Annotated in this window: 58 protein-coding genes, 1 tRNA gene and 17 pseudogenes (1 of these 76 running past the window's edge); 28 read left to right on the plus strand and 48 right to left on the minus strand. The window is 69.5% G+C overall.

Annotation, left to right across the window (positions count from 1 at the left end; genetic code table 11):
• Positions 1–673, minus strand: a pseudogene (locus LP418_RS10915) (DEAD/DEAH box helicase); its annotated part reaches 152 nt to the left of the window's first position; the annotation flags it as partial.
• A 34-nt stretch (positions 674–707) separates the two neighbouring features.
• Between LP418_RS10915 and LP418_RS10920 the strand changes: the two are divergent.
• Positions 708–896, plus strand: a complete 189-nt coding sequence (locus LP418_RS10920; RefSeq protein WP_257957324.1) for a hypothetical protein — start codon at positions 708–710, stop codon at positions 894–896.
• Here LP418_RS10920 and LP418_RS10925 read toward each other — a convergent pair.
• Together LP418_RS10925 and LP418_RS10930 are read right to left on the minus strand one after the other, a co-directional pair.
• Positions 804–1,169: pseudogene (locus tag LP418_RS10925) on the minus strand (SNF2 helicase-associated domain-containing protein); the annotation flags it as partial. The gene LP418_RS10920 and the pseudogene LP418_RS10925 overlap by 93 nt on opposite strands.
• Entirely contained in the window at positions 1,127–1,924 is a 798-nt protein-coding gene (locus LP418_RS10930) for a hypothetical protein (protein ID WP_257956287.1), read from the minus strand. The gene LP418_RS10930 and the pseudogene LP418_RS10925, both read right to left, overlap by 43 nt.
• 104 nt (positions 1,925–2,028) lie before the next feature.
• Here LP418_RS10930 and LP418_RS10935 point away from each other — a divergent pair, with 104 nt between their 5' ends.
• Both LP418_RS10935 and LP418_RS10940 read left to right on the plus strand, forming a co-directional pair.
• Complete coding sequence (locus LP418_RS10935; protein WP_257956288.1) at positions 2,029–2,517, plus strand: glutathione peroxidase; 489 nt, start codon at positions 2,029–2,031, stop codon at positions 2,515–2,517.
• A gap of 230 nt (positions 2,518–2,747) precedes the next feature.
• Positions 2,748–4,110 (plus strand): annotated as a pseudogene (locus tag LP418_RS10940) (DHA2 family efflux MFS transporter permease subunit).
• A gap of 358 nt (positions 4,111–4,468) precedes the next feature.
• Here the strand turns inward: LP418_RS10940 and LP418_RS10945 are convergent.
• The 9 genes and pseudogenes from LP418_RS10945 to LP418_RS10970 form a co-directional block, all read right to left on the minus strand.
• Positions 4,469–6,592: pseudogene (locus LP418_RS10945) on the minus strand (RecQ family ATP-dependent DNA helicase).
• Positions 6,593–6,654: 62 nt separating this feature from the next.
• Positions 6,655–6,843 (minus strand): universal stress protein, encoded by a 189-nt coding sequence (locus LP418_RS10950; protein ID WP_336276058.1) that lies wholly within the window; start codon positions 6,841–6,843, stop codon positions 6,655–6,657.
• A 121-nt stretch (positions 6,844–6,964) separates the two neighbouring features.
• Positions 6,965–7,114, minus strand: a pseudogene (locus LP418_RS33130) (universal stress protein); the annotation flags it as partial.
• Between the two features lie 10 nt (positions 7,115–7,124).
• Positions 7,125–7,613, minus strand: coding sequence for a 2-phosphosulfolactate phosphatase (locus LP418_RS10955; RefSeq protein ID WP_257956289.1), 489 nt, complete (start codon positions 7,611–7,613; stop codon positions 7,125–7,127).
• Positions 7,614–8,022: 409 nt separating this feature from the next.
• Positions 8,023–8,982 carry a hypothetical protein gene (locus tag LP418_RS10960; RefSeq protein ID WP_257956290.1) on the minus strand — a complete coding sequence of 320 codons (960 nt, stop codon included), beginning with the start codon at positions 8,980–8,982 and terminating at the stop codon, positions 8,023–8,025.
• 103 nt (positions 8,983–9,085) lie between these two features.
• Positions 9,086–9,973: a M13-type metalloendopeptidase gene (locus LP418_RS30745; RefSeq protein WP_336276059.1), complete on the minus strand. Its 888-nt coding sequence runs from the start codon at positions 9,971–9,973 to the stop codon at positions 9,086–9,088.
• Positions 9,965–10,663: pseudogene (locus LP418_RS30750) on the minus strand (peptidase M13); the annotation flags it as partial. The pseudogene LP418_RS30750 and the gene LP418_RS30745, both read right to left, overlap by 9 nt.
• Before the next feature lie 154 nt (positions 10,664–10,817).
• Positions 10,818–11,060, minus strand: a pseudogene (locus tag LP418_RS29840) (peptidase M13); the annotation flags it as partial.
• A 40-nt stretch (positions 11,061–11,100) separates the two neighbouring features.
• On the minus strand, positions 11,101–11,955 hold the full coding sequence (locus LP418_RS10970; protein ID WP_257956291.1) for a methyltransferase domain-containing protein: 855 nt from the start codon (positions 11,953–11,955) through the stop codon (positions 11,101–11,103).
• Between the two features lie 127 nt (positions 11,956–12,082).
• Between LP418_RS10970 and LP418_RS10975 the strand changes: the two genes are divergently transcribed.
• Positions 12,083–13,507: a hypothetical protein gene (locus LP418_RS10975; protein ID WP_257956292.1), complete on the plus strand. Its 1,425-nt coding sequence runs from the start codon at positions 12,083–12,085 to the stop codon at positions 13,505–13,507.
• Here the strand turns inward: LP418_RS10975 and LP418_RS10980 are convergent.
• The 3 genes and pseudogenes from LP418_RS10980 to LP418_RS10990 all read right to left on the minus strand — a co-directional run.
• Positions 13,497–13,673, minus strand: a complete 177-nt coding sequence (locus LP418_RS10980; protein WP_257957325.1) for a zinc-binding dehydrogenase — start codon at positions 13,671–13,673, stop codon at positions 13,497–13,499. The two genes, LP418_RS10975 and LP418_RS10980, sit on opposite strands and share 11 nt — an antisense overlap.
• A 127-nt stretch (positions 13,674–13,800) precedes the next feature.
• Positions 13,801–13,932, minus strand: a pseudogene (locus tag LP418_RS10985) (hypothetical protein); the annotation flags it as partial.
• Positions 13,933–14,224: 292 nt separating this feature from the next.
• Positions 14,225–14,488, minus strand: a pseudogene (locus tag LP418_RS10990) (alcohol dehydrogenase catalytic domain-containing protein); the annotation flags it as partial.
• A gap of 68 nt (positions 14,489–14,556) precedes the next feature.
• On the opposite strand from LP418_RS10990, the gene LP418_RS10995 reads away from it, so the two are divergent.
• Positions 14,557–15,939: an MFS transporter gene (locus tag LP418_RS10995; protein WP_257956293.1), complete on the plus strand. Its 1,383-nt coding sequence runs from the start codon at positions 14,557–14,559 to the stop codon at positions 15,937–15,939.
• Here the strand turns inward: LP418_RS10995 and LP418_RS11000 are convergent, their stop codons facing one another.
• The 15 genes from LP418_RS11000 to LP418_RS11070 form a co-directional block, all read right to left on the minus strand.
• A complete protein-coding gene (locus tag LP418_RS11000; protein ID WP_257956294.1) occupies positions 15,940–16,425 on the minus strand; it encodes a hypothetical protein in 486 nt (161 codons plus the stop codon).
• Positions 16,380–17,201 (minus strand): RNA polymerase sigma factor, encoded by an 822-nt coding sequence (locus tag LP418_RS11005; protein WP_257956295.1) that lies wholly within the window; start codon positions 17,199–17,201, stop codon positions 16,380–16,382. Before LP418_RS11005 ends, LP418_RS11000 begins: the two co-directional genes overlap by 46 nt.
• A gap of 34 nt (positions 17,202–17,235) precedes the next feature.
• Positions 17,236–17,583, minus strand: coding sequence for a YciI family protein (locus LP418_RS11010; protein WP_257956995.1), 348 nt, complete (start codon positions 17,581–17,583; stop codon positions 17,236–17,238).
• Positions 17,584–17,656: 73 nt separating this feature from the next.
• The gene (locus LP418_RS11015) at positions 17,657–17,827 is read right to left on the minus strand and encodes a dihydrofolate reductase family protein (protein WP_257956296.1); all 171 of its coding nucleotides are present in this window, start codon (positions 17,825–17,827) and stop codon (positions 17,657–17,659) included.
• Between the two features lie 60 nt (positions 17,828–17,887).
• Positions 17,888–18,106, minus strand: coding sequence for a hypothetical protein (locus LP418_RS11020; protein WP_257956297.1), 219 nt, complete (start codon positions 18,104–18,106; stop codon positions 17,888–17,890).
• A 31-nt stretch (positions 18,107–18,137) separates the two neighbouring features.
• Positions 18,138–18,632 carry a DUF6069 family protein gene (locus tag LP418_RS11025; protein WP_257956298.1) on the minus strand — a complete coding sequence of 165 codons (495 nt, stop codon included), beginning with the start codon at positions 18,630–18,632 and terminating at the stop codon, positions 18,138–18,140.
• Complete coding sequence (locus LP418_RS11030) at positions 18,610–18,765, minus strand: hypothetical protein (protein ID WP_257956299.1); 156 nt, start codon at positions 18,763–18,765, stop codon at positions 18,610–18,612. The genes LP418_RS11025 and LP418_RS11030 overlap by 23 nt, the downstream gene beginning before the upstream one ends.
• A 96-nt stretch (positions 18,766–18,861) precedes the next feature.
• Entirely contained in the window at positions 18,862–19,911 is a 1,050-nt protein-coding gene (locus tag LP418_RS11035) for a M15 family metallopeptidase (protein WP_257956300.1), read from the minus strand.
• Positions 19,912–20,111: 200 nt separating this feature from the next.
• Positions 20,112–20,396 (minus strand): hypothetical protein, encoded by a 285-nt coding sequence (locus LP418_RS11040; RefSeq protein WP_257956301.1) that lies wholly within the window; start codon positions 20,394–20,396, stop codon positions 20,112–20,114.
• 71 nt (positions 20,397–20,467) lie between these two features.
• Positions 20,468–21,532 carry a hypothetical protein gene (locus LP418_RS11045; RefSeq protein WP_257956302.1) on the minus strand — a complete coding sequence of 355 codons (1,065 nt, stop codon included), beginning with the start codon at positions 21,530–21,532 and terminating at the stop codon, positions 20,468–20,470.
• 7 nt (positions 21,533–21,539) lie between these two features.
• Positions 21,540–22,835, minus strand: a complete 1,296-nt coding sequence (locus LP418_RS11050; protein ID WP_257956303.1) for a hypothetical protein — start codon at positions 22,833–22,835, stop codon at positions 21,540–21,542.
• Positions 22,836–22,854: 19 nt separating this feature from the next.
• Positions 22,855–23,880, minus strand: a complete 1,026-nt coding sequence (locus LP418_RS11055) for an O-antigen ligase family protein (RefSeq protein ID WP_257956304.1) — start codon at positions 23,878–23,880, stop codon at positions 22,855–22,857.
• Positions 23,877–24,080: a hypothetical protein gene (locus LP418_RS11060; protein WP_257956305.1), complete on the minus strand. Its 204-nt coding sequence runs from the start codon at positions 24,078–24,080 to the stop codon at positions 23,877–23,879. The genes LP418_RS11055 and LP418_RS11060 overlap by 4 nt, the downstream gene beginning before the upstream one ends.
• 200 nt (positions 24,081–24,280) lie before the next feature.
• Entirely contained in the window at positions 24,281–24,904 is a 624-nt protein-coding gene (locus tag LP418_RS11065) for a GNAT family N-acetyltransferase (protein WP_257956306.1), read from the minus strand.
• Positions 24,882–26,189, minus strand: a complete 1,308-nt coding sequence (locus tag LP418_RS11070) for a glycosyltransferase family 4 protein (RefSeq protein ID WP_257956307.1) — start codon at positions 26,187–26,189, stop codon at positions 24,882–24,884. The genes LP418_RS11065 and LP418_RS11070 overlap by 23 nt, the downstream gene beginning before the upstream one ends.
• 77 nt (positions 26,190–26,266) lie before the next feature.
• Here LP418_RS11070 and LP418_RS29845 point away from each other — a divergent pair, with 77 nt between their 5' ends.
• The 10 genes and pseudogenes from LP418_RS29845 to LP418_RS33145 form a co-directional block, all read left to right on the plus strand.
• On the plus strand, positions 26,267–26,581 hold the full coding sequence (locus LP418_RS29845; protein WP_272496328.1) for a DegT/DnrJ/EryC1/StrS family aminotransferase: 315 nt from the start codon (positions 26,267–26,269) through the stop codon (positions 26,579–26,581).
• The gene (locus LP418_RS29850; protein WP_272496329.1) at positions 26,541–28,169 is read left to right on the plus strand and encodes a DegT/DnrJ/EryC1/StrS family aminotransferase; all 1,629 of its coding nucleotides are present in this window, start codon (positions 26,541–26,543) and stop codon (positions 28,167–28,169) included. Before LP418_RS29845 ends, LP418_RS29850 begins: the two co-directional genes overlap by 41 nt.
• Entirely contained in the window at positions 28,108–29,298 is a 1,191-nt protein-coding gene (locus LP418_RS11085) for a glycosyltransferase family protein (protein ID WP_257956308.1), read from the plus strand. Before LP418_RS29850 ends, LP418_RS11085 begins: the two co-directional genes overlap by 62 nt.
• A gap of 804 nt (positions 29,299–30,102) precedes the next feature.
• Positions 30,103–30,837: pseudogene (locus tag LP418_RS33135) on the plus strand (polysaccharide biosynthesis protein); the annotation flags it as partial.
• A gap of 112 nt (positions 30,838–30,949) precedes the next feature.
• The gene (locus LP418_RS33140) at positions 30,950–31,162 is read left to right on the plus strand and encodes a polysaccharide biosynthesis protein (RefSeq protein WP_442940164.1); all 213 of its coding nucleotides are present in this window, start codon (positions 30,950–30,952) and stop codon (positions 31,160–31,162) included.
• A 13-nt stretch (positions 31,163–31,175) separates the two neighbouring features.
• Complete coding sequence (locus LP418_RS11095; RefSeq protein ID WP_272496330.1) at positions 31,176–31,958, plus strand: polysaccharide biosynthesis protein; 783 nt, start codon at positions 31,176–31,178, stop codon at positions 31,956–31,958.
• Positions 31,844–32,221, plus strand: coding sequence for a polysaccharide biosynthesis protein (locus tag LP418_RS11100; protein ID WP_272496343.1), 378 nt, complete (start codon positions 31,844–31,846; stop codon positions 32,219–32,221). Before LP418_RS11095 ends, LP418_RS11100 begins: the two co-directional genes overlap by 115 nt.
• Positions 32,218–33,336, plus strand: coding sequence for a polysaccharide biosynthesis C-terminal domain-containing protein (locus LP418_RS11105; RefSeq protein WP_257956311.1), 1,119 nt, complete (start codon positions 32,218–32,220; stop codon positions 33,334–33,336). Before LP418_RS11100 ends, LP418_RS11105 begins: the two co-directional genes overlap by 4 nt.
• Before the next feature lie 8 nt (positions 33,337–33,344).
• Positions 33,345–34,049: pseudogene (locus tag LP418_RS11110) on the plus strand (UDP-N-acetyl glucosamine 2-epimerase); the annotation flags it as partial.
• Positions 33,952–34,188: pseudogene (locus LP418_RS33145) on the plus strand (hypothetical protein); the annotation flags it as partial. The pseudogenes LP418_RS11110 and LP418_RS33145, both read left to right, overlap by 98 nt.
• A 91-nt stretch (positions 34,189–34,279) precedes the next feature.
• Here the strand turns inward: LP418_RS33145 and LP418_RS11115 are convergent.
• Positions 34,280–34,738 carry a hypothetical protein gene (locus LP418_RS11115; RefSeq protein WP_257956313.1) on the minus strand — a complete coding sequence of 153 codons (459 nt, stop codon included), beginning with the start codon at positions 34,736–34,738 and terminating at the stop codon, positions 34,280–34,282.
• 1,442 nt (positions 34,739–36,180) lie between these two features.
• Between LP418_RS11115 and LP418_RS11120 the strand changes: the two genes are divergently transcribed.
• The gene (locus tag LP418_RS11120; RefSeq protein ID WP_257956314.1) at positions 36,181–36,351 is read left to right on the plus strand and encodes a hypothetical protein; all 171 of its coding nucleotides are present in this window, start codon (positions 36,181–36,183) and stop codon (positions 36,349–36,351) included.
• A 68-nt stretch (positions 36,352–36,419) separates the two neighbouring features.
• On the plus strand, positions 36,420–37,043 hold the full coding sequence (locus tag LP418_RS11125; RefSeq protein ID WP_257956315.1) for a hypothetical protein: 624 nt from the start codon (positions 36,420–36,422) through the stop codon (positions 37,041–37,043).
• On the opposite strand, the gene LP418_RS11130 is transcribed toward LP418_RS11125, so the two are convergent.
• The 3 genes from LP418_RS11130 to LP418_RS11140 form a co-directional block, all read right to left on the minus strand.
• Positions 37,044–37,211: a hypothetical protein gene (locus tag LP418_RS11130; RefSeq protein ID WP_257956316.1), complete on the minus strand. Its 168-nt coding sequence runs from the start codon at positions 37,209–37,211 to the stop codon at positions 37,044–37,046. It abuts the gene before it with no gap.
• A gap of 57 nt (positions 37,212–37,268) precedes the next feature.
• The gene (locus tag LP418_RS11135) at positions 37,269–38,333 is read right to left on the minus strand and encodes an MFS transporter (protein ID WP_257956317.1); all 1,065 of its coding nucleotides are present in this window, start codon (positions 38,331–38,333) and stop codon (positions 37,269–37,271) included.
• A 102-nt stretch (positions 38,334–38,435) separates the two neighbouring features.
• A complete protein-coding gene (locus LP418_RS11140; protein ID WP_257956318.1) occupies positions 38,436–38,735 on the minus strand; it encodes a hypothetical protein in 300 nt (99 codons plus the stop codon).
• Positions 38,736–38,820: 85 nt separating this feature from the next.
• On the opposite strand from LP418_RS11140, the gene LP418_RS11145 reads away from it, so the two are divergent.
• The gene (locus LP418_RS11145; protein WP_257956319.1) at positions 38,821–39,324 is read left to right on the plus strand and encodes a hypothetical protein; all 504 of its coding nucleotides are present in this window, start codon (positions 38,821–38,823) and stop codon (positions 39,322–39,324) included.
• Here the strand turns inward: LP418_RS11145 and LP418_RS11150 are convergent.
• From LP418_RS11150 to LP418_RS11175, 6 genes and pseudogenes are all read right to left on the minus strand, one after another.
• Entirely contained in the window at positions 39,321–39,908 is a 588-nt protein-coding gene (locus LP418_RS11150; protein WP_257956320.1) for a TetR/AcrR family transcriptional regulator, read from the minus strand. The genes LP418_RS11145 and LP418_RS11150 overlap by 4 nt on opposite strands.
• Before the next feature lie 25 nt (positions 39,909–39,933).
• Complete coding sequence (locus LP418_RS11155) at positions 39,934–40,125, minus strand: ferredoxin (protein WP_257956321.1); 192 nt, start codon at positions 40,123–40,125, stop codon at positions 39,934–39,936.
• Entirely contained in the window at positions 40,125–40,454 is a 330-nt protein-coding gene (locus tag LP418_RS30755) for a rubredoxin (RefSeq protein WP_336276060.1), read from the minus strand. Before LP418_RS30755 ends, LP418_RS11155 begins: the two co-directional genes overlap by 1 nt.
• Positions 40,455–40,565: 111 nt before the next feature.
• Positions 40,566–40,730 (minus strand): annotated as a pseudogene (locus LP418_RS11165) (alkane 1-monooxygenase); the annotation flags it as partial.
• A gap of 123 nt (positions 40,731–40,853) precedes the next feature.
• Entirely contained in the window at positions 40,854–41,015 is a 162-nt protein-coding gene (locus LP418_RS11170; RefSeq protein WP_257956322.1) for a hypothetical protein, read from the minus strand.
• Between the two features lie 807 nt (positions 41,016–41,822).
• Positions 41,823–42,524: a maleylpyruvate isomerase N-terminal domain-containing protein gene (locus LP418_RS11175; RefSeq protein WP_257956323.1), complete on the minus strand. Its 702-nt coding sequence runs from the start codon at positions 42,522–42,524 to the stop codon at positions 41,823–41,825.
• A gap of 91 nt (positions 42,525–42,615) precedes the next feature.
• Here LP418_RS11175 and LP418_RS11180 point away from each other — a divergent pair, with 91 nt between their 5' ends.
• Positions 42,616–43,224, plus strand: a complete 609-nt coding sequence (locus LP418_RS11180) for an ROK family protein (protein WP_336275967.1) — start codon at positions 42,616–42,618, stop codon at positions 43,222–43,224.
• A 150-nt stretch (positions 43,225–43,374) separates the two neighbouring features.
• On the opposite strand, the gene LP418_RS11185 is transcribed toward LP418_RS11180, so the two are convergent.
• The 4 genes and pseudogenes from LP418_RS11185 to LP418_RS33150 form a co-directional block, all read right to left on the minus strand.
• On the minus strand, positions 43,375–43,563 hold the full coding sequence (locus tag LP418_RS11185; protein ID WP_257956324.1) for a hypothetical protein: 189 nt from the start codon (positions 43,561–43,563) through the stop codon (positions 43,375–43,377).
• A 95-nt stretch (positions 43,564–43,658) separates the two neighbouring features.
• On the minus strand, positions 43,659–44,381 hold the full coding sequence (locus LP418_RS11190; RefSeq protein WP_257956325.1) for a hypothetical protein: 723 nt from the start codon (positions 44,379–44,381) through the stop codon (positions 43,659–43,661).
• Entirely contained in the window at positions 44,378–45,247 is an 870-nt protein-coding gene (locus LP418_RS11195; RefSeq protein WP_257956326.1) for an MFS transporter, read from the minus strand. The genes LP418_RS11190 and LP418_RS11195 overlap by 4 nt, the downstream gene beginning before the upstream one ends.
• A gap of 566 nt (positions 45,248–45,813) precedes the next feature.
• Positions 45,814–47,194, minus strand: a pseudogene (locus LP418_RS33150) (NAD-dependent malic enzyme).
• A gap of 221 nt (positions 47,195–47,415) precedes the next feature.
• Between LP418_RS33150 and LP418_RS11205 the strand changes: the two are divergent.
• Positions 47,416–47,706: a GNAT family N-acetyltransferase gene (locus LP418_RS11205; RefSeq protein ID WP_257956327.1), complete on the plus strand. Its 291-nt coding sequence runs from the start codon at positions 47,416–47,418 to the stop codon at positions 47,704–47,706.
• Between the two features lies 1 nt (position 47,707).
• Here LP418_RS11205 and LP418_RS11210 read toward each other — a convergent pair whose 3' ends face one another.
• From LP418_RS11210 to LP418_RS11220, 3 genes are all read right to left on the minus strand, one after another.
• Complete coding sequence (locus tag LP418_RS11210; protein WP_257956328.1) at positions 47,708–48,187, minus strand: glutathione peroxidase; 480 nt, start codon at positions 48,185–48,187, stop codon at positions 47,708–47,710.
• Complete coding sequence (locus tag LP418_RS11215) at positions 48,184–48,636, minus strand: hypothetical protein (protein ID WP_257956329.1); 453 nt, start codon at positions 48,634–48,636, stop codon at positions 48,184–48,186. The genes LP418_RS11210 and LP418_RS11215 overlap by 4 nt, the downstream gene beginning before the upstream one ends.
• A gap of 110 nt (positions 48,637–48,746) precedes the next feature.
• Positions 48,747–49,346, minus strand: coding sequence for a nitroreductase family protein (locus tag LP418_RS11220; RefSeq protein WP_442940165.1), 600 nt, complete (start codon positions 49,344–49,346; stop codon positions 48,747–48,749).
• On the opposite strand from LP418_RS11220, the gene LP418_RS11225 reads away from it, so the two are divergent.
• Complete coding sequence (locus LP418_RS11225; RefSeq protein WP_257956331.1) at positions 49,345–50,265, plus strand: hypothetical protein; 921 nt, start codon at positions 49,345–49,347, stop codon at positions 50,263–50,265. The two genes, LP418_RS11220 and LP418_RS11225, sit on opposite strands and share 2 nt — an antisense overlap.
• Positions 50,252–50,437 carry a hypothetical protein gene (locus LP418_RS11230; RefSeq protein WP_257956332.1) on the plus strand — a complete coding sequence of 62 codons (186 nt, stop codon included), beginning with the start codon at positions 50,252–50,254 and terminating at the stop codon, positions 50,435–50,437. The genes LP418_RS11225 and LP418_RS11230 overlap by 14 nt, the downstream gene beginning before the upstream one ends.
• A gap of 41 nt (positions 50,438–50,478) precedes the next feature.
• On the opposite strand, the gene LP418_RS11235 is transcribed toward LP418_RS11230, so the two are convergent.
• A tRNA-Leu gene (locus tag LP418_RS11235) sits at positions 50,479–50,562 on the minus strand.
• 163 nt (positions 50,563–50,725) lie between these two features.
• Between LP418_RS11235 and LP418_RS30770 the strand changes: the two are divergent.
• The 6 genes and pseudogenes from LP418_RS30770 to LP418_RS33155 form a co-directional block, all read left to right on the plus strand.
• Positions 50,726–50,881: pseudogene (locus tag LP418_RS30770) on the plus strand (FhaA domain-containing protein); the annotation flags it as partial.
• Positions 50,882–50,933: 52 nt separating this feature from the next.
• Complete coding sequence (locus LP418_RS11240) at positions 50,934–51,482, plus strand: FhaA domain-containing protein (protein WP_336275968.1); 549 nt, start codon at positions 50,934–50,936, stop codon at positions 51,480–51,482.
• Between the two features lie 3 nt (positions 51,483–51,485).
• Positions 51,486–53,048, plus strand: a complete 1,563-nt coding sequence (locus LP418_RS11245) for an FHA domain-containing protein FhaB/FipA (protein ID WP_257956333.1) — start codon at positions 51,486–51,488, stop codon at positions 53,046–53,048.
• Entirely contained in the window at positions 53,033–53,242 is a 210-nt protein-coding gene (locus tag LP418_RS11250; RefSeq protein WP_257956334.1) for a hypothetical protein, read from the plus strand. The genes LP418_RS11245 and LP418_RS11250 overlap by 16 nt, the downstream gene beginning before the upstream one ends.
• Positions 53,243–53,259: 17 nt before the next feature.
• Positions 53,260–54,288 (plus strand): annotated as a pseudogene (locus tag LP418_RS11255) (FtsW/RodA/SpoVE family cell cycle protein); the annotation flags it as partial.
• Between the two features lie 460 nt (positions 54,289–54,748).
• Positions 54,749–54,979, plus strand: a pseudogene (locus LP418_RS33155) (hypothetical protein); the annotation flags it as partial.
• Between the last annotated feature and the right edge of the window lie 123 nt (positions 54,980–55,102).

Below are 55,102 nucleotides of genomic sequence, written 5' to 3' on the forward strand. Positions count from 1 at the left end.
GCAGCAGGAACGGGCCGATCAGGTCGGCGAACCGCCGCGTGACCGCCGGGTCCACGCCGGCCTCGATCGGCGCCGCCCACACCTTGCGGAAGGCGTTGCGACTGCCGAGCAGTCCGGGGATCGCCCAGTCGAGGATGGCCCACAGCTCGGTCAGGTTGTTCTCCACGGGCGTGCCGGTGAGCGCGACCCGGGCCGCGCTCGGGATCGTCCGCAGCGCACGCGACGTCGACGACTGGGCGTTCTTCACGTGCTGCGCCTCGTCGGCGACCACCGTGTCCCACCGGACCTCGGCCAGCGCGGCTGCGTCGCGGCGCATCGTGCCGTACGTCGTGAGCACGAAGCCCTCCGTGACGCCGAACAGCGACCGCGCCGACCCGTGGAAGCGACGGACGGCGACGCCCGGCGCGAACTTGCGGATCTCCGCCTCCCAGTTGCCGAGGAGCGACGCCGGACAGACCACCAGCGTCGGCCCGTTGCCACGGTGCAGGTGCAGCGCGATCACCTGCACGGTCTTGCCCAGCCCCATGTCGTCGGCCGGGCACGCGCCCAGCCCGAGGTCGGTGAGCTCGGCCAGCCACGTCAGGCCCCGGCGCTGGTAGTCGCGCAGGGTCGCGGCCAGCCCGGGAGGGCACCGGCACGGGTTCCCGAGTGCCGGTGGCCCGGAGCCGGTCACGGACCTTGAGCAGTGAGGCGCCGACGATCGCCTCGTGCTCGACCTCCTCAACCCGGACGACGTTGGTCAGCGTGGCCGCCAGCGCGGCGGCTGGCTGGACCGTGCGGATCATTCGACGCTTGGCGCGCTTGAGCATCGCCGGGTCGACGATGGTCCAGTTGTCGTGGATCTTGATGATCGGCGATGCGGCCCCGGCGAGCTGGTCCATCTCCTCCTCGGATAGCGCATCCCCGTGCAGGGCGAGCTGCCACTGGAACCCGAACAGCGCCTCCGGCCCGAAGAGGCCGGTCTGCAGCGCCTCCTCGCGCTTGGGCCCCTTGCGCGTCTCCGTGAGCTCGACCTTCGCGGTCAGGTCGCGATCGAGGTGGCGCGGCCAGAGCACGTCGACCTCCGCCTCCTTGAGGGCCGCGACACCGGAGTCGAGCAGGCTGACGAGCTCGTCGGTGTCGAGGGTCAGCTCGTCGGGGACCCGCAGCTCGAGGAGGCGCTCGAGCACCGGCCGGGCGTCGGCCGCCGCCCGCAACGCGATGCTGGCATGCGTGCGCGCGCGGTCGCCGAAGCCGTGGCTGGCATCGGGTCCCGACTCGGTCCACAGCACGGCTGCGTCGCACACGTGGGCGGCGTTCTCGGAGGCGTGGACCCGGAGCACGACGCGTACGGCGCCGGCCACCAGCTCCTCCTCGTCGGCCTCGATCCGCAGGGCGATCGAGACGAGCTGAGGTCGGTCGTCGCCCGACCGGGCCCGGGCGCGCGACGCGCTCCCCGGAGGCGGCGGGTGAAGTCGGGGTCGACGGCGGGCTTTCGGGAGGAGGCCTGACCGCTAGCGATCGGCGGCCGCCGGGTCGCGATCGGCGCGGACCGGGGCATCGCGTCGGCGACCGCGTCGAGCACCGCGCGGACGATGCCCTCGGCACTCGCGGCGTCGAGCCCGTCGTGCGCGCGAGCCGCGGCCAGCTGGGTGATCCGGTCCTCGTCGGCGCGCTCGAGGGCGGCGACCTGCCACGACAACCCGCTGGGGTCGGGGCCGAACTTGCCGGCCGCCACCGGGCGCATGCCCAGCAGGGCGGCACCACTGAGCAGGGCCACGCTCGGGTGCAGGTCGTCACGGGCGTGCGCCTTGGTCAGCAGGGGCAGCGCACCCCGGATAGGCAGCGCCACGGTGCGACGCTGGTCGGTGAACTCGACGTGCCCGTCCCGGGGTGGTTCGCCCGCGCGGAAGGTCGCGGGGCCGGTCACCGGAACAAAGCTCACGCACTACCTCCACATCCCCGTGCCCGAGCGGGCACGAAGGAGGCTAACGGGCGGCACCGACAGCGAGTTCCCGCTGCCGGGAACGGGCGGCTAATCTCGCGTCCATGAGCATCCTCGACGCCCCCCCGGCCCGCCTCGACGGCACTCCCGGCACCCTGCGCGACCTCACCGGCGGCCAGCCCGCCCTGCTGGTCAACGTCGCGAGCAAGTGCGGCCTGACGCCGCAGTACTCCACCCTCGAGCAGCTGCAGGCGACGTACGCCGATCGCGGCTTCACCGTCGTCGGGCTCCCGTGCAACCAGTTCGGCGGGCAGGAGCCGGGCAGAGCTGCGGAGATCGCGGAGTTCTGCTCGGCGACCTACGGCGTGAGCTTCCCGATGTCGGAGAAGGTCGAGGTCAACGGCGAGGGTCGGCACGAGATCTATGCCGAGCTCGTCGAGACGGCCAACGAGAAGGGTGAGACCGGTGACGTGCAGTGGAACTTCGAGAAGTTCCTGATCGGCGCCGACGGTGCGGTCGTCGCCCGCTTCAACCCCGGCATCGAGCCCGACGACGCCCAGATCACCGGACAGATCGAGTCCCTGCTCCGCTGACACGCCTTGTTCCCCGGATCCGCGTGATCAAGGGCACCGCAATATTGATTGGGTAGTTGTCCGAATCAATCAATAGCCTTGCCGGGTGACTACAGACATCCGAGGCTCAGCCCGGCCACACCCCGGCCGACAACAGCGACAAGCTCGACAAGAGCGTCTTGATGGTCGCGGGCGTCGTCGTCCTCGGCGCCATCATGTCCATCCTCGACATCACCGTCGTCTCCGTCGCGCTGAACACCTTCCAGGAAGAGTTCAACGCCACCGCGGCCGCCGTCGCGTGGACGATGACCGGCTACACCCCGGCCCTCGCGAGCGTCATCCCGCTCACGGGCTGGGCGGCCGACCGCTTCGGCACGAAGCGGCTCTACCTCCTCGCGGTCTTCCTCTTCACGGCCGGTTCGGTGCTCTGCGCCACGGCCACGTCGCTGGAGATGCTGGTGCTCTTCCGGGTCCTGCAGGGCCTCGGCGGCGGCATGCTGATGCCGCTCGGCATGACGATCCTGACGCGCCGCGGGCCCCGAGCGCATCGGTCGTGTGATGGCCGTCCTCGGCATCCCGATGCTGCTCGGCCCGATCTTCGGCCCGATCATGGGCGGCGCCCTGATCGACGCCGTCTCGTGGCACTGGATCTTCCTGATCAACCTGCCGATCGGCATCGCCGCGGCCGTCTACGCCCGGATCGTGCTGCCGAAGGACGACGTCGAGCCGTCGGAGACCTTCGACTGGCTCGGCATGGTGCTGCTCTCCCCGGGTCTCGCCGCCTTCCTGTACGGCGTCAGCTCGATCCCCGAGCACGGCACCGCGATGGCTCGCGAGGTCATGATCCCGATGGTCCTCGGCATCCTGCTGATCGTCGCGTTCGTCCCGTGGGCGCTGTCCAAGCGCAACCTCCACCCGCTCGTCGAGCTGCGCCTGTTCGCCAACAAGAACATGACCGTCGCAGTGATCGCGATGATGCTCTTCGCGCTCGCCTTCTTCGGTGCGTCGCTGCTGTTCCCGCTCTACTTCATCCAGGTCCGCGGCGAGGACGCCCTCGGCGCCGGCCTGCTGCTGGCCCCGCAGGGCATCGGCGCGATGATCACCATGCCGATCGCCGGGATCCCGGCTGACAAGATCGGCCCCGGCAAGATCGTGCTGGTCGGCATCGCCGTCATCACGGCCGGTATGGCGATGTTCACCCAGATCGGCGCGGACACGTCCTACGCCTACATGCTCGGTGCGCTCTTCATCATGGGCCTCGGCATGGGCGGCACGATGATGCCGATCATGACGGCTGCGCTCACGACGCTCACGGCCCACAACGTGGCTCGTGGCTCGACGCTGCTCAACATCACCCAGCAGGTCGCGGCGTCCATGGGCACCGCGCTCTTCTCGGTGATCCTCACCAACGAGCTCAAGGGCAAGGACTCCGTCGCCGTCGCCGGTGCCGTCAAGGAGGCCGGTGCCGACCAGACCGCGCTGGCGTCGGTGCTCGAGAAGTTCGGGCTCACCAACTCCCAGCTCGGTGACGTGCTGGCCCAGTGCCCGGCGACATGGCCGACTCGTTCGCGACGGTCTTCATCGTCGCCACGATCCTCGTCGCGTGCTGCCTGATCCCGGCGGCGTTCCTTCCTCGCAAGAAGGTTGCCCCGATCGACCCCGCCGCGATGATGGGCCACTGACCGACGCTCGATAGTCACAAACCCGGCAGAACGTCCGACGATGCGGTTGCCCGGGCAGCCACCTCGTCGGACGTCTTGCGTTGGCGCGGTCCCCGCAGGCGCCGACGTCCTGCAGGCGCCGACCCGGTGGCGGCCCCTTGCAGCTTCAGGAGTCACTCGCCCGCGATGTGCCGCCACCCTGAGCTCCGACTCGAAGGTGGCGGCACCTGACGACTGTGGACGCGAATCGGTGCGATGTGCCGCCACCACGGCAGGCGATCGCGGGTGCTGGTCCGCACCCGCGCGGTGGCTCAGGTCTGGGTGCCGAGCGCGAGAGGCAGTACGGCGGTCGCGCCGGCCTGTCGGAGCGCGGCACCGGCGACCGTCATCGTCCAGCCGCTGACGACGAGGTCGTCGACGAGCAGGACCGGGCCGGCGGGGACGTCGGCCGCCAAGGCGTAGCGCTTCTTGATCGCGGCGACCCGCTGCGCCGAGTTGGCCGCACCCCGGCCGGGAGCGATCGACCCGTCCACGATCGCGAACCTGCCGACGATCGGGATCTGCATCACCCGCGACAGTCCCGTGGCGAGGTCGCCCACGAGCTGCGGGCGGGTCGCCGACTCGATGCCGACGATGGCGACGGGCCGCCCCACACCATCGCGGGACCAGTCACCGGACCAGTCCTTCATCACCGTCAGCAGCGCGGCCGCCAAAGACGGCGGCACCGGACCGTCGGGCACGCCGGCCCGGAAGAGCGCCCGCAACGCTTGTCCGTGGCCCAAGTCGGTCAGTCGCGCGATGGCGCGCCCCTCGGCAGGGCCCTCGGAGATCTTGCCCTTGAGCTCGAGGCCCAGGTTGGCCAGCGCGGTCGGCCAGAGCTTGCGCGGGCTCGATCGCGACCCCCGGTCGCGACAGTGCCTCGCCCGCCTCCGCGACGGCGGCGTCGGAGACCGCGGCCGAGAGGGTGAGTCCGCCGCAGTTGTCGCACCGGCCACAGTCGGCCGCCTCGGGGTCGTCGAGCTGTGATCGCAGGAAGCGCATCCGGCACTCGGTGGTGTCGAGGTAGGTCAGCATCGCGTCCTGCTCGCGTTGCCGCGCCTCTGCCACCCGGGCGTAGCGCTCGGCGTCGTAGGACCACGGCTCGCCGGTGGCGATCCACCCGCCCCGGACGCGGCGTACGGCGCCGTCGACATCGAGCACCTTGAGCAGGGTCTCGAGCCTGTTGCGGCTCAGCTCGACGTACGTCTCCAGCGCGACCGTGCTCATCGAGCCCGGAGCATCGCCCAGCACGGCCGGGGTCTGCCGCACGAGCTGCTCGGGTGGGAAGGCCAGTGAGGCGAAGTAGGCCCAGATGTCGCGATCCTCGATCTGGGGCAGCAGCACGACGGTCGCGTCATCGGTGCCGCGGCCGGCACGGCCGACCTGTTGGTAGTAGGCCACCGGCGACTGCGGTGCGCCGAGGTTGATGACGAACCCGAGCGCGGCGTCGAACCCCATACCGAGCGCAGAAGTCGCCACGAGGGCCTTGACGCGACCCTCGACCAGTGCGCTCTCGAGCGCCTGCCGCTCGGTGGTGTCGGTCTGCCCGGAATAGGCCGCCACCTCGTGCCCGCGGTCGCGCAGATAGGCCGCGACCTCCCGGGTCGCGGCAACCGTGAGGCAGTAGATGATCCCCGACCCGGGCTGTTCGGAGAGATGGTCGGCCAGCCACGCCAGCCGCATCTCGGCGGTCTTCAGCCTGACCACACCGAGGCGCAGGGACTCGCGGTCGAGAGATCCGCGCAGCACGAGGACGTCGCGGCCCAGCTGCTCGGCGACGTCGTTGGTGACGCGCTCGTTGGCGGTCGCCGTCGTCGCGAGCACCGGGATGCCGTCGGGGAGCGTGTCGAGCAGGGTGCGGATGCGGCGGTAGTCGGGGCGGAAGTCATGGCCCCAGTCGGAGATGCAGTGCGCCTCGTCCACCACGAGCAGGCCGCAGGTCGCCGCCAGCCGCGGCATCACCTCGTCACGGAAGCCGGGGTTGTTGAGCCGCTCGGGAGACACGAGGAGCACGTCGACCTCGCCGGCGTTGATCGCGTCGTTGATCGGCTGCCACTGCTCGATGTTGGTGGAGTTGATCGTGACGGCCCTGATCCCGGCCCGCTCCGCGGCCGCGATCTGGTTGCGCATCAGGGCGAGCAGCGGGGAGACGATCACGGTCGGACCGGCGCCGTGCTTGCGCAGCAGGAGGGTGGCCACGAAGTAGACCGCGGACTTCCCCACCCGGTGCGCTGGACGACGAGCGCCCTGCGAGCGTCGACGGCAAGCGCCTCGATGGCCGACCACTGGTCGTCGCGGAGGACTGCGTCGTCGCGGCCGACCGGGGCGCGCAGGTGTGCCTCGGCCTCCGCGCGGGCGGCCGTCCGGATGTCGGTGGTCGTCCCCGGAGTCGTCATGGGCCCATGTCTAACAGGCGGCGCCGACAGGACCACCTCGCGGGCAACCTGCGCTGAGGACGTCAGTCGCGTTCGACGGGCACCACCACGACCGGGCACGGCGCGTAGCGCACCACCCGGTCGGCGGTGGACCCGGACAACAGGCCCCGGAAGCCACCGGCACCACGCCGGCCGACCACCACGATCTCGGCACCTGCGGCGGCGTCGAGCAGGGCTGCCGACGACTGACCGTGTACGGCGTGCAGCCGCAGGTCGCACGCCGGGGGGCAGGTTCATGTCCGCGATGTCCCGGGTCAGCTGCGCCGGGACGGCGGCCTCGAAGTCCTCCGGTGGCGGGACGTAGCCGGGCTCCATGCTCGCCGGACGAGGTGCGTTGGTCAGGCTCCGGGCCCGCAGCACGTGGAGGGGGACACCGAGCCGAGCAGCGTGCTTCGCCGCCCAGCCGACCGCGCGGGTCGAGGCCGGGGAGCCGTCATGACCCACCGGGATTCCGCCGTCGATCGCGAGCTCGGTGCGCGTCATGACTCCGATCCTAGGCTCGTTGCCCGACAAATGCCTCGCCCTGCAGCACCGGCACCGCGCCACTGACGTCGAGCTGACCGGCGACCTCGACGTCGTCGGCGAAGCCCGCGGCAGCGAGCTCGACTCCCCCGGCACAGGCCGCGAGCTCGCTCGCGATCTCGGGGCGTACGGCGCGGAACGCCCTTTCAGCGACGCGCGCCTCGGGACCGAGGCCGGTCACCCCGCGGTCGACGAGTCCGGCGATCACGGCACCCGCACCCCACAGGTCCTCGACGCAGGGCCGAAGCGTCCCGTCGGGCCACCGCTCCCCGGCGGGGATGACGGCGCACGTCGCGCCGTCCCGGATGGCCGACGACAGGTGCTCGGCCACCGCGGACGCGTTGCGCAGGCTGGCCGCGATCACCCGGGCTCCGGAGTCGGCCGGGGCGGAGGAGATCGTCGAGCCGTTGGGCGAGGGCAGCACGATCCGCGCCACCCCGGACAGGTCGGCGCTCGCCATCGCGGCCGGCGACAGGCTGATCCCGCGCGCGACCGGCGTCCGGGCTCCGCGCCTCGAAGCGGCCGACCGCCGGGACCGCGGCCCGCGCTTCGGCGTACGACGCGGCGCGCTCGTCCTTCCGGGCGAAGGGCAGGACGGGGATGCCACGCTCCACCGCGATGCCCACCGTCGTGGTGAACGAGAGGACGTCGATCACGACGGCGATGTCGGCGGTCACCGCCGTCGCGCCCGTCGGCCCCCACTCCATGCGGACGGTGTGGGTGGACTGGTCATGTCCCGGCTTGAGCACCGGGCCATCCAAGCAGTCCGCCTCGGAGCTACCGAACAGTCAGGGGGTCCCCAGCGCTGGGGACCCCCTGACTGTTCGGTAGGTCAGGCCGAGAACTCCTCACGCCACAGAGCTTCCGCCTCACGCTCCCGGAGCAGGTGCTCGTTGTCGTCGTCCCCGGGCCTGAGCCGCCAGAGACGGTCCGCAGGTGGCACGAAGAGCGATCGAGCGCGTACGGCGACCAGTCGCTCGACCGGGGGTTGCCGGGTTCAGCGACTGGCTGCCGGTCACCCGGGCCGTCTCCAGCCCGACCCGACGCAAGGCCTCCTCCTTGGTGATGTCCCACGCCCGGCGATCGGCGTTGCGGTGATCCGCACCGTCCACCTCGATCGTGGTGCCCGACTCCTCGTCGATGAGATCGACCTCGCCGATGCGCACACCCTCGAGCGTCTCGACGACGCGGTTGACCAGCAGTCGGCCGTAGCCGGCGTGCTCCTCGGCGATCGTGCGCACCCGCACCTCCAGCGGTGACCGCGCCCCACCGCGTGCACGCGGCAGGGCCCACGCGACGACGTCGAACCTCCGGGCCGAGCGGTGCGCTTCGGCGTACGCCGCAAACCGCTGCAGCGAGGTGATGCGCCCGGCGAGCGCGGACTCCAGCACGACCAGTGCCTCGGATCGGTCATGACGGCGCATCTCGTCGAACACCGCGCGCTCGGGTCGCGCGACCCGGATCGCACAGCGCTGACACACCTCCCACTCCGGCAGCCGCTCGAACGACACGACGATCCCCGAGGTCTTGCGGACACCGCCCCTCGGACCGACTGCAAGTGCGACGGGGAGCCGGGTTCGACCGTCGGGCGCGAGCCCGTCGAGCCGAGCCGCACCGTGGAGCAGGCAGGATGCCCAGCCCGTGACCGCTCCGAAGGGTGGCAGCCGGGCCGCCTCCTCGACGATCCGCTGCTGCGCCACAGCGTTGTCGACCGCAACAGGGACGAAGAGCCCGGAACCCGTACGCCGATATCGCGGACCCCGAGCCACGTCAGGCGTCAGGTCGTCGCCCACGCGCACGGGGTGCACGACACGCGTGTACGGCGCCACGGGATCCCACTTGTGCCCGGGACATGCGGCAAGCCTGCCGCGATCCCGCCGATCGTGCGTCGCGTCATCCACAGGCCCGAAAAGACACCGAGCTACCGAACAGTCAGGGGGTCCCCAACAAGATGGAGCCCCTGACTGTTCGGTAGCTGCAGAGGATCAGCGATTCACCAGATGCGCACAGCTCCGCGGGCTCGATCCACAGCTCATCCTCGGCCGAGGTCTCGAACGCCTCGTGGAACTCGTCGAGGTTGCGCACGATGTTGGCGCGGAACTCCGGCGGCGAGTGCGGGTCGATGGTCAGGAACTGCAGGTCCTGCTCCTTGCGACGCTTGGTGCGCCAGACGTAGGCCCAGTTCATGAACAGCGCCTGCCGTTCATCAGCCGGGGCGGTCCCACCTGACGCGATCACGAACGCCTTGTGGCCAATGGTCAGGCCACCCGGGTCGCCGATGTTCTCGCCGACGGTCAGCTCGCCGTTGACCTTCTCGCCCGGCAGGTTGCGCGGCTCGAAGCCGTCGTACTGCTCGATCAGGGCCTTGGTCTTGACCTCGAAGGCGGCCTTGTCGTCGGCGGTCCACCAGTCGTTGAGGTTGCCGGCGCCGTCGTACTGCGCGCCCCGGTCGTCGAAGCCGTGGCCGATCTCGTGGCCGATGACCGAGCCGATGCCGCCGTAGTTCTCGGCCGCGGTCGCGTCGGGGCTGAAGAACGGCTTCTGCAGGATGCCGGCGGGGAAGCAGATCTCGTTGGTGCCCGGGTTGTAGTAGGCGTTGACGGTCTGCGGCAGCATGAACCACTCGTCGCGGTCGACGGGCGAGCCGATCTTGTTGAGCTCACGGTCGGTCTCGAAGGCCGACGCAGCGACGATGTTGCCCATCAGGTCGCCCGGCGTGACGACCGGGTTGGAGTAGTCGTGGAACTTCTCCGGGTAGCCGATCTTCGGGCGGAAGGTGTCGAGCTTCTCGTAGGCCTTCTGCTTCGTCTCCTCGCCCATCCAGTCGAGCGCCTCGATGGAGATGCGGTAGGCCTTGAGCAGGTTGTCGACCAGCTCGTCCATCATCGCCTTGGACTCCGGCGGGAAGTGCCGCGAGACGTATTCACGCCCGACGGCCTCGCCGAGCGCGCCCTCGACCAGCGAGACGCCACGCTTCCAGCGCTCGCGCAGCTCGGGGGTGCCGTTGAGGGTGCGGCCGTAGAAGTCGAAGTTGGTCTCCACGAAGTCGTTCGGGAGGTATGCCGAAGCGCTGCGCAGCACGTGCGAGAGCAGCCACGACTTCCAGTCCTCGATGGGCACCTCGTCCGGGACGGTGGACAGGTGCGCGAGGTAGGACGGCTGGCGGACGCAGGACTCCGCGATGGTCTGGTCGTTGCCGCCGAGGTTGGTGACGTAGGCGTCCCAGTCGAAGGAGGGCGCCAGCGCCTTGAGCTCCTCGAGCGTGGTCAGGTTGTAGGTCTTCTGGACGTCGCGGGTCTCCGCGCGCTCCCAGTGCCCGGCCGCGAGCTTGGTGTCGATGTCGAGCACGGTCTGCGCCTTGGCGGCCGCGTCGGGGATCTGGCCGAGCTCGAGGAGCCGGGTCAGGTAGGCGACGTACTTCTCCCGCACCTCCGCGAACTTGTCGTCGCGGTAGTAGCTCTCGTCGGGCAGGCCGAGGCCGCCCCGGGTGATGTGGAAGAGGTAGCGATCGGAGTTGCGGTCGTCGGTGTCGACGTAGGACCCGAAGAGCCCGGCGCCGCCGACCCGCTCGGAACTCGCCCGGGAACGCGGCCGGGTCGCGGACGTCGCGCAGGCCGTCGACGGCCGCCAGCAGCGGCTGGATCGGGCGGGTGCCGAGCTTGTCGATCGTCGCCTCGTCCATGAAGGAGGCGAAGAGGTCGCCGATCTTGCGGCCCTCCTCGTCCAGCTCCTCGGCGGGCGTCTCGGCGATCGAGGTGATGATGTCGCGGACCTGCCCCTCGGCGACATCGGCCAGCTGCACGAACGGCCCCCAGCTGGACCGGTCGCTGGGGATCTCGGTCTCGTCGAGCCACCGTCCGTTGACGTGGCCGAAGAGGTCGTCCTGCGGACGAATGTCAGGGTTCATGCCCGGGCGGGCGTCATCCAGGGATGCTCACGGAGCGACCCTAACCGGCCGGGTCAACGCTCCGCCCGATGACCGAGAACATCATGACCGCGACGAACGCCTCGCCCCGCTCCGCACCGGCGATGTTGTCCCGCTCGAGCCGGTCGCCCTCCTCCACCGTGATGGCGCCGTCCGCCAGTGCATGTTCGATGCTGTTGCGCAGCAGCACCGGGACGCGGAGCTGCTCCTCGGGCAGCACCGCCGCGTCGGCTCCGACCTCCGCATCGACCACCAACCCGGCCCGGCGCAGCAGCCACCGCAGCGAGCGGCCGGCGAACGGGTTGGTCCAGCGACGGAACGACGCATCCATCAGGCGGCGCACCACGTCGGGTTCACCCATCGACTGCACCATCGAACCCCAGTCGCTGTCGACCAGCGCGACCCGGCCGCCCGGCGCCAGCACCCGGGCGATCTCGCGGGCTGCCGCCGCCGGGTCGTCGAGGTGCTGGAAGACGCGCTCGGAGCGGATCACGTCGACCGTGCCGTCCTCGAACGGAAGGGCCGGGGCGTCGCCCTCGACGAAGACCGCCGTCGACCCCTCGGCCAGCGCCCGCGCCTCCGCCTGCGTGCGGAGGCCCGCATGCGGCTCGATCCCTACGGCACGACCGGCAGGACCCACGAGCGCCGCTAGTCGCCGTACCTCCGCGCCGGTCCCGCACCCGAGGTCCACGGCGGTCTCCCCGGGCTGTGGCGCGAGCGCGGCGAGCGTCCAGTCGCGCAACCGCTGGATGCCGGGCATCAGCTCCTGCATGTCGAGCACCATCACCCGGGCGGCCGGGTCGGCGGCCGCGTCGGCCGGCAGGTTGCCGCGCCGGAAGCTCGTGGGCGTGAGGGCCTTCAGGTCTCCAGTGGTCACCGTGCCAGTGTGCGACCGCGGGGCGCCTCGACACCCTGTTGTCTAGACCGTTCGTTGCCTGCGACACCGATCCTCGGCACAGTCGGAGTGATCGCCCCGCCCGCGGGACGTTCGAGGGGAGACCGCCATGCTCGTCCGTCGTGTCCTGAGCGCGCTCGCGCTCGCACCACTCGTCCCGGCGGGCCACGCGCCCGCGGTGAGCACGGCGAGCACGGCTGACGCACGGGTCACGCCGAGTGCCCGGACGCCGCTGACGGCCAGTGCCGGGCCCAACTTCGCGCAGGCCGCGGTCGCTCGTACGGCGGACGGCACCCAGCACGTCGTGTGGGTCGTGGACAACGCGGACCGCACCCACAACTACGAGCACACGGCGATCTCGCCGAGCGGCGTCCAGGGGCCCGTGCACCGGATCCCGGCCAGCAACTGGGGCCAGCTCAGCACGCCGGTCGACCTCGGGGTCAACGCCGACGGCAGCCTCCGTCTCGCCTTCCGCGGTTCGCTCGACGGCAACACCGCCAACTTCTTCACCTACAAGGGCGTCTACACCGCGGTCTCCGGCGACGGCGGCGCGACGTGGGCAGTGCCGCGCGAGGTGCTCACGAAGAGCATCAGCGACGGCGGCGTGACGATGGCCTACGTCCCCGACGGCACCGGGCGTCCGATCACCGGGTATGGCGACACCGGAGGCTTCCACTGGAACGTCGGCCTCGTCCCCGAGGCTTCCGTGGAGACGGCCACCGTGCAGGAGTTCACCGACCACGACGCCATGGGCGCCTCGCTGGTCACCTCCGGCGGCGGCGTCTACGTCGTCTACCAGAGCACGCGGGCCAACGGCATCTTCGCCCGTCAGGTGTGGCCCACGCTCGGTGGCCCGCTGCAGGCCCCCGGCACCTACACCAACCCGGGCCAGCCGATGGCGCTCGTCGACCGTCCGGGCGTGGGTCCCGTGGCGGCGTACGCGATCAACGGCAAGGTCGTGCTCTGGGACATCGGGGCGAACGCCACGCACGCGGTGCCGGGCATGGACGGCCCCAACAACGTCGCGCTCGCCGTGCTGCCGGACGGTCACCTGTGGGTGGCCGCGCAGGGGCCGATCGGCTACACCCCGCGCGTCTCGCGGGTGGCCGCCCGCGGCTGGAACGTCGATCGCCGTCCGGTCGTCCTCGACGAGCTCTACAGCACCTTCGGGATCGAGGTGAGCAGCGCCGGCGCACTCCGGGCCGAGTTGCTCCTGACCGGCAACGAGGTGGCCGAGCCGAGCCGGATCCACGCGATGTCCGCGCTCGCGCAGCTGACCGTCAAGGCCTCGCCCCGTCGCTGGCGGGTCGGTCGTGACCAGCGCGTCGTCTTCAAGGTGACCGACGTCGACGGTGCGGTCGCGGGGCGCGAAGGTGCGCGCCGCCGGCAAGCGCTGCATCACGGCCGGCTCCGGGAAGTGCAGCATCCGGTTCCCCGCCTCCAACCGGCCGAGGACGATCACGGCCAAGGTGAAGAAGACGAGCTACTACACCGTCAGGACGACCCTGAGGATCAAGCGCTGATCAGCCCCTGACGCGCACGATCGACTTGCCGAGGGTCAAGCGGTTGTCCATGTCGACCAGCGCCTGACCGAAGCCGTCCATCGGGTACGTCGCACCGATGGACGGCTTGATCACGCCGGTCTCGATCATCGGCAGGAGCTCGCGCCACTGCTGCTGCATGAAGTCCCGGCGCGTCATCGCGTAGGCGCCCCAGCCCACGCCGCGTACGTCGATGTTGTTGAGCAGCAGTCGGTTGACCTTGACCTCGGGGATGCCACCGGCCGGCGGCGAAGCCGACGACGAGCAGGCGACCCTGCTCGGCGAGGCAGCGCAGCGAGTCGGTGAAGAGGTCGCCGCCGACGACGTCGAGCACGATGTCGACGCCGCGGCCGCCGGTGAGCTCCTTGACCTTGTCGCGGAACCCGGCCCGCTCGTCGGTTGAGCCTGTCGAAACCACGTCGTCTGCCCCGGCGGCCAGCGCGACCTGCGCCTTCTCGGGGTGAGCTGACGACGGCGATGGTGCGGGCGCCGTACCCCTTGGCGACCCGGATCGTGGCGGTCCCCACGCCCCCGGCGGCGCCGTGCACGAGGACGGTGTCGCCCTCGCGGATGCCGCCCCGGTCCTTGAGCGCGAACTGCGCGGTGAGGTAGTTCATCGGCAGCGCCGCGCCCTCGTCGAAGGAGAGCGCGTCCGGGAGCGGGAACGTCCAGATCTTCGGTGAGGCGACAACCTCGGCTGCGTTGCCCCAGCCGGCGACGCCGGCCACACGCTGCCCGACCGTGAAGGCGCTGCTGCCCGGGTCGCGCACCACGCCGGCGAAGTCGACGCCGAGGTTGAACGGCGGCTCCGGCTTCATCTGGTACTCGCCACGGCTCAGCAGGAGGTCGGGGAAGGAGACGCCCACGCTGTGCACCTCGACGAGCACGTCGTCGGCGCCGGGCGTCGGCTCGGGGACGTCGTTGACCTTGAGGTCGGCAGGTCCGGTGGTCGTCTCGACTTGTACGGCGCGCATGGTGCCGAGGCTACTGCCGCCCGTGGCTCTCTTGACCTCAAGTCCACGTGAACCAGCACCCTGACGACGTGACCACGCAATCCGATGGCCCGATGTCGGTGCCGACCGCCACACTGGACGGCATGGGGGATCCGATCATCGACCCGGTGCGCGACACCGTGGGCGACCAGCCGGTCGGTCGCCGCGCGCCCGGGGCCCTGACGCCCTTCCGCACGCCGGCCTACCGCTGGCTGGCGCTCGCCCTCGCCGCAAGCGCGTTCGCGAGCGGCGTCTGGATCGTGGCGCTGGTCTGGGAGGTCATCCGCCTCGGCGGCGGCCCGGGTCAGCTCTCGACCGTCATGACCGCCAGCGCCGTCGGAGTGCTGATCCCCGCACTGCTGGCCGGGGTCGTGGCCGACCGGGTGCCGCAGAAGCTGATCCTGCTCACCGTCGCGCTGGTCGAGCTGGTGGCGATGGCGATGATCGCCTTCCTGTCCTCGGCCGATCTCAACAGCGTGTGGATCCCGGCGTGCGCCACGTTTGTGTCCGGCATGGGCATGGCGTTCTACTACCCCGCCTACTCCGCTTGGCTGCCGGCGCTGATCCCCGAGTCCGACCTGCAGGCGGTCAACGGCTTCGAGGGGATGGTGCGCCCGACGATCGGACAGGCGATCGGACCGGCCGTGGCCGGTGCCGTCGTCGGCGCCCACTCGCCCGGCGCGGCGTTCATCGTTGCCGCGGTCTCCGGCGCGGTCGCGCTGGTGGTGCTCGCCCGGGTTCCGCAGACCCCCATTCGCCGTACCCTCGACGAGGCGCACGCCCGGCACCCGGTCCGCTCGGCCTTCGCCGACATGCGCGAGGGCTTCGGCTACATGATGCGCACCCCGTGGCTGCTGGCCACGCTGCTGTTCGCGTCGCTGATGATCCCGGTGATGATGGGTCCGCTCGAGGTGCTGATCCCGTTCCTGATCAAGGACAAGCTGGGCGGCGGCCCCGACGACCACTCCTATGTCCCGGCGGCCTTCGGCATCGGCGGCGCGCTCGGTTCGCTGGTGATGGCGTCCGTGCGGATGCCGCGGCGCTACCTCACGTTGATGAACCTCGGATGGGGTCTCGGCTGCCTGCCGTTCCTCGTGATCGCGGTCGCCGACAGCGTCTGGATGGTGATCGGTGCCGCGGCCGTCATGGGGGCACTCTTCTCGGCGCCGATGGTGATCTGGGGGACGCTGCTGCAGCGCCGGGTGCCGCCCGAGCTGCTCGGTCGCGTCGCGAGCCTCGACTTCTTCGTCAGTATCTCGCTGATGCCGATCTCGATGGCGCTGGCCGGACCGGTGGCCGACGCGATCGGGCTGCGCAACACCTTCTACATCGCCGGCATCGTGCCGGTCGTCGTCGTGGTCGTGGCAACGGTGTGGGCGAAGCTGCCGGCCGACGAGCTGGCGCACCCGCTGCGCGACGATGAGGAGGAGTAGTCAGGCACCATGTCCCACACACTCGGCGGCGCGCCTCTGCATCGTGGACCGCTCGACGTCGTTTCGGGTGAGTGCTGCCGCCCGGAGGAAGTGGCTCCCGGCCTCGTCGTGGTCACCGAGCCGGCACAGCAGGTCGCCGGCCACGGCCGGCAGCAGGTGGTAGCCGCTCATGCTCGGCAGGTCGAAGAGCGGGCGGACGATGTCCGGGCCCGCTTCGGGCCCGAATGCCTGCGCGGTCGCGACACCGCGGTTGAGCTCCACCACGGGTGACGGACTGATCTGGGCCAACCCGTCGTAGAGGGCGGCGATGCGCGGCCAGTCGGTGTCGGCGGGGATGCGGGCGCGGGCGTGGCAGGCGGCGATGGCCGCCTGCAGGGCGTAGGGACCGGCCGAGCCTCCCAGCCGTTGGATGCGATCCACGAGCGCCAGCCCGCGGGTGATCAACAGCTGGTCCCACCGGGTGCGGTCCTGGTCGAGGAGCAGCACCGGCAAACCGTCGGGACCGGTGCGCGCGGAGACGGGGGGCCCGGATCTCGAGCAGTGCGGAGCAAGCCGAGCGTCTCGGGGTCGTCAGGGGTCAGACTGGCGAGCATCCGCCCAAGGCGCAGTGCCTCGGCACACAGCTCCGAACGGATCCAGTGCTCACCGCTGGTGGCGGTGTAGCCCTCGTTGAAGACGAGGTAGATCACTTCGCGTACGGCGCCGAGGCGGGCCGGGCGCGCCTCCGGGCCGGGCAGCTCGAACCGGACCTCCGCGGCGGCCAAGGTCCTCTTGGCCCGGACGATCCGCTGCGCGATCGTCGCCTCCGCCGTCAGGAACGCCCGGGCGACGTCCTCGGTGGCGAGGCCGCAGACGAGCTTCAGGGTGAGCGCGGAGCGGGCGTCCGGGGAGAGCAGCGGGTGGCAGGACATGAAGATCAGGCCGAGCAGGTCGTCGGCCGGGTCTCCGTCGACGATCTCGTCGATGTCGTGCTCCGGGGTCTGCGGGGTCTCCGCGGCGACCCGGTGGTACTTGTTGCGCTGGTTGTCGCGGCGCCGGATCCGGTCGATGGCGAGGTAGCGGGCGGTCGTGTGGAGCCGGGCGGCCGGGTTGTTCGGGATGCCGTCGGTGCGCCACCTCTCGAGGGCGGCGACGAAGGTGTCCTGCGCAAGCTCCTCTGCGGTGTCGAGGTCACCGACGAGGCGCGCGAGGCGGGCCGTCACCCGCGGGGACTCGACACGCCACAGCGTGGCCACGGTCTGATCGAGCGAGGTCTCGTTCATGGCTGCTGTGGCGGTCGAGTTCGGCCCGGGGTGGCTACGCGAGGTCGTCGAACTCGACGACGCGGCGTACGTCGACGCGCTCCGACCCGACGACGAGCGCGAACTTGCGCGCGTGCTCGACAGCCTCGGCGAGCGAGTCGACCTCGAGGATCGCGAAGCCGGCGATCAGCTCCTTGGCCTCGGCGAACGGACCGTCGATGACCCGGACGTTGCCGTCGGCCACCTCGACCCGAGCGCCCTGCTTGCTGGAATGGACGCCCTCACCGGTGAGGAGCACGCCGGACATGGCCGACTCCTGCATGTACTGGCCGATCGCGGCCTGCGTCTCCGGCGACGGCGGGACGCCGTCCTCCATGTCCCGGGTCTGGTAGTGCATCACCATGTAGCGCACGTCTTGTCTCCTCGATTCGTGTCGGTTGGGGTCAATGCTGTCGTACGACGGGCTTGCGCGCCGTTCACGCGCCGGCGGCCTTGTAGACGAGGTGCAGCACGCCGGTGCTGAACGCCTCGGACGAGACCAGCTCCAGCGGCACCGTCTCGCCGTCGGCGAAGAGCTTCTTGCCGTGGCCGACCACGATCGGGTGGACGAGCAGGTGCAGCTCGTCGACCAGACCCTGAGCGAGCATCCACTGCACGAGGGGTGGCGCTGCCGGTCGTACCGAGTCTGGTGTCCTGCTTGAGGGCCTTCAGCTCGGAGGCGACGTCACCGCTGACGACCGAGGAGTTCTCCCGGTGGCGTCGGCGAGGGTGGTGGAGACGACGTACTTGCGCGAGCCGTTCATCATCTCGGTGATCGGGTCCTCGGGGTCGGCGCTCGGCCAGTACGCAGCGAACTCGTCGTAGGTCTGGCGACCGAGCAGCGTGGCGTCGTTGTTGCTCATCTGCTCACCGACAACCGCGCCCATCTCGTCGTTGAAGTAGGGGAAGTGCCATGTCTCAGGGCGACTCGATGACGCCGTCGAGCGAGATGAAGAGGCTGGACTTGATGTAACCCATGATGTGCTCCTTGGTTGGTGGGCGAGGATGCCCGGGATGTGCTGGATGGTCGTGCTCGTTTCGTTTCAGCGCCCGGCAGCCAGTCGACGGCCGAGCATGGGGACGATGACCGCGGCGGCGATGAGGTGCGCCACGACCAGCGTTGCCTTCGTGGGCGCACTGGTTCCCGCGGCGGTCAGCGGGGGCGATCAGCGACGCAAGGACCGGGACGCTCGCCACGGCCCACCAGACGCGTGCCGGGTTGGTGGCCCAGCGTTTGATACCCGCGACGAGTGCAGTCCCGAGAACCATGCAGAACGCGATCGAGATGGCGCAGGCACCCGCGGTGACCGGCACCACGGAGCTGGCGTGGCCGCCCGGGTCACCGACGGCCAGATCGACACCGGCGAACCGGACAACGGCGGTGAAGGATTCAGTCGCGACGGCCGCCAGCACGGCTGCGACGCCGCCGGTACGAAGCAGGCCAGTGAGGCGCGCCCCGGACGCGGTGTCCGTCTCTGCGGGGTGACGCGACGGTGGTGTTGGTGGTGGCGTTGGCGGGGGTGGTGGCGTTGGCGGTGGTGGTCATGGCGGTTCTCCCTGTCGTGGTGGTCACCGTGGAAGGTGCTCTCACCCTGTGTGCCGAACGACGGCACACGGAATCGACAAGGTCGCCAAACATTTTTCAGGCGGGTGCCTTGATCGCGTTCATCTCGAAGTGCATCGGGTCGGTGTAGCCCCAGTCACCGCCCCGTGCGAAGCCCCACTTCTTGAAGATCGCCACGACCGCGCGATTCATCTCACCGAAGCTGCCGCGCTGGTTGCCGGGCACGTTGAGGTCGAGCGCGATGCCGAAGGAGTGCAGCGAGAGCTGCTGGGTGTTGGCGATGTAGCGCGGGTAGTAGCAGCCGGCGTACTCCCCGGGATGGATCTCGTCCGCGAGCCCCGTCGTCTGGACCTCGAGCAGCGCCGCGCGCAGCTGCGGGAAGATCACCCGGTGGCACGTGACGTTGCCCGGGATCGGCACCGGCTCGGTGCGGATGTTCGCCGTCACCCACGACTGCTCCGGCGCGATGCGGCCGCCGCCCAGCACCGTGTAGCGGAACGTCCCGACGGCCTCGGCGACGGAGCCGCCCGTCAGCACGGCGATCTGCTGCGCGCCGGGATCCGGGTTGGGCCCGAGGATGGAGACCGCCGCGTCGTCGCCGACGATCTTCTGCAGGTCCTTCATCACGAACCGCGGCGAGTGGATGCCGGTGTTGACGAGCATCGCGTTGTCGGTGGGGATGCCGAGCTCCTCGCCCCACTTCTCGTTGACCACCGCGTCGATCTGCGGCACCTGCGGTGCGTAGGCGCCGATGTGCACCTCCGGCGCGTCATCGTCGTTGCCGAGCTTGAGGTAGCCCTGCTTGTCCCGGAGCTGCTTGGCCAGCTTCTTCTCCAGCGTCACCTCACCCCCGGCGACCCGGTCCCACTGCTCCTGCAGCTCCGCGGACTCCCGGACGGTGAAGTTTCGGTACGTCGATGGGTCGACCGCCGCGATGTTGAGCACCGTGTTCTCGACGCCCGCGTTGCCGAGGGAGAGCACCGGGGAACGCTTGACCGTCTTCAGCGCGTTGATCCGCTCGATCACGTCCGGGTCGAGCGCGTCCTTGCCCTTGATCATCAGGTCGGCGTAGACCAGCGCGCCCGCTCGCGGCCCGGGTGGGTCGACGGCGTGCTCAGGGTCGGCCACACGCGGCGTCTCGCTGGGCGACGCGGTCGTCGTGCTGGGCGTGCTGGTCGAGCTCGAGGGCGACGATTCGGACGGGTCGGCGGGCGACTTTCCGCCACACGCGGTCGCGAGCAGGAGCAGGCCCGCGCATGTCGCTGCGCGCGCTCGCCGTACTCTCAACATGGCCCTCCCCTCGAACGACTCAAGGGTAGGCGACCGATTCACATCGAACTAAGCGAGCGGTAGCGACCGATCGAGCGGACGACACCTGTCAGCCACGCGACGAGCAACACCAGCGCGAGCAGCCAGCGGAGACTGCCACGTTCCATCAGCGACTCTGTCACCGCCAGCGCAGCCGGGACACCGGCGACGGCAGCGAGGATCCGACCGAACGGCAGGTTGCGACAGCCGATCGCCCACGAGACGACGATGGCGCCACACGCAAGGATCGCGGTCGCGATCAGGGTGGCCGCCGCGACGCCCTCCGAGGCCCCAGATCCGCGCAAACCAGATGCTCAACGAAACATTGACGAGACACGCCAACAGCGACACCGCCAGAATAAGCCGGGTGCGGCGCCTATAGACGACGAAGTTGGCGCAAAGGTTGAAGATCAGCGTCAGGGTCCCGACCACCAGGAAGACCGGAAGAATCGATGCACCACCCCAATAGGGCCGCGCCGCCACGAGTCGCAGGAGATCCGGGCTCACGAAGATGGCCACCGCCATCGCCGGGGCGAAGTAGCCGACGAGGTCCGACGCTGCGCGCCGCACTTCGTCGTCGTTGCCGCTCTTGGTGTGCGCGAAGTACCAAGGCGTCCAGGCCACGTTCAAGGCCGCGGCAGTCAGCGCGGCCGCGCTGCCCAAGGTCGCCGCAAACGCGAACACCCCGGCGGCACCAGCTCCGTCCACAGCCAAGATCACGACCCGGTTGGCGTTGTTGGTCACGTGATACAGCATTTCGTGGGCCAGAAGGGGCAACGAGATGGGCAGCGCGAACGCGGCCAGAGCCCACTGCGGGGTGCCCCAGGGATCGTCGCGGCGACGGTGCGGCAATCATCACCGCAACCGCCCCGGCCGGGACGTAGCCCGGGATGCGTGCCGGGGCCGCGTCGTCGAGGAACTTCATCAGGACCAAGGCGAGTACGGCGGCGCCGAGTGTCGACACGAAGGTGAAGGCCGGGTAGCGGCCTCGGCGACCGCTGATCACCGCGTGCACCGAGGCCATGTTGATCATGGCGTACAGAACCCCGTTGGCGATTGCGATCAAGAGCCAGCGCCGGGGCAGGCCGAGCTGCGCCTCCCACCAGCCGGGGGCCACCAGCAGGACGGCGACGAGCACGGCCGTCGGGACGGCGTACAGCGGGAGGACTGACCTGATGAAGTCGATCGCGCTGCCTGCTCCGTGCTCAGTGACGGCGTTGTTCAGGCTCCCGTGCAGCTGGAGGCCGATGACGAGGCCGAACAGGGCGGCCCAGAAGAGATAGTTGGCGGCGAGTCCGAGCTCCTCGGTGGTCATCACGTGGGTGAAGACGGGGGCGAGCAGCAGGTTGAACGCCTGCAGTGCCATCGCCCCCCCGGTGTACACGGCGGCGGTGCGCCAGAAGCTGGTCTGACCCGGCACCTCGTCGGCCTCCCCCGTCACGTGCGGGTCACCACTCGGCTACCGCGGCGACGACGCGCTCCTGCACCATCTCCGCGATGACGGGTCTGAGGTGGTTGCGCTTTACCAGCTCCGGGCCGCGGGTGGCATATGCCCGTTGCTTCGTCGGATCGGCCAGCACCTGCCGGATCGTTGCGGCGATGTCGGTGACCTCCGGGGATGTAGCGACGGCCGCTGCTTCGTTGTCGACCGGGTAGCCGATGGAGGCGACGGCGGCCGGGCCTACGGCCAGGACGCAACGGCCGGACGAGAGGTACTCCGGGATCTTGGTCGAGACCGACAGGCGGGTGATGTGCTGGTTCTTTCGGTCGAAGGACTCGACGTGCACGAGCAACGCGGCCACACTCCGGCGTTTGGCCAATTCCTCCGCGTCGGCCTGACCAAGGAAGGTGACCCGTGGCGAGCTCGTGAGCTCGGTGAGCACGGACGCCTCGGGCTCGACAAGGGAAAAAATTTCGAGGCGGGTGTCGATCCCGTGCTCGTCCGCCAGCGTGTCGAGGGCGGCGCCGATCGCCGCAAGGACCCGCCAACGGTTGAGGCCCGGGTTCCCGGCGAAGTGCAGCACGAAGGGTGGCTCGGTCGCGACCTCGAGCAGTTTCTCGGCGAGCGATTCCACGGAGTTCATGGCCACGGCATAGTCGCCACCGAAACGATGGGCGTATTCCTCGGCCATCCGGTCGCCGATCGCGATCACGGCAGCCGACCGCGTGACCGCGCGCTGGTAGGCGCCGGAAATCCGTCGCTGCTGAATTCGCTCGATGGGGTCCAGCGCGTGCAGCGGGGTGAGGTAGTCGTCGGTCGTCTCGAGGATGAGTGGGAGGTTACGACGCTCGCAGATCCGTTCGACGACATCGAAGGCGAACGTGCAGTTGCTGCTCTGGAAGAAGATGATGTCGGGATCGACCTCGTCGAGCCAACGTTCGAGCTGCGGGGTCTCCCAGCGTCGTCCCCGCCAGAACCACGACCGAACCATGAGGGCTGCCGGCCAGCGCTGCTGCAAGACGCGGCGGGCTAGGCGATACAGGGGATTCGTGTGGAGTCGTTGCTTGCCGGCGGCGTCGAACGCCACGCTCGTGGGCAGGACCGGTCCAGCCGATCCCGTGCGCCCGAGAGTCGCCTTGAGCATGTCGAGGTCGGTGACACGGTAGAACCGCGAGCACACAGTGAATGCCGGTTCGTCGAGCGTGAAGTACAGCTGGGCCGGGCGATCCTGCGGCCAACTCTGGAAGAAGGCACTCAACGTCTTGCCGTTGCTCTGCAGGTCACTGAAGGGGTTGTGGCTCACGACAAGGACGCTCGGGCGGTCAACCATCGCGCACCGCAGACTCTGCCTCCATGGCAATCACCTGCTCCTGCTTCAGCGCCCCGACCACCAGCCAGAGCGGGACGACGATCGTCAGGATGAGCATGGTGGGTTGACCCATCGAGCACCCGAGCGCCGCACCGACGGTGAGGAACGCCGCGACGTTCTCCCGCGCGCCGATCCGTCGCATCCGAAAGCGTCTCCAGCCCGGGACGAGCGCGACGCCGAACAGCGACAGGTACAACACGAAGCCGAGGCCCCCGTAGGCGTTGAGGTGCTCCGGGACGAAGTTGTGCGCGGTCGCCGTTTCCTCGCCCATGTCGTTGTCATAGGGAAAGTAGAGGCGGCCATCAGTGAATACCGGGTCCTCCCGGATCTCGTCGATCGAGGCCTCAGCCAGCGCGACGCGGTTGAAGTCCGCCTTGCCCTTTTCCTCATCAATGACCTCGATCGCTTTGTCACGGGCGTCCCCGACCCCGCCAGTAAAGGCAGGAGCCGGGACGATCCGGTAGATGCCGAATGCCGCGCCGCCATAGTTGGTCTTCCACACCACGCCGTGAACGACACCGGCGACAAGGACCACGGCACCGAGCGTGGCCAGCACCTTGCGCGAACGCACGAGGAGGCACGCGGAGCCGACAAACACTGCAACGCACAGGAGGCTCAGCGAACGGGAGCCGGTCCAGATCGGCATCACGATGGCCAGCAGCAGGTTGACCGCCGCCGAAGCGCGGAGCAGCCGGGTCGGCAGTGTGGACTCGCGATGCTGCGCCGGGACGTAGACGTTGAGCGGGATCAGTACTACGAGCAGTCCGCCGTAAATCATCGAGTTGCCCAGAAACTCAGACATACGCATGTTCTTCCGGGCAGGGAGGTGGAAGACGTTCACGGCGAGATTGAGCAGGACCAGCCCCCGCACCATGGTCCGGGAACGATCGAGACGGGCATCGACAAGGAAGTAGCACACCAAGGGGACGACAGTGGTACGCAGCGCCAGCAGGCTCTGCTTCACCTCGTCGCCGGTCACCGCCCGTTGCGCCTCGACCAGGGACGTACCACACCGGGGAAGACCGCCGGGGCGACCAGCAGGTGGCGCGCGTGCTTGCGGGGGACATAGCGACGGCTCACGAACGCGAGGCAGAGGAACAAACCCACTAGGACCATCAGGATCTCAGCCGGATAGACCTCCAGCCGTCCGGAGTCGGACAGCGGGACCGGGAGCGACACGGTGAAGAGCGACGTGGCCGCCGGGAGAAGCCCGACCCCGATCCGGGCACCCCCCCAAGGACTGGCTTGGTCGCTGACAGCGACGTCCCCCCGCGGTCTTCCGTGCGAACTGGCCCTGTGCGCGCCTGATCGTCATCCCCGTGTGTCATTTTCCTACCCTTCCCCGTGGTTCTCCGAGTGCTTGACGCGAACGAACGAGCCTACCGAGACGTATCGGCGGACTGGCTCCGGGCGACACCGCCAAGAGCAATCGCGTACACGATCATCGGTCGCCCTTCGGCTGAGACAAATTCCTCCGTCGCGCGCCAGCCCTGCCGGGCGTAGAACCCGCGGACCAAGTCGTTGTCCACGGCGTCCGTCGTCAAGTGCGCCGCGGTGGCACCCAGCCTCACGGCCTCAGAGGTCCACGCGACCATCAGGCGAGCACCCGTTCCGGCTCCCCGGTCGCCGGGAGCGACACAGATGGAACTGAGGAGAGCTCCCTCGCCCACACCACCGCCGCGGTAGGCGACGCCGCGAACCAGCCGCGCCAGCTCCGATGGCCTTCGCACCACAGCCAGAGCACTGGCCGGGGCGAAGCCAAGAAAGCGCCTGCGGAGAAGCCGTGAGAAGAAGCCCGAGGGCTGGGTGGTCCCGACGGCCACCCCCTGCAGCCGCCCCGATGTGTCCCGCGCGACGGCCGTCACTGCGGTCTCGTCGGAGAGGAAGCCGCGATAGAACTCTCGCAGGAAGCGCTCACCCGGGGAGGAGAGGAAGAACCCCGGAAACGACGCACGATGAAGCCGTGCTGCTTCCTCCACGTCACCGGCCTGCAGGCGCCTCACCTCCGCGTTGCCGGCGACAGGAGTGCTGGTTGGCGGCACGGCCACGGGAGCGGCTGCGGCAGCAGCTCGGGTCAGGATCTCCTCCATGCGGTCGATGCCGACCGATGCGGAGTACCGGGACGTGTAGACGTCGCGCGCCGCCCGGCCGCGAGCCGCCAGCTCGGCACGCCCCAGTTGGGGAAGTGACCTGAGATGCGCGGCTAGCCCGTCGACGTCGCCGGACGCGGACACGAATCCCGCTCCCGGACTCGCGTACCGCCTCGGCCGGGTCGCCGGTTGCTGAGGCCACGATGGCTCGACCCGCGGCCAGCGTGGCTCGGAACTTGCTGGGCATCGTGATGGCTGCCAGCGGATCGTCGTTGAGCGAGATGAAGGCGGCATCGGCCGCTCCCATCAAGTCGGCCACGTTGCCCTGCGGTACCCGCCCGAGGAACCTGACGTTCGTGAGGCCCAACTCGTTGGCCCGCGCACGCAGGGAGCCCTCTGAGACACCTGACCCCGCGATCAGGCACACGAAACGGGGGTCCTCGACCCGAGCACATGCCTCCGGGAGGACCTCGAGCCCCTGTGCCCCGCCCAGCGCGCCGGCGTACAACAGCGCGATCGAATCTGCCGAGACGCCCAGCGAAGCCCGCATCGCGTCATCCGCGGGTCGGGCCACGTCCTCGTTGGCCCACATCGGCACGTAGTTGATCCGGGCTGGATCAACGCCACGTCGACTCAGCACGGACTCGACCCCCGGCGAGTTGACGACGACACTCGCCGCGCTGGCATACATGCCGCGGCACCGGGTCTCGGCGGCGCGGGTCACTGCGCGCGAGACCGTCCCGCCGTCGGCGAACCCGGAGGCGAAGACCGTGTCCGGCCAGAGATCCAGCACGTGCACCACGACCGGGACCCGCCGCGCGTAGTGCAGCCACCACATCGCCGGGGCCACCGTGATCGGCGAATAGTTGACCCACAGGACGTCAACGTCGCGAAGTGCGGACGCCCCGGAGACCAGCGCCGAGGCGCCGAAGGTTCCGTAGTTGAGCAGTCGGCCGGACATCGCTGCATCGTGGCTCGGGTACAGCGCAACACGGCGGACATCCACGCCGTCGAGGACCTCGTCCTGTCTCCCGGAGAGCCGGTATCCGTCGGCGATCTGCCCGCTCGGGTAGTTCGGAAAACCGGTGAGCACTCGGACCTCGTGTCCACGAGCCAGAGCCCACGGGCGAGCACCCCGGGCAGTGTTGCGGGACCAGGGCTCCGGGTCGTACCACTGGGTGAGTAGGCCTACTCGCACGAAGGGTTCCCCCGGGTTTTCGGAGTGGACTGGAACGCTGGCTAGTGTAGGCGCGGCCGTTCGTGAGGAGCCCCATCGTGTCGAGTTCCGACTTCATCCCCTTCGCTCTCCCCGACATCGGCGAGGAGGAGATCGCAGCCGTCGTGGCGACCCTGCGATCGGGTTGGCTGACTACAGGACCGAACGCCAAGGCGTTCGAGGAAGAGTTCGCGGCCAATCTTGGTGGCGGCGTCGCGATCGCGGTGAACTCCGCAACCGCAGGGCTCCACCTCGCCCTCGAGGCGATCGGTATCCGGGCCCGGCGACGAGGTCCTCGTCCCCGACTGGACTTTCACCGCCAGCGGCGAGGTCGTGCGCTACCTCGGCGCCGATGTCGTGGTCGTCGACGTTGACCCCGAGACGCTCAACATCGACCCGGCAGCAGCCGAGGCGGCACTCACTCCCCGTACGAAGGCGATCATCCCCGTCCACTTCGCCGGAATGCCGGTCCCGCGCGGGCCTCTGTCTGAATTCGCGCACCGACACAACCTGTTGGTCGTGGAGGACGCCGCGCACGCCCACCCTGTCGTGTCCGAGGGGCAGCCCGTCGGTCTCGGCGACAGCTCCGCGGTCGTCTTCAGCTTCTACGCAACCAAGACGATGACGACCGGCGAGGGCGGCATGGTCGTGGTCCGGGACGAGGCGCTGGCTCGCCGGATCCGCACGATGCGCCTGCACGGCATCTCTCGCGACGTCTTCGACCGCTACCGAAGCAAGGCCCCGTCCCGGCACTACGAGGTCGTCGCACCGGGCTTCAAGTACAACCTCCCCGACCCGGCCGCCGCGATGGGACGCGTCCAGCTGTCCCGGTCGGTCGAGATGGCCGGGAAACGCCACGTCATCGCCCAGCAGTATGGGCGCGAGCTGGTCGGCCTACCCCTCGAGTTGCCTGCCGGGCTCGACCTACAGCCGGGCGAACACGCCCGGCACCTCTTCGTGGTGCGCCTGACCGAGGACGCCCCGGTCGACAGGGACACCTTCATCCAGTTGATGGCCGACGCCGGCGTCGCCTGCAGCGTCCACTTCATTCCGTTGCACCGCCATCCCTACTGGCGCGACCGATACGGCCTCGACGCCCCGTCGTTCCCCGTCGCCGAGCGTGTCTATGCCCGGGCCGTGAGCCTGCCGATCTTCTCGTCCCTGACCACTGACCAGGGTCGAGCGCGTCGTCCATGCCGTCCGCCGGATCCTGACGTGACAATCGATCCCAAGCGACTGCTGGACGTCATCGCCTCCGGCATCGGTCTGTTCTTCTCCGGGCCTCTCCCGGGCGCTCTCGCCGGATGGGTCCGCCTTGATTCTGACGGGCCCGCCCTGTTCCGGCAGACCCGCGTCGGGCTCGGCGGGGAGGAATTCACGATCCACAAGCTCCGCACGATGCACGTCGGTCACAACGGGCCATCCGTGACCGCCGACCGGGAGTTTCGGATCACTCGTGCGGGCCGCTTTCTGCGCCGGAGCAAGCTCGACGAACTGCCGCAGCTCTTCGATGTCCTACGCGGTCGGATGAGTCTTGTGGGGCCTCGACCCGAGGTCCCTGAGTACGTCGCGCAGTGGCCGGCTGAGCATCGCGATCGAATCCTCAGCGTGCGCCCCGGCATCACCGACCCGGTCTCCCCGGAGCTGCGCAACGAGTCCGAACTACTGGCCGGGGCCGCCGACCCGGCCGACTATTACGTGCGCGAACTCCTTCCCTACAAGGCAGCCAAGTACGTCGAGTACGTTGACACGCGACCTTCGGTGGGGACCTTCGCATCATCTTGCAGACTCTCAGGGCCGTGGTGGCCCGGTGACCATCGCTGCCGAAGACCTGCGGATCCCGGTCATCAATGGCGAGAGCATCAGCTCCAGCTCACCCACCGGGATCACGCTGTCCACCGTGCTGAGCCAGTTCCTGCCCGAGCAGTTGATGGAGCTGTGCTTGGTGCAGGGCGACCTTGAACCCCGTGTGCGCTCGATGACCTTGCCTTCCTCTGTCACTCCACTGCGCCACGTATCGCGGCGTTTCCTCGGCGGCGCCGCGGTGGCTCGCTCGGTCAACGCCTCCGTGCTCGCCGGGGAGTTGGCCGGCGACACCGACAGAGTCTCGGCCCGCAATCGCGTGCGCGAGATCGGGAACGCCTACCTCGACATGGGGCCCGTCCGGTTGCCCAAGGATGCTGTGCGCGCCGCACGGGAGTTCGCACCGCACGTGGTCTACACCTCGGGTTGCACGATTGGCATCAATCGTCTGGCCCTCGCCTTCGCCCGCGCCTGCCGCGTACCAGTGCTCGTGCATTACCTCGATGACTGGCGCGCGAGTCTCTACACGGGCCGCGGCACCCGGTTGCCGAGACGGGCGCTCCTGCGCTCGGTGGCCCGCCTTGAAGCCGGTGCCGCTGTGGGCCCGGTGATCAGCGACCTCATGGCGGCCGAGTACACGCGGCGTACCGGCCTCAACTACCTCCCCCTGATGAACGCCGTGGACACCACCCGCACTCCGACGACACCGCCGTCGACAGGAACGGTCCGAGTGGTCTACACGGGCGGTCTCCACCTTCACCGGCAACGGGCACTCCTCGACGTAGAGGCAGCGATCCGCGGGGCCGGAGGTGCAAGCCTCACGATTCACACCGGGCTCACGAGCCGCTGGGCGGAACCACTCTTCGACCCGGCGATCACAACGTTCGCGCCGTATGTCCCGCACGACCAGATCCACGGGGTGTATGCCGACGCCGACGTGCTGGTGCACGCCGAGAGTGCGGACCCCGACATCGCTGCCTTCATCCGCTACTCGATCTCCACAAAGATCTCGGAGTACCTCGCGGCAGGTCGCCCTATCCTTTGCTACGCCCCTGCGGAAACCGCCCTCCATCAGTACGTCGCGGGAAGCGGAGCCGGCATTGCTGTCAGCACCGCCGCCGAAGTGTCCACGGCGGTGCGCGCCCTCGTCGCCGATCCCGCTCTACGGGCGGAGATGGGGGTGCGGGGCGTGGAGCTCGCCCGGGCCGGGCACTCCGGGGCGCAGGCACACGAGACTCTCGTGCGCGCGATCCGTGTGCTGGTCGACGACATACCGCCCCTCGGGTGAGTCGCGCCGAAATAGGACGGGTCGCGACACAGCGATACCATCCCGGGGCTGGACGGTGAGCAAAGTGAACCATTGCGTATTCGGGGGAGGTATGTGGCGGTGACGAACAACCCCCACGCCCGTCGAGCCCTCCCGGCCCTCTGGGACGTCTTCAGTTGGACCGTGGGCGCCGCCATTGTGATCGGTTTCCGCCACGACTTCCGCATTCCTGAGGTGAGCTGGGAGTCGACTCTCAAGTACCTAGTGCTCTCCGCCGTGCTGATCCTCGTCATCGGCTATGCCTCGCACTTCTACCGGGGCCGCTACATCGTCGGGTCCTTCGACGAGGCAATCGGACTGGCCGTTCGGGTCGGCGCCGTGGCCGCCATCACGATCCTGAGTGCCCCCATCGTCAACCCGGACGTTCCGCGCAGCGTCCCGGTGCTGACTCCGCCGATCGCGTTCCCGGCCTCCGCCGCTGGGCGTTGGTTCTACCGCGCCCTCCGCGACCGCGGGGCGCCGCTCTCCGAGACCGACCCCACCCGGGTCCTGATCTACGGCGCCGGCGATGCCGGTAGCCGGGTGCTCCGGCTCTTGCGCGGGGACCTCGGCGGGACCTACCGGGCGGTCGGATTCCTTGACGACAGTCACGTCCGCCGACACCTGCGGATCCGGGGCGTCCCGGTGGTCGGGGACGGGACCAAGCTGGGGGCGCTGGCCAAGGACCTCAGCGTCGGAGCGGTCATCCCGGCCATCCCCGAGGCGTCGGGAAAGTTCGTCGGGCGCGTTCAGGAGGATGCCCACCGCGCCGGCTTGGAATTCCCGGTGCTGCCCCGGGTCTCAGAGCTGATCGGCGGCCAAGTCGCTGCCTCGGACATCCGCAAAGTCGAGATCGCCGACGTCCTCGGCCGCCACCGTGTCGAGACCAGCCTGACGTCCATCGCCGGCTATCTCACCGGCAAGCGGATCCTGATCACGGGCGCCGGAGGTTCCATCGGTTCCGAGCTCGCCGGGCAGGTCCACCGCTTCGGGCCGGCAACCCTGATCATGCTGGACCGCGACGAGTCCGCCCTGCACTCGGTGCAGCTCTCCATCTTCGGCCACGGGCTGCTGGACGCACCGGACACCGTGCTGGTCGACATCCGCGAGCCCGACTCGCTGCGCCGCATCTTCGCCGAACACACGCCCGAGATCATCTTCCACGCGGCTGCCCTCAAGCACCTGCCGATGCTGGAGCGCTTCCCATCCGAGGGGTGGAAGACCAACGTGCTCGGCACCCTCAACCTCCCGGACCTCGCCGAGGAGTTCGGTGTCCAGCGGTTCGTGAACATCTCGACCGACAAGGCGGCCGAGCCGTCGAGCGTGCTGGGCTCGACCAAGCGGATGGCCGAGCAGCTCACGTCGTGGCACGCCCAGCAGACCGGGCGGCCGTTCATCAGCGTCCGCTTCGGCAACGTCCTCGGCTCGCGTGGGTCGATGATGTCGACCTTCACCCGCCAGATCGAGACCGGCGGCCCTGTGACGGTCACGCACCCCGAGGTCAACCGCTACTTCATGACCATCCCGGAAGCCTGCGAGCTCGTCATCCGGGCCGGCGCGATCGGCGGACAGGGCGAAGTCCCGGGTGCTGGAGATGGGCGAGCCCGTCAAGATCCCGGACGTGGCTCGACGGATGATCGATCTCTCGGGACGTGGCCACGTCGAGATCACCTTCACCGGCCTGCGCCCGGGCGAGAAACTCTCCGAAGTCCTGTTCTCGGACGACGAGGAACCCCAGCCCACCGAGCACCCGCTGATTCGCAGCGTGCAGGTCCCCCCACTGTCCCCCTCACAACTGACAGGGTTGGCCATGGACCGGCCCGATGTCCACACGAGCAATGACTGAACAAGGAGTCCGCATGACGCAGGTCGACACCCCCACTGATCGAGCAGTAGAGGGGCGGCTTGTCACGATCACCGGTGGCACGGGGTCCTTCGGATCCATCATGGCCAAGCACTTGCTTGAGCAGGGTGCCCGGCAGGTGCACATCTTCAGCCGCGACGAGGCCAAGCAGGACCTCATGCGTCGTGCATTCAACGACGAGCGCATGCGCTTCTTCCTCGGCGACGTCCGCGACGCGGACAGCATCCGGCCGGCGGTGACCGGAGCCGACTTCGTGTTCCACGCCGCGGCCCTCAAGCAGGTCCCGTCGTGCGAGTTCTTCCCGCAGCAGGCCGTCAAGACCAACGTCGTCGGCAGCCACAACGTCATCGAGGCGTCCGCCGCCGCAGGCGTGAAGTCGCTGGTGCTCCTGAGCACCGACAAGGCCGTCTATCCGGTCAACGCGATGGGCATGTCGAAGGCGCTGATGGAGAAGACCGCGCAGGCCTACGCGCAACAACCCCGACTCCCACATGACCGTGTCGGTGACCCGCTACGGCAACGTCATGTACTCGCGCGGATCCGTGATCCCGGCCTTCATCGGCCAGCTCAAGTCAGGTCAGCCGTTGACCCTCACCGAACCCCGCATGACGCGGTTCCTGATGTCCCCCGGGCGAGTCGGTGGATCTCGTCAAGCACGCCTTCCTGCACGCCAACCCCGGTGACCTCTTCGTCAAGAAGGCCCCGGCCTCCACGGTGGACGTCTCGGCCCGCGCCGTGGCCGGCGTCTTCGGCCACGACGAGCCCGACCTACGTGTGATCGGCATGCGCCACGGCGAGAAGCTGCACGAGACGCTGCTGTCCCGCGAGGAGTTCGCCAAGGCCGAGGACCGGGGCGACTTCTTCCGCGTCCCGCTCGACACCCGCGGTCTGCAGTACGAGAAGTACTTCACCGAGGGTGAGGACGAGATCTCGCACGCCGAGGACTACGCCTCCGACAACACCCACCAGCTCGACCTCGCGGCGACGCAGGCCCTCCTGCGCACGATTCCCGAGGTTCAGGACGAGCTGAGCCGCGCATGAGGATCCTGCTCACGGGGGCCGAGGGCTTCCTTGGGTGGCACACCCGATGCCTGTTGCACGCGACGACCGACCACCGGGTGACCGGGATCGGACGCGGACAGTGGGGCGAGCTGCCGGCCCCGGTCGCCGACGTCGATGCCGTGCTGCACCTCGCCGGCGTCAATCGCGCCACCGATGAGGAGCTCGCCACTGGCAACGCCCAGCTCGCCGACGACGTCGCAGCCGCAGTGCGCGCCGCCGGTCGCCCGGTGACCATCGTGTTCGCCAACTCCATCCGGGTGGGCAACGGTTCGTCGTACGCCGAAGGCAAGTCACGCGCAGCCGAGACCCTGCGCGCCGTCGCGGACGAGGTCGGCGGTCGTTTCGTCGACGTCATGCTGCCCAACCTGTTCGGTGAGCACGGACGCCCGGCGTACAACTCCTTCGTCGCCTCCTTCGTTGCCGCGGTCATCAAGGGTGAGTCTCCCCGACATCGCGGATCGACCGATCGAGCTGCTGCACGCCCGGGGCGCCGCCCGCTCGTTGGTGGCCGCGCTCACCGGCGACGCCGACCGGGTCCAGCCGGCCGCCACGCCGACGTCGGTCCCGGCCGTCTGGGAGAGCCTGCAGCGGTTCCACGCCACCTACGTCCCCGGGGGGACGTGCCTGACATGGCCAGCGCCCTCGAGGCCGACCTGTTCAACACCTATCGTGCGGCACTGTTCCCCTCGCACTACCCGATCGTGCTCGAGCCGCGGGTCGACCCGCGTGGTCGCCTCGTGGAGACCGTGCGCAGCCACGGGTCCGGCGGACAGACCTTCGTGTCAACGACGGTGCCGGGCATTACGCGCGGCGAGCACTACCACCTGCACAAGATCGAGCGGTTCGCCGTGCTGAGCGGCACCGCGCGGATCTCGTTGCGTCGCCTCTTCCACACCGAGACGACTCACTTCGACGTGACCGGTGAGAGCCCGGTCGCCATCGACATGCCGACGATGTGGGTCCACAACATCACCAACACCGGTGACACCGAGCTGACCACGCTGTTCTGGACCGACTCGCTGTTCGACCCGGACAACCCCGACACCTTTCCCGTGCCCGTTGCGGGTGCCGCCGAACTGGAGCTGACCCCATGACCAAGGTGATGACCATCGTCGGGACCCGTCCCGAGATCATCAGGCTCTCCGAGGTGATCAAGCGCCTCGACGCCACCGTCGACCACGTGCTGGTGCACACCGGGCAGAACTGGGACTACACGCTCAACGAGGTCTTCTTCGAGGAGCTCGGACTGCGCGCTCCCGATCACCACCTCGGCGTGGACACGTCGAGCCCGGGCGCGGTGCTGGGCGGAGTGCTCATGGGCACCGAGAAGGTGCTGCTGGAGGAACGTCCCGACGCGCTGGTCGTCCTCGGTGACACCAACAGCTGCATCTCCGCGATCATGGCCAAGCGGATGAAGGTGCCGGTCTACCACCTCGAGGCCGGCAACCGCTGCTTCGACGAGAACGTACCCGAGGAGACCAACCGACGTTTGGTCGACCACGTCGCGGACTTCAATCTCGTCTACACAGAGCACGCTCGTCGCAACCTGCTCGGCGAGGGCCTGCACCCCCGGCGCATCCTGAAGACGGGTTCGCCCATGAAGGAGGTCCCGGAGGCGCACCGCGCGGAGATCGCCGGCTCGGATGCCCTGTCGCGCCTCGACACGGAGGCCGAGGACTACATCCTCGTCAGCGCCCACCGGGAGGAGAATGTCGACCGGCCCGACCGGCTGGACGCTCTCCTCGACTGCCTTGAGGCCGTGGTGGCGGAGTTCGACAAGCCGGTGCTGGTCTCGACCCACCCACGGACACGCCAGCGCCCGGGACGCCCCGGGTCGCACGGTCGAGCGCGTCCAGTTCCACGAGCCGCTCGGATTCCCGGACTACAACCACCTTCAGTCACAGGCGTTCTGCGTGCTCTCCGACTCCGGCACCATCTCCGAGGAGTCGTCGCTCCTCGGGTTCCCGGCTGTCACCCTGCGTGACTCGATCGAGCGCCCCCGAGGCTCTGGACACCGGTGCGATCGTGATGACGGGCCTAGACCCGACCAACGTCGTCGAGGCGGTGCGGGTCGCCGTGACCGGCGACCGGGGTGGGCGCGTCGTCCCAGACGACTACGCGATCGGCAACTGCTCCGAGCGTGCCGTGAACTTCATCTTGTCCACGCACCGACGACACCACCAGTGGGCCGGCATCAGGAACTCCTGAGTCGGCGCCGACGCACGCCACATGGCGCTGACGCGTGGCGCGCCTCGGATGCGTGGTGCGGGTGGCGGCGAGGACGCACAGGCAGAACCAGCCCAGCGGCGTGCTGCTGATGGGCTCGGTCACACCGAACATGATCACGGCAACCATTGCGGTAACGATGACGCGCGAGGACAGGAGCATCTCCGCGTCGCGCCGCTCGCCGAAACGCACCACCGACGACGAGATGAGTGGCACCGGGTGCATCAGCAGGAGTAAGAAGACACCGACGACACCGAGTTGGGGCAGCACGTCCAGGGAACGAGTTGTGCCCATGGGTCATGACGGTGCCGGCCCCCGCATAGATGTCTTGAGCGACGGCGTTGTCCGTGGCTGGCGACCACGGATGAGGCCACACGGTTCCCCAGCCATGGCCGTGCCATCTCCGCTGCTCGGTTCCGCTGATGATGGCTTCCCACAACGGCACGCGGCCGGACAGCGTCACGGAGTCCCTCGACGACACCGAACCAAGGAGCGCAGGGAAGGCGAGCAAAAGCCCAACCCCGCCGATTACAACCACCGAGACCGTCAGCCCAATCCGGTGACGAATTCGTCTTGGCAGCCGCTCGACTCGGACGAGGCCAAAGCCCAAGGTCAGCACCACCGCACTGCTCAAGAAGCCGGTGACCGACTGCGCGAGGAACACGCCGAACAGCAAGATCAGTAGAGTGCCGAGCCAGACAATCCGGCCACGCCACCGCGTCGGGTGATATCCGGCAAGGAAGCCCAACGCCAAGACCATCGTGTAACTCAAGATGTTGCGATTGGTTCCTACGCCAGCAATGTATCCATCCGGGCCCATGTTGGGCGGGATGAGCGCCGAAGGAATCTCTTGCTGCCAAGCGTAGAGCGAAGCCACCAGTACCAGCAGGCCACCTCCACCAAAGCCCGCGACGAGCACGCGCGGAGTCACGTTCATCGCGATCAGGAGGGCCAGCGCAGCGACGGCCCCATAAAGCCAAAGCGCGTCGCCGGTCACTGGGCGCTCCATGGACCACCACCGGGACGCCGCTGCGAACGCTGCGAACGCGAGCAGTGTGAGCGGCGGCCGCCGTAGTCTCAGTCGTGGAAGCTCAAGCACGGCGACCAGCACTCCGAGCACCACGGCTTGCTTGAGCGAGACTTGAAATATGGGTTGGAGGGCCAAGGGATTCGAAAGAAGATAGAACTCGACCGCGATGAGGACGGCCCAGACCGTTCCGCGGGCGGTCCCCTCTCGCGCGGGGAGGAGTGCGTCATTCCTCCGTCGGATCCTTCGCAGGCGATCCCCCATGGTCAAGGCGGGTGCTATATGCGCCCCGTTGCTCACTAAACGTTCTCCCGCCGGCGCCGCCGTTGCGTATGACTGACCGCAGAAGTTTAGGGCATGCTTGGACTTCATGAGATTCGATGGAGGTATTGCGTGCGCATGGATCGCGATATCCGCCTATTCGACAGCGTCGCAGGCATGGACCGTAGATCGAACGCTGGTCGGCGTCGAGTGCGGCTAGCGCAGGCCTCTACGTGAGCGCTCACTCGATCGCGAGCCCGGCGGAAGTCCTAAGGCGCATCGGCATCGAGCCTCCGCCGTACGCCGAAGGCGACTGCTTCCCTCACGGTGGTGATGCGCACCCAAGGACTCCGCCCGCGGTTGCTCGCCGAGGCCCTCGAAGGACTCTCCGAGCAGACCGACCACGATTTCCGAAGTGATCGTGGTGCGACACCGCACCTCTGCGACGGCCGCCACGGCCGTGGACCACGTGATCGCCTCCGCGTCTCCCGAGCTGCGGATCACCGTGCTCGACCTCGACACCGGCGGCCGTGGGGCGCCGCTCAACGTCGGCTTCGAGCGGGCGGCAGGCCGCCTACGTCGTTGCGCTCGATGACGACGACCTCGTGCTCCCGCACTGGGTGGCGGACTTCCGCTCCTTGCACGAGCGCGCCCCCGGGGCGGGTGCTGCGGACCAACGCGTTGCGACAGGACGTCGAGGCGGTCGAGGCCGACGGCGAGGTCATGGCTCGCGAGGTGCTGGCACCCCGGGAGGCCCGGCCGCTGGACTTCCAGCTGCTCGACCACCTGTTGATGAACCAGACCCCCAACATGACGGTCGCCTTCCCGCGGGAGGTCTTCCACGACCTCGGCGAGCGCTTCGACGAGGACCTCGACACGACCGAGGACTGGGACTTCCTGATGCGGGCCGCCACCCTCGTCGGCGTCGTCGGGTCGGAGGAGTTCACCGCCCACTACCGCTGGTGGGTGGACGGTGGCTCCAGCCACGCTCTCCACGACGACGAGCAGTGGGCGCGCAACCACGACCTTGTCCAGCGCAAGCTCGATGAACGAGTCCTGCTGCTGCCCCACGGGACGGTGCAGCGCCTCCGGGAGCTGGTCGAGCTGCCCCGGATCACGCTCGCGGAGGTGACTGCCGAGCGCGACCGGCTGGCGGCGGCCAACGCCGAGCTCCGAGGAGCGGGTCGGCACGCTGAAGAAGAAGCTGGCGCGCAAGCGGCGCCAGCTCGAGGCGTCAGAAAAGCCGGCCAGCCCTCGGCTGTTCGGCCGTCGGCGCCCGTCGGCTGACTAACGAGGCAGCCGCTTCGGGATCGTCAGCCATGACACGACGCCGCCGAGTGCGAGCAGGGCAGCACAGGCCAGCATCGCGGTCGGGTACGCCGCGTCGAAGACCAGCGGGTCGGCGTACTCGTCCCCGGACAACCCGACCACCGTCGGTAGGGCCGCGACGGCCATCAGGGAGCCGGCGGCGCGACGGCGTTGTTGATGCCGCTGGCGATGCCGGCCTTGTCGTCAGGGGCGGCCGCCAGCACGGTGGCCGTCAGCGGCGCGACCATCAGGGCCGGGCCGAGGCCGAAGACGGTGACGCCGGGGAAGACGTCGATCCAGTAGTTCACGTCCGCGTCGGCACCGAGGACGAAGAGGAGGCCGAGCGCCATCACCAGCGGCCCGACGGTCATCGGGATCCGCGGGCCGATGCGGCTGCCGAGCTCGCCCCCCTTCGCCGCGAGGAAGAGCATGCAGAGCGTGATCGGCAGCGTCGCCGAGGCCGGCTTGGAGGGCGTTGTAGCCGGCGACGGTCTGGAGCTGGATCACCGGGAAGAAGGACATCGCGCCGAGGGCGGCGTAGACGAGGAAGGTCATCGCGTTGGAGGCGCTGAAGGTGCGGTCACGGTAGAGCCCGAGCGGCATCATCGGCACCTCCTCGCGGTGTTCGAGCATCACGAACGCGACCGCTGCGATCAGGCCCGCGGCCCCGGCCCGGGAGCGCCTTCCCCGCCCCACTCGATCAGGGCGTAGGTGATGCCACCGAGGGCCGGGGACGCGAGCACGGCGCCCAGCACGTCGAAGTGTCCGGACGCATGGGGGTCGCGGGTCTCCGGCACCGACCGCCGGGCGATGAGGACGGTCGCGACCGCGAGCGGCAGGTTGATCAGGAAGATCCAGCGCCACGAAGCGTGGTCGACGAGCACGCCGCCGACGAACGGCCCGATCGCGGCCGCCACGCCGCCCGGGCCTGACCCGGGCGCCGATGGCCTTGCCGCGGTCGTCGGGCACGAAGGCGCCCCGGATCATCGCCGGGCTGCCGGGCGTGAGCATCGCACCGCCGACGCCTTGCAGGATGCGGGCCACGATCAGGGTCTCGGCGTTGGGCGCGAGCCCGCACAGGACGCTGGCGAGCGCGAACCAGATGGTGCCGACGATGAACATCCTGCGCCGGCCGAGCCGGTCGCCCAGCGAGCCGCCGAGCAGGATCAGCGCGGCCAGCGAGACGAGGTAGCCGTTGTTGATCCATTGCAGCTGGGCCAGCGACGCGTCGAGGTCCTCGCCGATCGTGCGCAGCGCGACGTTGACCACGCTGCCGTCGAGCCGAGGTCATCCCGGAGCCGAGAACCGCCGCCGCGATGACGGACCGGCCACCCGCCGTACCCATCCGAAGGCCTGCGGGCTGCGAAGACGTCACGTGCCCGACAATAGAATGAATCCGTGACTCGCCCCCGCCTGCTCGAGGCCCGCCGCGCGGAGCATGTCGAGAAACTTGGCGAGGACCACCCGCCGATCGACTTGGCCACCGTCGACTTCACCGTCCGCGACCCCGAGGCGTTCTCCGCGCGGTTCGGCCACGTGCTGGACTACATGGCGCGCGTCGAGCTCGAGGTCGACCGCAACGTGCTCGAGCTGATGACGATGCTGCCCGACCCGCCCGAGGTCGACCGCCACTTCTACGCCGACGTGTGGCAGCCGCAGGAGATCCGTCACGGGCTGATCCTCGACGAGCTGCAGACCCGCATCGGGCGGCCGCCGGCCACTCCCCGACACGGACCACGTCGGGGCCAAGATCAAGGTGCTCGGCGCACTCGGTCGGATCGACAAGATCCGGGACGTCACCCGGATGCTCTACTACCTCACCGGCATGGCCACCGAGCGCTCGGCAGTGCTCGCCTACAACCTGCTCCACGACGGCGTGCGCGAGATGGGCGAGACCGCGATCAGCGACACCGTCGTCGCGCCGATCCGGCGCCGGGAGCCGGGCCACTACGCGTTCTACAAGATGTCGTCGCAGGGTCTCGCGGCCCAGCTCGCGCCCCGGCAGCGCTTCCTCGTACGCCGCCTGCGGACCATCTCCTTCGCGCCGGTCGGCGTCAACAACGACGAGCAACGCGCCGACTTCGGCGACCTGATGCTCGCGTTGGGCATCACCGACGACCCGGACAGCTTCGCCGAGACCATCGCCCGCGTCGAGCGCGAGCTGCTGTGGGCACGCGAGGCGGGGATGAAGGTGCCGCCCTACATCGTGGCCGGCTTCCGGTCAGCGGTCGAGGCCTCGAGGGCGAGGGCCGCGAACTAGTCCTCGAGCACGCGCCGGGCCACGAAGGCCAGCGTGGCGGCGGTCCGCGCGGGCGTGCCGCTCGGCTGCATGACGTGGCTGAGCACGACCCGCACGACCATGTCGATCGCGCCGTCGAGCTCCTCGCGCGTGAGGTGCGACTTGTAGGCGGCGACCCGCTCTCCGACGACCACCTTGGCGAGGTCGAGGAGCTGGGTGGAGTGCGTGGTCAACAGCGGCAGCAGCTCCGTGTCGGCGCCGTGCGTGGCCGAGACCACGGCGTGCAGCAGGGGGTTGTCCTGCGCGAGCTCGAGGACGGCGAGGATGGCCGCCCGGATCGCGTCGGGCAGGTCGTCCGGGTGCTGGTCGAAGGCGTTGGTGACGAGGGCCGGGAAGTTGTCGAGCTCGGTCAGGATCATCGCCTCCGCCAAGGCGTTCTTGGTGCCGATCTCGTTGTAGACCGTCTGCCGGCTGACCCCGACCGCTCGGGCCAGCCGCGACATGGTCACGTGCGCCCAGCCGTCGTTCGTGGTCATCTCCACCGCGACCGCGATCATCCGCTGCCGCAGGCTGATCTCCCCCTCGAGTCCCACCTGCCCCGTCATGCGTCGAATTCTAGGGAACGCGAGGTCACTCAACGAGACTCAGTGCCTGCACCGGACAGGAGGCGACCGCAGCCCTGACCTCCTTGTGGTCCGATTCCGCCGGGGTCTCGTCGAGCACGTGCATCACGTCGTCGTCGTCGACCTCGAAGAACTGGTGCGCCATCGACTCGCACATCCCGATCCCCTCGCACACGTCACGATCGACCACGATCCTCATCAGGCTTCCACCTTGCTGGGGTCGAACGGCACGAAGTCGGCCTTCTCCCGCACACCACAGTCGGGGCAACACCAGTCGGCCGGGATGTCGGCCCACGCCGTGCCGGCGGCGAAGCCCTCGTGCTCGTCGCCAGCGGCGACCTCGTAGACGTAGGAGCAGCCGGGGCACCGGGCCGCGAGCACCTCCTCGACCAGCAGACCGGGGGTGACGTCCTCGAGGAGGGTCGGCTCTCGGACCGGCATGTCCGCGGCGTAGCGGGCGATGTACAACTCGCGCTTGCGGGGGCTGATGTTGGCCCGGCTCACGTCACCACCGAAGTGCTTGACCACCCGGGGGTCCATCACTCGGCGCCATACGGCAGGAACGATCGCGAGGACGATCATCCCGGCATAGCCCGTGGGCAGGACCGGAGACTCCTCGAAGTCGCGCAGGGCCCGGTAGCGGCGGGTCGGGTTGGCGTGGTGGTCGCTGTGACGCTGCAGGTGGTAGAGCAGCACGTTGGTGGCGATGTTGTTGGAGTTCCAGCTGTGGCTGGGCAGGACCCGCTCGTAGCGCTGGCGCTCGGCGTTGCCGACCTTCTGCCGCAGCATGCCGTAGTGCTCCATGTAGTTGACGACCTCGAGGAGCGAGAAGCCGATGACGGCCCTGGATCAGCAGGAAGGGAACGATCTCGAGGCCGAGCCGGGCGACCGGGGCGCCCCACAGCACGGCGGTCATCAGCCGGGCGTTCAGCACGTCGTTGCCGAGACGGAACGGGTGCTGCTTCTTGCGCGCGTAGCGGCGCTTCTCCAGTGCCGGGCGGACTTGAGGGAGCCACCAACCGTGCGCGGCCAGAACTGGTAGAAGTTCTCGCCCGGGCGACTGCTCGCGGGGTCCTCCGGCGTTGCCACGCGGACGTGGTGGCCCCCGGTTGTGCTCGATGTAGAAGTGGCCGTAGGCGACCTGCGCGAGCGCGATCTTGGAGAGCCAGCGCTCGTTGGCCTCCTTCTTGTGGCCGAGCTCGTGCGCGGTGTTGATCCCGATGCCGCCCACGCAGCCGATCGAGATCGCCAGCGCGATCTTGTCGATCGTGGACAGGGCCAGCACGCCCGTGAACGCGGCCGGCAGCGCGTCCTGTGCCCGGGCCGTCACCCCCGACCGGGTCGATCAGCCGGGCCACCGGGTTGTAGCCGGCCACGATCGCCATCGCGCCGACCAAACCGACGTACTGGATCGGCAGGTAGAGGTAGGTCACCCAGCGGTAGTAACGGTCCGCCTCGAGCGCCTCGATCACGTCATCGGGCGGGTTGGAGCGGTCGAGTCCCGTCATCAGGTCGATCGCGGGCACGACGAGCAGGATGATGATCGGTCCGAGCCAGAGCCAGATGCCCCAGCCGGTGGCCGCGAAGCCGACGATCGCCAAGATGGCCGGGCTCGGGACGACCGGGCCGATGAGCCAGAGATATCGCTTCGAGTCCTTCCACCCCTCGGTCGATCCCCTGGGGGGATGGTGCCGCTCATGGAGTCACTGAGGCTCATGGACCTGACCCTTCCGTCTGCTCAACACTGATTTACAGAACGATACGTTTTGTAAAGCAATCTGTAAACCACTGTGACAAGATTCCTCAGGGTCAGGCTGCTACCAGGTGACCTGCGCGCTGTCGCGCCACTCGTCCCAACCGGGCCCGTCGTCCGGACCGTCGCTCGGTGTCGCCTCGTCACTGCGGTTCCACAGCGTCAGGTAGAGCGCGACCGCCGAGCCGGTGAGCTCGACGTCGGCCGACGGGGCCGCGCCGCTGAAGGTCGTCGTGACGGGAGGGCCCGCGCTGAGCTCGACCAGCCAGCCCCTCTCCCCCTCCTCGGGTCGTACGGCGATGCGCCGCCCCTCGTCGGAGCGCAACCGCGACACCGGGCGGGGCAGGGAAGCCGCTCAGTAGCTCATCGATCCCGTCGAGGGCGACCTCGGCACCGATCCGGGTCGCGTCGGCGGCCACCGGATAGCGGCCCAACGACGCGGCCAGCGCGTCGACCGCGTGGATCGTCGTCTCGTGGCACTGTCGGCGGGCCCAGAAGCGACGAGGACTCGGCGCGTCGGCCGGGAACACCAGCGCATCGAGGTCGGCCGGCGCGGCGCTGATGGCGGTCACCACCTCGATCGCGCCGTCGCGCAGCCACTCGAAGGGGTCGGGTGCGGCCCGGCCCTCTCGCTCCCACCGGTCGGGCGTCTGCTCCGCGCCGGTCACCACGGCCGCGGCCCACCGGTGCACCATTCCCTGATGGGCGAGGAGTCGCCGCACGGTCCAGTCGGGGGTCGTCGGCACCGGCGCTGCGAGGCCGGCGCGGTCGGCGTACCGCACCATCGCGACCATCGCCGTGCGCACACCCTCGAGGTGTGCGGCGACCTCGAGCGTGGTGGACATGCGTCAACGGTCGCAGAGAGCGGGCCCGAGGCAGGAACGATTTTCCGGCCCTCGGTCGCCGCCGTGACCGAGAGTCGGGCAGGGTAGGCACATGAGTGAGAACCCCATCGGGATCGACTTCGGCGGCACCGGCATCAAGGCGGCGGCCGTCGACCTCGGCGTCGGCGACTTCGCGAGCGATCGCGAGAAGATCCAGACGCCGAGACCGGCCACCCCCGCCGCAGTGTCCGAGGTCTTCGTCGAGCTGGTCGGACGGTTCCCCGCGTCCACGTCACCGGTCGGTGTGACGGTGCCGGGCGTCGTACGACACGGAGTCGTGCACTCGGCCGCCAACATCGACCCGAGCTGGATCGGCGCCGATGCCGATGCGATCTTCACCGAGGCCCTCGGCCGCGAGGTGCACGTCGTCAACGACGCCGACGCGGCCGGGCTGGCCGAGGTCGAGTTCGGGTGCGGCGAAGGGCCAGCGCGGCCCGGTCATCGTCACCACGCTCGGCACCGGGATCGGCTCGGCGCTGATCCACGACGGGATCCCGGTCCCCAACTCCGAGCTCAGGGCACCTCGAGATCGACGGCCACGACGCCGAGTCCCGGGCGGCCAACTCGGCGCGCGAGAACGAGGAGCTCTCCTACCCCGTCTGGGCCGAGCGGCTCACGACCTACTACCGCACCGTCGAGCGGCTCTTCTCGCCCGAGCTGATCGTCGTCGGCGGCGGCGTCAGCAAGAGCTTCGACCAGTTCGGCCCGCTGATCGACATCGCGACCCCGATCGTGCCGGCGACGTTGCGCAACAAGGCGGGCATCATCGGCGCCGCCCCGGTCTCGTCGCGCGCAGGCTCCTAGAAGGCCCTCAGTCGCCCTTGCGGGGACCGATCAGCCGGTCACGCAGCGAGCGGTGGGCCTTGCGCTGCTCGGGGACGACGATCGGGGCCGCCCGGTACCAGTTCAGCTCCTTGAACCCGGCCCGGTTGAAGCCCTCGTGGAAGACGTAGTTGTCACCGCACTCGCAGACCCAGCGCGCGTCGAGCTCGTACTCCACCCCCGGCCTCGGCGCGTTCCGGCAGCTCCGGGCACACATGAACCTTGTTGGTCAGCACGAGCGTCTCCATCCCCATAGGAAAGCGTGCCTCGACGCTAGGCCGCCGGGACGAGATCGGGCGTGGCCGTTGCGGGAAGTTCGCCATTTGTGGGTATGGCGGCGCGTGCCCCCAGCACTCGACGGGCGGCGAGCGCCGTGCCGATGAGAGCCAGCCCGCCGAGCACGCCGACGACGTTGTAGCCGTCGGTGAAGGCCGACTGGGCGGCGTACACGATCTGGGTGGCGACGTCGGGTGACTGGGCGGCCGCGGCCGGTGCGGAGCTGACGCCCTCGGTGGCCAGCTCGGCGGAGGCACGCGAGGTGCCCGCGGGCAGCACGCCCGGCAGCAGGCCGCGGTAGATCGCGGTGACGGCCGTGCCGAGGGTGGCGACGCCCATCGCGATGCCGAGCTCGCCGCAGGTCTCCATCAGTGAGGCGGCGGAGCCGGCGCGCTCCGGGGCGCGGCGCCCATGACGAGGTTCATCACCAGCGACATCGGCACGCTGACGCCGCCGGCGGCCAGCACCATCGCGACCGGGTGCAGCGCGAGCGAGTCGGTGTCGATGACGCCGAGCAGGAGCAGCCCGGAGCCGGCGACGAGCAGCCCGCCGACGACCCGGGCGCACCGTGTCGAAGCGCAGGTCGAGCCGCGGCGCGAGCAGGGTGCCGGCCAGCATCACCGGGTTCTGCGGGACCAGCCACGCGCCGACCTGCAGCGGGGAGAGGCCGACGACGCTCTGCAGGTAGATCGCGGCGGCGTAGGACAGGCCGGCCATCACGACGCCGGTGACCGGGGAAGGTGGCGAGCCCGACGGTGAAGCGCCTGTTCTCGAACAGCGCCGGGTCGACCAGCGGGTCCTCCAGCCGGCGCTGGCGGCGGACGAACACGGTGCCCGCGACGGCGCTGACGACCGGGGGCGACGACCGCCGTGATGAGGTGCTCGCCGCGGGCCAGCTCCTTGAGGGCGTGGACTCCGGGCAGGATCGTGACGAGGGACAGCGCGACCGACGCGACGTCCGGCATCGCGTGTCCGCCGCTGCGCGGGGAGTCGGGCAGCAGCCTTGGTGCGACCATGACCAGCAGCACCATCACCGGCACGCCGATCAGGAACGCCGAGCCCCACCAGAACCGCTCGAGCAGCGCGCCACCGACGATCGGCCCGGCGGTCATCCCGCCCATGAAGCACGCCATCCAGATGCTGATCGCCTGCCCCATCTGCTCGGGCCGCGGGAACATGTGCCGGATCAGCGCCATCGTCGACGGCATCAGCGTGGCGCCGGCAACGCCGAGGAGGGCGCGGGCGGCGATCAGCATCTCGGGGCTCTGTGCGTACGCCGCCAGCACACTCACCGCACCGAACGCGACGCCGCCCACGAGGAGCAGTCGGCGGCTGCCGATCCGGTCCGCGAGCCCGCCCATCGTGACGAGCAGTCCGGCGAGCAGGAAGGAGTAGATGTCGAGGATCCACAGCTGTTGGGTGCTGGTCGCGCCGAGCTCACGGCTGAGCGTGGGCAGGGCGACGTACAGGACGCTCACGTCGATCGAGATGAGCAGGGTCGGCAGCGTCAGGACGGCCAGCCCGATCCACTCCCGTCTCGTGGCCCGCGGGGCTTCGGTCGTCTCTCGGCTGGTGCCGATGCTCATGGCGTGCGTCCTGTCGGTTCGTGGGTGTCTTCACCCACTCCACGAACGGGGTGCGCCGGATTCGACATCCGCGGGCCGAGAAATTCGCGGGTCTCGACAACGTCCGACGAAGCGGTGGTCCGCGCTACCGGGTCGTCGGACGTCCCGGCAGAACGTCCGACGCCGCGGTTGCCGCACCGTCGGACGCAGGCGCGCCCCCGGCGCGGGGTGCGCCCGGGAGGGGCCCCTTTTCGGTGCCACACCCGCGACACGCCGTACGGCGAAAGCGACACACCGCAGTGAACGGCAGGCCGGGGAAGAGCCGGCCCTCACGCGCTTCACCCAACAACGTCCGACGAAGCGGCGGTCCGCGCTACCGGGTCGTCGGACGTCTCGGCGAACGGATCTTCGCGGTGCCCTCGTCGAGGTCGGCGCGCGCCCGGGCCGGGTCGAAGACCAGCATGCCCCGACGGTAGTCCAGTGGCAGACGGTCGCCGGACAGTCCTCCGGACAGCCATCTGCCACTGGACTACCCGGGGGCAGGGCCGGGAAAGGCTCGCGGCAGGCCCGGGTGCCGGGAGCGGCCCTCAGATCTCCTTGCCGCTGATCGCGGCGGCGACGCGCTTGGCGACGTCGGGGTGGAAGACGCTCGGGATGATGAAGGACGCGTTGAGCTCCTCGTCGCTGACCACGTTGGCCAGCGCCGACGCGGCGCGCAGCAGCATCTCGGTGGTGACGTCCTCGGCACGCGCGTCGAGCAGTCCGCGGAAGACGCCGGGGAAGGCGAGCACGTTGTTGATCTGGTTGGGGTAGTCGGAGCGGCCGCTGGCGACGACGGCGGCGTACTTCGCGGCGGCCGCCGGGTCGACCTCGGGGTCGGGGTTGGCCAGCGCGAAGACGATGGCGTCGGCGGCCATGTCGGCGATCCACCCCGGCTGCAGGATGCCGGGCGCGCTGACGCCCACGAACACGTCGGCGTCGCGGAGCACCTCCTGCAGCGAGCCGGTGGCGGCGCGCGGGTTGGTCGCGAGCGCGAGCTCGGCTCTGGGCGGGCGGCAACGTCTCGTCGCCAGCGGCCAGCGCGCCGGCCCGGTCCACGACGACCACGTCGTGGGCCCCGGCCGCGAGCAGCAGGGTCACGATCGCCGTACCGGCGGCGCCTGCGCCCGAGACCACGATCCGCACCGTCGGCAGCGACTTCTTCACGCAGCGCAACGCGTTGGTCAGCGCCGCGAGCACCACGATCGCGGTGCCGTGCTGATCGTCGTGGAAGACCGGGATGTCGAGCGACTCGCGCAGGCGCGCCTCGATCTCGAAGCAGCGGGGAGCGGCGATGTCCTCGAGGTTGATGCCGCCGAAGCCGGGCGCGATCATCTCGACGGCCTTGACGATCTCGTCGGTGTCCCGGGTGGCCGGGCAGATCGGCCGGGCGTCGATGTCGGCGAACCGCTTGAACAGCGCGGCCTTGCCCTCCATCACCGGGAGCGCGGCGCCGGGACCGATGTTGCCGAGCCCTAGCACGGCCGAGCCGTCGGTGACGACCGCCACGGAGTTGCCCTTGATCGTCAGCCGACGCACGTCTTCCGGGTTGTCGTGGATCGCCATCGAGACCCGCCCGACGCCGAGCGTGTAGGCCATCGAGAGGTCGTCGCGGGTGCGCAGCGGGACCTTCGACTCGACCTTGATCTTGCCGCCGATGTGTAGCAGGAAGGTGCGGTCGGAGACCTTGTAGACCTCGACGCCCCGGATCCCCTCGACGGCCTTGACGAGCTCCTCGGAGTGCGGCTGGTCCGCGGCGGAGCAGGTGACGTCGACGACGAGCCGGTCGTGGCGCGACTCCGCGACGTCGATCGCGGTGACGATCCCGCCGCCCTCCGCGATGGTGGTCGCGACGGTGCCGACGACGCCGTGGTCGGGTGCGGTGTGCAGCCGCATGGTGATCGAGTAGGACGATGCTGTGGCTGCCATGGTCCGACTCTCGACCCGGGCGTGGGTTACGGGCAAGTCACATCGCGCCGGGGGTGCCTCTCAACCCTCGGCCGTCGCGAGCATCGTCCGGGGCGTGCGATGGCAAGGCGGAGGAGGGAGACATGGCGGAGCCATGGCGACTGACGACAACGCAGCCAGCGTGCGTGCCGGGCGGTGCGCAGCAGGCCATGGGGTTGAGAGACACCCCTTAGGCTCGCCCTATGAGCGAAAACGCCGATGTCACCACCCGTGACAATCCCGAGGCCGGCCAGTTCGAGATCCTCGTCGGCGACGTCGTGGCCGGGTTCACGCAGTACTCCGTGCGCGACGGCGTGTCGACGATGCCGCACACCGTCGTCGACAAGGCATTCGACGGACAGGGGCTGGGCAGCAAGCTCGCCGTCTTCGCCCTCGACACGCTTCGCGAGCGCGGCCTCAAGGTCCGCCCGCTGTGCCCGTTCATCAAGGGCTACATCGAGCGGCACGAGGCGTACGCCGACCTCGTGGTCTGACCTACAGGGCCTTCTCGATCTCGTCGGCCAGCTTGGCCGGCTCGGTGGTCGGCGAGTGCCGGGAGATGACCTCGCCGTCGCGCCCGATCAGGAACTTGGTGAAGTTCCAGTTGATCCGGCCGCCGAGCAGGCCGCCCTTCTGCTTGCGCAGCCACTTGTAGAGCGGGTGCGCGCCCTTGCCGTTGACGTCGACCTTGGCGAACAGCGGGAAGTCGACGCCGAAGTTGCGCTCGCAGAACGCCGCGATCTCGTCCTCGGCGGCCGGCTCCCGGTGGCCGAACTGGTCGCACGGGAAGCCCGGGACGGTGAACCCGTCGTCGCCGTACTTGTCCTGCAGCTCCTGCAGGCCCTTGTACTGCGGGGTGAAACCGCACTTGGAGGCGGTGTTCACCACGAGCACCACCTGACCCTTGTACGCCGCAAGGTCGGTGTCGGTCCCGTCGATCGCGGGCGCGGAGAAGTCGTGGATCGTCGTCGTCATGTGAGTCCTTCGTCGTCGGGCGTCTCCCGGATTGCCCGGGATCGTCGCCACAGCAGCCAGAACAGCGCGAGGAGCAGCGCGTCGAGCACCAGCGTGATGTACAGGCCCGAGCGGTGCGACACCTGCCCCTCGACGATCGCGGCCTCCGGCTTGCCCTCGAGCACGCGCACGGGGACCGTGCCGGTCTCCGCCGCCTTGTCGTACGCCGATGCGTCGACCTCCGCAGGCCACGCCTGCTGCTCGGAGTCGAGCTCCGCAGGCAGCCGGTAGGCCAGCCACCAGCTCGGCTCGTCGACCGTGCCCGGGTTGCGCGTCTCGGTCACCTCGGCGACCACGTCGACGCCGTTGCGCTCGACCGATGCGCGCGTCCACGTCGAGTCCACGAGCGGCATGTTGACGAGCACGACCATCACCGCGATCAGCGCCCAGCTGGAGCGGGAGACCCTCACGCCGGCCACGGTTCGGCCCAGGTGCCGACGCGCGCGACGACTGGTCGAGCCCGACCCGCTCCCGCACCCGGTGGTCGCGCTCGGCGGTCCGCTCGTCGACGTCGGCCGGGTCACCGGGAACGCCGACCGCGATGCCGGTGAGCAGCACGTGCGTCGCCGGCAGCTCGAGGTCTTCCGCGAGGGCCTCGTGGTCGAACCCGGCGAACTGGTGCGAGTGCAGCCCCATTGCCCGCGCCTGCAGCGTGAGGGTGGGCGGCCGCCCGGCCGACGTCGTAGAGCGCGTAGTCGCTGTAGGCCGGCGCGTCCTCGTCGGCGCCGGTGCTCACGTGGGCGGCGGTGAGGAAGACGACCGACGCGCGCGGCACCCAGCCGGCGTTGCCACGGCTCAAGTGCGCGACCAGCCGTTCGTGGTTCGCCGTTCCACGCTCGCAGACGAAGAACACCCACGGCTGAGAGTTGCCGGCCGAGGGCGCCCACTGGGCCGCGTGCAGCAGCTGGTCGATCTCGGCACGGGTGAGCGTGTGCGCGTCGTCGTACACGCTCGGGCTCCATCGTGATCGCAACGGCTCGGCGAGGACCTCGGCACCGGGTCGGGGGCACGGACGGTGTCGACGGTGCTGGACATGACGCCCAGTATCCGCACCCGGGGTTTGCGCAACGGAGCCCGGTGGCACAAGCCTGTGGAATCCGACAACACATGGGGGATCCATGACTCACCGCAAGCGCATCAGCACGCTGGCCATCGTCGCGATGCTGAGCCTCGTGCTCACCAGCCCGGTCGGCTCGCCGGCCGAGGCGAAGCCCGAGAAGGGCCAGGACAAGGTCAGCTACGGCACCACCTCGTGGGTGGCCGGCACGCAGGGCTACGCGATCAAGGGCAAGGTCAGCGGCCGCAAGCACCGCCGGGTGCAGCTGCAGGTCAAGTGGGCCGACGGCTGGCACACCATCGACAAGGCGAAGACCAAGCGCAAGGGCAAGTTCAAGATCACCGGCAGCCTCGACTGGTACGGCGCCCACAAGCTGCGCGTCGTCGCGCCGAAGACCCGCCGCGACCGGGCCTTGGTCTTCAAGACCAAGAAGTTCAAGATCGCGACGCCGTGGACGCCGCGCGGCTCGTCCTCGTCCTACCTGCGGATGAGCTACAAGGGCGTCAACTTCCAGTGGAACCCCTGCAAGACGATCAAGTACCGCGTCAACCCCGGCTACGCCGGTGAGGGCGCGATCGCCTTCACCCAGACGGCCGTCGAGCTGCTCGAACGGGCCACGGGGTTCAAGACGAAGTACGTCGGCACGACGACGTCGGTGCCCGCCTCGCGCCAGCCCTACCAGAAGGGGACGGACATGGTGATCGCGTGGTCGCACCAGAACGACTACCCCGACCTCGTGCAGGCCGTCGGCCTCGGCGGCCCCGGCAAGCTCAAGGCCGCGCGCCGCAAGTCCAACAACAAGCCGATCCTCGAGATCAAGCAGCCCGGCGTCACGATGAACATGGCGTACGCCGCCAGCTACCCGTTCACGTACGACGACCCGGCCAACGAGCCGATGGGGCTGGTGCTGGTCCACGAGCTCGGCCACGCGTTCCGGGCTCGAGCACTTCGCGGACAACATCCGGGTCATGCACCCGGGTGACCGTCCGCCGTCGGAGACGGGCTACCACTCGACGTACGAAGCGGGCGACCTCGCTGGCCTCCGAGCCCGGGGCGCCCGGGGGCGGTTGCCTCAAGCCCTACCGCAAGCGCGGGCGCTGGTCCGCGCTCGACGTGAGCGCGATCCCGGACTTCACCCGGGAGTGAGCAACTGAAATGAGCGAAGGCCCCGGGTGACCGGGGCCTTCGTTCGTGTGTGCGCGAGGGGGATTTGAACCCCCACGCCCTTTCGGACACTGGCACCTGAAGCCAGCGCGTCTGCCGTTCCGCCACTCGCGCAAGAAGCGGGGGACAGGTTATCCCACGGGGTCGGGTCGCTCCCAATCGGACGGCCCGCTCGGGCAACGCCGTCGGGGGCGCGCCGCCCGCCCGGAGCGGCGGGCGACGGCGTGGCCAGTACGATCGGCGACACCTGCACGACCGCGCGACCACTGTGGCGGTTGATGAGGTGCGCCCCCGAACACCCCCTGAACCACACCCCTGACGACAGAGAGGAGGCGCTGGACGTGAACGGCCTGCAACGCTTCGAGCACAAGCTGGAGCAGCTCATCTCCGGTGCCTTCGCGCGCGCCTTCCGCAGCGCCGTCCAACCCGTCGAGATCGCCGCCGCCCTGCAACGCGAGTGCGACAACAACGCCCAGATCCTCAGTCGTGACCGGCGCCTCGGTGCCCAACACGTTCCACGTCGAGCTGTCGGCGGTCGACCTCGAGCGGTTGCACGGCTACGACGACGCGATGGGCCGAGACCTGATCGACCAGCTCAAGGACCACGCCGACTCGCAGGGCTATGTCTTCACGGGTCCGGTGACGGTCAACTTCGAGACCGCCGACGACCTGACCACCGGTCGCTTCCGGATCCGCAGCCGGGCCGAGGCGCAGGTCACCGACAACGACCAGCGCACCCGCACCCGGTCCGCGCGCGCGGTCCTCGAGGTCAACGGGAGCCGGCACCCGCTGCGCGCGCCCGGCCTCGTCGTCGGCCGCGGCACCGAGGCCGACCTGCGGATCAACGACCCGGGCGTGAGCCGCCAGCACGTCGAGTTCCTCGTCAACGGCGACGAGGTCGAGGTCGTCGACCTCGGCTCCACCAACGGGATGCTCGTCAACGGCACCAAGGTCGGGCGCGCGGTCCTGCGCGACGGCTCCGAGGTGAAGATCGGCCGCACCACCATGACGGTCCGTGTCGATGGAGAGGCCTGAGCCGTGTCCGAGCTGACCTTGTTCCTGATCAGGTTCGCCTACCTCGCGATCCTGTGGATCTTCGTGCTCTCCGCCGTCTCGGTGATCCGCTCCGACATGTTCGGTGCGCGGGTGCCCGAGACCGCCCGCGGCGCTGCGCCGACGCGCGGCAAGGCCAAGGCGCCCACCAAGCGCCGCGGTTCGCCGACCCACCTGATCGTGATCGAGGGCGACAACACCGGCGCCCGTGCCGAGCTCAGCGACGCACCCCTGCTGATCGGTCGCGGCAGCGACGCAGCGATCAAGCTCGACGACGACTACGTCTCGACCCGCCACGCGCGGGTGGCGGCCAGCGGCGACGAGTGGTTCGTCGAGGACCTCGGCTCCACCAACGGCACCTACGTCGGCACGGTGCGGATCACCCAGCCCACCACCATCGGCTCTGGGCATCCAGGTGCGGATCGGCAAGACCATCCTCGAGCTGCGGAAGTAGGGCAGATGGCCACCCCGGAGCAGCTCTTCCTCCAGTTCTCGGCGATCTCGGACGTCGGCCGGATCCGCAAGGACAACCGGGACTCCGGCTACGCCGGGCCGTGGCTGCTGACCGTCTGCGACGGCGTCGGCGGTGCGGCTCGCGGCGACCTCGCCTCCGCGACCGCCGTACAAGCCCTGCGCAAGCTCGACACCCGGCCCAGCGACGACATGCTCGGCCGGGTCGCCGGCGCCATCCACCGCGCCAACGACCGGATCTCCGAGATCATCGACGAGGACCCCGCCCTCAACGGCACCAGCACCACCGCGTCGGTGCTGCTCTTCGACGGCGCCAAGGTCGCGGTCGGCCACCTCGGCGACAGCCGCGCCTACCTCCTGCGTGGCGGCGAGATGCGCCAGCTCACCCACGACCACACCTTCGTCCAGAGCCTGATCGACGAGGGCCGGATCACCGAGGAGCAGTCGCGGACGCACCCCAACCGCAACCTCATCCTCAAGGCCGTAGACGGCATCCGGCACGAGGAGCCCGACCTCTTCGAGTTCCCCGTCCGGGTCGGCGACCGGCTCTTCGTCTGCAGCGACGGCGCCTGCGGCTTCCTGACCGACGACCGGATGGGCGACATCCCGGGCAGCGGCACCCCCGACTTCGCCGCGGTCGAGCTGGTCCGCGCCAGCCTCGAGGCCGGCAGCAGCGACAACGTCACCTGCATCGTCGCCGAGGTCGTCGAGACCGCGCCCGAGCCCGCCATCGAGCCGCTGCTCGTCGGTGCCGCCGCCGACCTGCCGCGTCGCCTCGCCAGCACCGGGGCCACCCGCGCCCGGGTGTTCCGCGGCCACCGCTCGGGTGACACCGGTGAGATCCCCGCGGTCCCGGGCCGAGCTGCCCGACCTGCCCAGCGACGTGCACGCGATCCCCTCCGACCCGATCGACCCCGAGACCGCTCGCTATGCGCCGCGACCGCCGGCCCGCTTCACGTGGCTCAAGCGCGCCCTCGCCGGCTGCGTCGTGCTCGGCCCGGGCCCGGATCGCGTTCGCCTTCGCGTGGTCGTGGAGCCAGAGCCAGTTCTACGTCGGCGTCATGGACGGCAAGATGACCATCTTCCGCGGCCTCAACGCGGAGATCCCCGGCATCGAGATCTCGCACCCCTACGAGCGCAGCGACGTCGAGATCGACAACCTCAGCGAGTACGACGCCCTCAACGTCACCCGTGGCATCGAGGTCAGCGACCTCGACGAGGCCCGCGCCACGGTGGAGAACTACGCCGCCCTCCGGGACCTGCCCGAATGAGCCAGCCCGGCACCCTGATGGGGTTCGTGCACCGGCGGCGCCGGGGCGCCGAGCTCTTCCTCCTGCTGATCGCGCTCGTGGTCGGCATCGGCGCGTATGCCGCGGTCGGCCCGGGGGTCGAGGGCACCATCCCCACCGACATCGTCGCGTACGGCGGATGGCTGGCCGCGCTCGTCGTGGCAGCGCACATCGCCGTACGCATCGTGGCGCCCTATGCCGATCCGGTGCTGCTGCCCCCGGTCGCCGCGCTCAACGGGCTCGGCCTCGCGGTGATCCACCGCCTCGACCTGACCTACGAGGCGCGGGGCCTTGACCAGCACACCTTCGCCACGCAGCAGCTGACCTGGATGACGCTCGGCGTCGTCCTCTTCATCGCCACCATCGCTGCTGCTGCGACCACCGCTCCCTGCAGCGGCTCACCTACACCTCCGGGCCCGGCGGCGATCGTGCTGCTGCTGCTGCCGTTCCTGCCGGTGATCGGTGTGCCCATCAACGGCGCCAACATCTGGATCCGGGTCGCCGGTTTCAGCTTCCAGCCGGGCGAGGTCGCCAAGGTGCTGCTGGTGGTGGCGTTCGCGGGCTATCTCGTCCAGCACCGCGACGCCCCGGCGCTCGCCGGGCGCCGGGTCGTCTTCGTCGACCTGCCGCGCGGGCGCGACCTCGGCCCGATCCCGGCCATGTTCGGCGTCTCGATGATGATCCCGGTCCTGCAGAACGACCTCGGTTCCTCACTGCTGTTCTTCGGCCTGTTCCCGGTGATGCTCTACGTCGCGACGGAGCGCCCGGGCTGGCTGCTCGTGGGTGGGCTGATGTTCGGCGCCGGCGCGCTCGCGGCGTACACCTTCGTGCCCAACGTGCAGAACCGCTTCAACTTCTGGCTGCACCCGATGGACTACTACGAGGCATCGCCCGGCAGCGGGCAGCTCGTCGAGGCGATGTTCGGCATGGGCTGGGGCGGCCTGATCGGTCGCGGCTTCGGCAACGGCTTCCCCGAGCGGGTGCCGTTCGCCTACTCCGACTTCATCCTGTCCACGATCGGCGAGGAGCTCGGGCTGACCGCGGTGATGGCCGTCATCCTCTGCTACGGGCTGATCGTCGAGCGCGCTGCTGCGGATCGCGCTGATCTCGCGCGACGGCTTCGGCAAGCTGCTGGCCGTCGGGTTCGCGAGCATCGTGGCGCTGCAGGTCTTCGTGGTCATCGGCGGCGTGACCGGCCTGATCCCGCTGACCGGCCTCACCACACCCTTCCTGTCGTACGGCGGGTCGTCGCTGGTCGCCAACTGGGTGATCATCGCGCTCCTCATGCGCATCTCCGACCACGCACGCCGCCCGATCCCGAGGATGACCGAAGTGTCGGACGGCTCGGACAGCGAGACGACCCGGGTGGTGAAGCTGCGATGAACAAGCCGATCCGCACCATCTCGATGTTCTGCCTGCTGCTGTTCGCGGCGCTGCTGCTCAACTCGACCTACCTGATGTACTTCCGCGCCGACGAGCTCGCCGCCGATGCCCAGAACCGCCGTGTCATCACCGCCGCCTTCGCCCGCAGAGCGCGGCGCGATCGTGGTCGGCAAGGAGACGGTGGCGCGCAGCATCGAGTCCGACGACCAGTACAAGTTCCAGCGCACCTACTCCCAGCCGTTCAAGTACGCCCCGATCACCGGCTACTTCTCCTACTACTCCCAGACCGGCATCGAGCGCTCGCAGAACGACGTGCTCTCCGGCGACGACTCGCGGCTGTTCGTGACCCGCTCGGTCGACATGCTCAGCAACACCGAGCCGCAGGGAGGCAACGTCGAGCTGACCATCAACCCGGCCGCGCAGGACGCCGCGTGGGAGGGGCTGCAGAACCTGCCCGGT

Origin of the sequence: Nocardioides sp. B-3, from assembly GCF_024703895.1 — a bacterium.
Lineage (GTDB): Bacteria > Actinomycetota > Actinomycetes > Propionibacteriales > Nocardioidaceae > Nocardioides.

Excerpts from the sequence above, each read along its gene's own strand:
- LP418_RS10975 (WP_257956292.1), top strand. The coding sequence starts at position 12,083 with ATGCTCGTCCGTCGTGTCCTGAGCGCGCTCGCGCTCGCACCACTCGTC.
- LP418_RS11210 (WP_257956328.1), bottom strand. The coding sequence starts at position 48,187 with ATGACGACGACGATCCACGACTTCTCCGCGCCCGCGATCGACGGGACC.
- LP418_RS11220 (WP_442940165.1), bottom strand. The coding sequence starts at position 49,346 with ATGGATCCCCCATGTGTTGTCGGATTCCACAGGCTTGTGCCACCGGGC.
- LP418_RS33140 (WP_442940164.1), top strand. The coding sequence starts at position 30,950 with ATGATCGATCTCTCGGGACGTGGCCACGTCGAGATCACCTTCACCGGC.
- LP418_RS11230 (WP_257956332.1), top strand. The coding sequence starts at position 50,252 with ATGCACCCGGGTGACCGTCCGCCGTCGGAGACGGGCTACCACTCGACG.
- LP418_RS10980 (WP_257957325.1), bottom strand. The coding sequence starts at position 13,673 with ATGACGCGCCGGGACTTCATGCAGCAGCAGTGGCGCGAGCTCCTGCCG.
- LP418_RS10955 (WP_257956289.1), bottom strand. The coding sequence starts at position 7,613 with ATGGCGAGCGCCGACCTGTCCGGGGTGGCGCGGATCGTGCTGCCCTCG.
- LP418_RS11205 (WP_257956327.1), top strand. The coding sequence starts at position 47,416 with ATGAGCGAAAACGCCGATGTCACCACCCGTGACAATCCCGAGGCCGGC.
- LP418_RS11130 (WP_257956316.1), bottom strand. The coding sequence starts at position 37,211 with ATGGCCGTCGCGGCCCTACCGACGGTGGTCGGGTTGTCCGGGGACGAG.
- LP418_RS11030 (WP_257956299.1), bottom strand. The coding sequence starts at position 18,765 with ATGACCACCACCGCCAACGCCACCACCCCCGCCAACGCCACCACCAAC.
- LP418_RS11015 (WP_257956296.1), bottom strand. The coding sequence starts at position 17,827 with ATGCTCGCTCAGGGTCTGGTCGACGAGCTGCACCTGCTCGTCCACCCG.
- LP418_RS10935 (WP_257956288.1), top strand. The coding sequence starts at position 2,029 with ATGAGCATCCTCGACGCCCCCCCGGCCCGCCTCGACGGCACTCCCGGC.
- LP418_RS11180 (WP_336275967.1), top strand. The coding sequence starts at position 42,616 with ATGAGTGAGAACCCCATCGGGATCGACTTCGGCGGCACCGGCATCAAG.
- LP418_RS11010 (WP_257956995.1), bottom strand. The coding sequence starts at position 17,583 with ATGGTGATGCACTACCAGACCCGGGACATGGAGGACGGCGTCCCGCCG.
- LP418_RS11250 (WP_257956334.1), top strand. The coding sequence starts at position 53,033 with ATGGACGGCAAGATGACCATCTTCCGCGGCCTCAACGCGGAGATCCCC.
- LP418_RS11195 (WP_257956326.1), bottom strand. The coding sequence starts at position 45,247 with ATGAGCATCGGCACCAGCCGAGAGACGACCGAAGCCCCGCGGGCCACG.
- LP418_RS11175 (WP_257956323.1), bottom strand. The coding sequence starts at position 42,524 with ATGTCCACCACGCTCGAGGTCGCCGCACACCTCGAGGGTGTGCGCACG.
- LP418_RS30745 (WP_336276059.1), bottom strand. The coding sequence starts at position 9,973 with ATGGGCGAGGAGACGAAGCAGAAGGCCTACGAGAAGCTCGACACCTTC.
- LP418_RS11150 (WP_257956320.1), bottom strand. The coding sequence starts at position 39,908 with ATGACGGGGCAGGTGGGACTCGAGGGGGAGATCAGCCTGCGGCAGCGG.
- LP418_RS11095 (WP_272496330.1), top strand. The coding sequence starts at position 31,176 with ATGACGCAGGTCGACACCCCCACTGATCGAGCAGTAGAGGGGCGGCTT.
- LP418_RS11155 (WP_257956321.1), bottom strand. The coding sequence starts at position 40,125 with ATGAGGATCGTGGTCGATCGTGACGTGTGCGAGGGGATCGGGATGTGC.
- LP418_RS11020 (WP_257956297.1), bottom strand. The coding sequence starts at position 18,106 with ATGGGCGCGGTTGTCGGTGAGCAGATGAGCAACAACGACGCCACGCTG.
- LP418_RS11005 (WP_257956295.1), bottom strand. The coding sequence starts at position 17,201 with ATGAACGAGACCTCGCTCGATCAGACCGTGGCCACGCTGTGGCGTGTC.
- LP418_RS11105 (WP_257956311.1), top strand. The coding sequence starts at position 32,218 with ATGAGGATCCTGCTCACGGGGGCCGAGGGCTTCCTTGGGTGGCACACC.
- LP418_RS11225 (WP_257956331.1), top strand. The coding sequence starts at position 49,345 with ATGACTCACCGCAAGCGCATCAGCACGCTGGCCATCGTCGCGATGCTG.